This is a genomic window from Jatrophihabitans endophyticus, assembly GCF_900129455.1.
Taxonomy (GTDB): Bacteria; Actinomycetota; Actinomycetes; order Mycobacteriales; family Jatrophihabitantaceae; genus Jatrophihabitans; species Jatrophihabitans endophyticus.
Genome location: NZ_FQVU01000002.1, coordinates 619309 through 675882, shown reverse-complemented (window position 1 = coordinate 675882; position 56574 = coordinate 619309). Strand labels below are relative to the sequence as shown.

The window sequence follows — 56574 nt, the reverse complement described above, 5'->3', positions numbered from 1 at the left end:
CACCGGCGGCTTCGCCGGTGACCTCACCGCGCGCGAGAACATCTCGCTGGTGGCGGGCCTGCACGGCATGAGCGACGAGCAGATCGCCGAGAGCTTCGACGAGATCGTCGACTTCGCCGAGATGCGCGACTTCCTGGACACGCCCTACAAGCACTTCTCGTCGGGCATGAAGGTGCGGCTCGCGTTCTCGGTCGTCTCGCGGCTGCGCGAGCCCATCATGCTGGTCGACGAGGTGCTCGCGGTGGGTGACGCCGCGTTCCGCAAGAAGTGCTTCACCCGCATCCAGTGGCTGCTCGAGGAGGGGCAGACGCTGTTCCTCGTCTCGCACTCCGCGGGCAACCTGCGCCGGTTCTGCGAGCGGGGCCTGTACCTCGAGGGCGGCGAGCTGCGCGCCGACGGCCCGATCGAGGACGTCATCAAGCAGTACCAGGTCGACACCGACACCTACAACGACCCGGATCTGAACACCGAGGCCGACGATTCCGACGACGTCGCCTGAGCCGGTGGACGCCGACCGGCCCCGCGTCGCGGTCTGGCGCAACGCCTGGCTGGCCGGGTCGGAGACGTTCGTCCGCGACCAGGTCGCCGCGATGCGGCGCTGGGAGCCGGTCCGCTTCGGCCTGCGGGCGGTGGCCGAGCCGCTCACCCCGGCCGACCGCACATTGCTCGGCCCCTCGCGCCACCACGAGCTGCGCCTCGAGCTCACCGGCTCGATCGGCCTGCGCCGCCGCGCGGCGGCCTTCCTGCGCGAGCGACAGGTCCGCCTCGTCCACGCCCACTTCGGGCTGGACGCGACGTCCGCCCGGCCGGTGGCGGCCCGGCTCGGCGTCCCCCTCGTCGCGACCTGCCACGGCTACGACGTCACCAAGCTGACGCGGCTGCCGCCGCCGATGGGGTGGGAGTACCGGCGCCGGCTGCGGCAGGCGTTCGACTCCGCCGGCGCCCTCGTCGCCGTGTCGCGCTTCATCGCCGAGCGGATGGCCGCGCTGGGCGCCGATCCCGACCGCATCCGCATCCTGCCCATCGGCATCGACACCCGCGGGGTGCGCGACACCGATCCGCTGCCCGATCCCGCGCGGCGGCGCGGCGTCGCGTTCGTCGGCCGGCTCGTCCCCAAGAAGGGCGTCACCGAGCTGCTGCAGACCTGGGGCGCGCTACCCGCGTCACTGCGCGCCCAGCATCCGCTGCGCATCGTGGGCGAGGGTCCGCTGCACGCGGAGCTGGCTGCCGCGGCCGCCGCGGTGGACGGCCCGGTCGAGCTGCTGGGGTACCGCTCGTCGGCCGAGGTCGCCGACGTCCTCGCCCGGAGCGCGGTCTACCTGCAGCCGTCGCGCACCGCGGCCGACGGTGACGCCGAGGGCTTCGGCATGGTCTACCTCGAGGCCGCGCTGCAGGGCCTGCCGTCGGTGGCCTACGCGCACGGCGGGGTCACCGACGCGGTGAGCGACGGCGTCACCGGGCTGCTGGCGCCCGAGGGCGACCACGCCGCCCTCCATGCCAATCTCGAGCAGCTGCTCACCGACCCGGCCCTCGCGGGTCGGCTCGGCGCCGCGGGGCGGCACCGCGTCCTCACCGAGTTCGACGTCGTGACCTGCACCGCCGCGCTGGAGCGGCTCTACGACGAGGTCGCCGGCTCCCGCTGAGCCGGCAGGCCCAGGTCGTCGCCGAAGAGGTCGACGGCCAGCTGCGCGAGCTCGGCGAGCATCCGGTCGGCACGCCGCCCCGGCGCGACGTCGATCAGCTCGATCCGCTCGGCGCACGCGCGCCGGCCGGCCGCGTGCCACACCCGGCCGGTCGCGACGTCGGCGAAGAAGTCGTCGGCGTCGCCGGCGTCGAGCAGCAGGCCGCCCGCGGCCACGCCGAGGTCGGGCCGGTTGAGCCCGCGCTCCCGGCGGTAGGTCTCGAGATCGGGCACGTACAGCCCGATCGAGATGTCGCGGTCGAGCAGGTCCAGCCAGCCGCTTGAGTAGTCCGAGAGCAGGCCGGCCGCCTGGCCCAGCAGCTCGTAGAGCGTCATCCCGGCCCGGTCGACGTCGTCGTCGGTGAGCACGCGCACGCCCAGGGAGGTGAACAGCTCGCTGTCCAGGCGGTGCGGCTTGGCCACGAGCTGCACGCCGTGGCGGGTGGCGGCGGCGGCGAACGCGGCACCCGCCGCGGCCGTCAACGGTTCCCCCTCGTGCAGCCCCACGAGCCCGGCGCTGCGCGAGCTGCGGAACGTCGGCAGCCACACGACCAGCGGCCGGGCCGGGTCGAGCCCCAGGCCGGCGAGCCGGCCCCGGTCCCGGGCGGCGGCCACGACGTCCTGGCGCGGGTTCCCGGCGACGAGGCGGGTGTCGGCGCCGAGGCTGAGGGCGCGGATCGCCTCGTGACCCCACAGCGGCGAGGACGCCGAGTGGGCCTGCGCGCCGATGCGCTGCGCGAAGTTCGCGTTGGCGTTCCACTTGGGGCCGGTGCCGTGCCAGAGGTTGACGTGCAGCCGGCGACCCACCGGGCGGGGGGAGTCGTAGAGGCCGTGCGTGTAGCAGACGAGCTCGGCGCGGACGAAGGTCCGGAACGTGGCGAGACCGCGTTTCGGCACCACCCGGACGCGGTCGGCCGGCCGGCCGACCAACGCCGCCACGCGATCCAGCGCGACCCTCGCCCGGGCCGGGTCGTTCGCGACGAGCACGACCGCGCCGGGGTAGCGATCGGCGAGCGCCACCGCGGTGACGAGCGAGTTCTCCTCGGTGTCGGGCAGGCCGGCGACCAGGGCGAGCCGGCGCGGGCGGGTCACCCGCATGAGCCCCCGCGCGACCGGCACCGCGACCGCGCGGCGCACCGACTTGCGCAGCACGCCCAGGCTCGGCCGGCGCCACGGGACGGTGGCGCGCGGGTTCGCCCGCAGCAGGCTCTCGGGGACGTACACCAGCGCGAGGTACAGCGCGCCCGCCGGCAGCAGCCAACCCAGCTGGTCGGTCGCGGCGCCGGCGACGAGCACGGCCAGCCGGACGAGCCACCCCCCGCCGGCGCGGGCCACCCAGCGCGGCACCGGGGTGCGCCCACCGCGTGCGCGGTAGAACACGTCGTAACGGTGCCAGGCCACCACGAACGCCCAGGCGAAGGCCCACGACAGCGCGTCCCGGTCGGCCAGCAGCGGACCGAGCAGCAGCATCCCGCCCTCGGCCGCCGTCACGAGCAGCGGCAGCACCCACGCCGTCGGACGGCGGGCGGGCCGGCCGCGGTCGAGCAGCCCGTCGTCGCGCAGCGCCGCGACGACGCGGCCCGGGCCGGGCGGCAGCGGGGTGCGGCGGCGCGGGTTGGTCAGCGTGCGGAGCGCCCAGCCGGCGAGCACCCAGGCCAGCCCCGCCCCCACGAGCGTCAGGTAGGCGACGAGGGCGACGGCCGGGCCGCCCACGACCGTCCCCACCAGCAGCCCGACCGACAGCACCAGCCAGCGCTCGCCGATCTGCATGTGGATCGCCTGCTTGACCCAGTGCACCGGGCCGCGGCCGGTGGGCGTCCCGAGCCGGTCGCCGGAGCTCGCGGCGGCCGGGGGCGCGGTGCCGTCGGCGAACGGCCGGGTGTCGGGCGCCGCGCGTCGCCAGAGCGCGAGGACGGTGTCGGCGAACGCGTAGTCGGCCATGTGCCGGGTCAGCTGCAGCCCGATCGCCGCGACCGCCAGCGGCCAGAGATCGCTGCCGGCGACGGCCACGGCGGCGAGCACCGCGTACTCCTTCACCCGGTCGGTCGCGAGGTCGAGCCACGCGCCGAAGCTGCTGAACCGCCGCGTCGAGCGGGCGATCTCGCCGTCGACGCAGTCGAGGACGAGCGACACCTGCAGCAGCAGCGCGCCGGCCACGACCGTCCCGACGTTCCCGGCGGCGATCAGCCCCGCGGCCGTCAGCGCCAGCAGGAACCCGACGACCGTCACCTGGTTGGGGGTCAGCCCGGCACGCACCGCTCGGCGCGACACCCGACGGCTGATCGGGCGCAGCACGAACGTCGACCAGACCCCGTCGCCGCTACGCGACGCCTGCCGCCACGCGAGGTCGTCCTCGTCGAGGGCCTGCGCGGTCGGGAGCGCGTCGGGGGTACGGGCGCCGACGTACGGCTCGGCCGGGACCGCGGTGACAGGCAGGCCGGCGCGCACGAGCGCCACGACCGCGAGCTGCGCCCCGTCGCCCTCCCACCTCGCGCCGACGGTCGCCGCCTCGTCCCACGCCGCCGCCGCGGTGGCGACGTCCGCCGCCGTCACGGCGACCGTCGCCAACGACGTGTGGGTGGCGGCCGGGCCGAGTTCGTGCCGGGCGCTCGCCGCGCCGACGACGACCGCTCCCGCGCACCGGACCCCGTCGGCCGGCCCGGGTGCCGCGGCCGACACCAGCAGCCGGTCGGTGGCGCGCGGGTCGTCGAGGACGTCGAGGACGAGCCGGTCGGACGCGACGAGGTCACCGGGCACGACCGCGATCCCCTCCCCGTTCTCGGCCGCGCGGCGCGCGAGGTCGGCGAGGGCCCGCAGGACGACGGCGGGCGGAGCTGCGGGCACCGGGGTCACGCGGGCGCGGACGCGGTCGGGGAGCCGGTCGAGCTGGGCACGCAGCCGAGGCCGCGTCGCGGGCCCGCCGCCGACGAGAGCGACGATCACCGGGGCGCGGTCACGTCAGCACGAGGGGCGTCCGGCACAGCGGACGATGATTCCACAGCGTGTCGGCGTGCCCGGTCCGGTGCGGCCCCAGCTGGGGAAAAGCCCTACTCGCTGGTAGGACATGAGCATGGACATCCTCAAGCTTGCCGGCCAGGCGCTGGAGCGCGCGGGACTCGAGACGCGTTTCGCGGCGACGCTGCTGCAGGCCCGCGGCGCCGGGGTGGCCATGACCCCGCCGCACAAGCTGCTGCGGGTCGCCCGCGACGTCGAGGCCTACGGGCCGGCCGGTGCCGCGGTCTCCCTCGCGGCGGCGAGCTTCGGCGGCCGGGCCGCGATCCGCGACGAGATCGGCGACATCTCCTTCGCCGAGCTCGACGAGCAGAGCAACGCGCTCGCCAACGCCCTGCACACGCAGGGCGTCGAGCCCCGGGACGGTTTCGGGATCATGTGCCGCAACCACCGTGGGCTGTGGCTGGCGCTCTTCGCCGGGGCGAAGCTCGGCGCCAAGACGCTGCTGCTCAACACCGACTTCGCCGGACCGCAGCTCAAGGACGTCTGCGAGCGCGAGGGCGTCAAGGCCCTGATCCACGACGAGGAGTTCGCCGACGTCGCGAACGACGTCGACCTGCCCGGCGGGAAGTACGTGGCCTGGCACGACGGCGACACCACCGACGACACGCTGCTCGGCCTGATCCGCGCCGGTGACCCGGGGCGGCCGCCCCGGCCGTCGGCCAAGCAGAAGATCGTGCTGCTCACCAGCGGCACCACCGGCACCCCGAAGGGCGCCCCCCGCGACATGGGCCTGTCGCTCGCGCTGCCGGGCGGCTACCTGTCCCGCATCCCGCTGCGGGCCGGGCGCACCGTCGTCCTCAGCGCGCCGGGGTTCCACGCCTGGGGGCTGCTGTCGTCCATGCTCGCGCTGGGGTTGGGCAACACCGTCGTCACGGCCCGCAAGACCGACCCCGCGTTCACGCTGCGCGCGCTCGAGGAGAACGCCGCCGACACCCTCGTCACCGTCCCCATCCTGCTGTCTCGGCTGCTGGAGGAGGGCGAGGACGAGCTGGCCGGGCGCGATCTCGCCGCGTTGCGGGTGATCGCGGTGTCCGGTTCCGCGCTGCCCGCCGAGCTCGCGACCCGCACGATGGACCTCCTCGGCGACATCGTCTACAACCTCTACGGCTCGACCGAGGTCGCCTACGCCGCCATCGCGACGCCGGCGGACCTGCGGGCCGCGCCGGGCACCGTCGGCCGGCCGCCCACCGGCACGTCGATCACGCTGCTCGACGACGATGACCACGAGGTCGCACCGGGCGAGTCCGGGCGCATCTTCGTGGGCAGTTCGATGCAGTTCGAGGGCTACACCGGCGGCGGGACGAAGGACGTGGTCGCGGGGAAGATGTCCACCGGCGACATCGGCCACTTCGACGACGACGGCCGGCTGTTCGTCGACGGCCGCGACGACGACATGATCGTCTCCGGCGGCGAGAACGTCTTCCCCGCCGAGGTCGAGGAGCTGCTCGCCACCTACGACGGCGTCGCCGAGGCGGCCGTCCTCGGGGTGGACGACGAGAAGTACGGCAAGCGGCTACGCGGCTACGTCGTCCTGGACGCCGGCGCGGACGTCGACGAGCAGACGCTCAAGGATCACGTGAAGAGCAACCTCGCCCGCTACAAGGTCCCCCGCGAGATCGTCTTCATCGACGAGATGCCCCGCAACCCCGCCGGCAAGGTCGTCAAACGCGACCTCCCCGACCCCGACTGACTCGCCCCGCCCCGCCCCGCCCCGCCCCGCCGACTGGCGACTTGTCCCGTCGACTGGCGGCTTGTCCCGTCGACTGGCGACCTATCCGCCGACTGGCGACCTATACCTCGCCAGTCGGCCCGGATGTCGCCAGTCGACGTCGCAACTCGCCAGTCGTCGTCGGCCCGGACGTCGGCAGCCGACGTCGCAACTCGCCAGTCGACGTCGCAACTCGCCAGTCGGCGTCGCAACTCGCTAGTCGGCGTCGCAACTCGCCAGTCGGCGTCGCACGTGGCCACTCGCCACCGCGTCATCGCTGCCACGGATCACGCCGGCCGAGCAGGGCTGCGCACTCCATCCGGAGCCGCCGGACGCGCGTTGCCACCTGGTCCGGTCGACCGAAGACCTCCGCCGGACCGAACTCGGCCGTGCGCCACCCACCGCGCATCTCGACGTCCATCTCTCGCGTGATGTCGCGCCGCATTCGGCGGACCGCGGCGTGGTCCGCTCCCTGGTACTCGAGGGCGAGCTTGACGTCGTCGTAGCTCAGATCGGGTTCGGCGAGCCATTCCCCGATGTCGCTGAAGATCGGGATGTTGACCTCGGGCCTCGGCAGCCCGCTCGTCACGATGGCGTATCGCAGGTGGCTCTCCGGACGGGACCGCGACCGCCCGTCGAGGTAGGGCAGCACACTGCGTGCCCGGACCACGCCCCGACGCCGGACGGCGCGCCCGACCATCTCCACCAGGTCGGCGACGCCGGTGGGGCCGCGCAGTACGGAATCGCCGAGGGCGACCAGGTCGGCGGAGCCCAGTCGCGCGGCGAGGTCGACCCATGCCCTGGCCTCGGTGACGACAGGCAAGGCTGCGAACGTCGTCACCTCGTCCGGACGCAGGTGCTGCCGACGGGCACGGATCTCGGGTCGGATGCTGTGCGGACGTGCCTCGAGTTCGTCCTGTCCGCAGTGCACGATCACCTCGATCGGCAGGGTCGGGTCGGTGAGCCACGGCGGCAGCCACAGTCCACGCAGTTGGGTCGCGGTCACGCCGGCGACGACCGAATCCGGTGGGCACACGCTCAGCAGCGCCGCCGCCCTGCCGGCCAGATCCGCGACGGCGGCCGGGTCCCGCCACACACCGCGGGACACGCGCACGAGTGAGGTCATGGCAGGCAGCATGGGCCGCGGCGCGTCGTCGCGCGGCGGCGCGTCGTCCGGGCTGTGGACGATGTCGGGCCGTCCACAGCGATCAGGCCGCGGCCTTGACACGTCGACTGGCGACTTCCCGGTTCGACTGGCGAGATGCGCGTCGACTGGAGGCCTATAGGTCGCCAGTCGACGCCTAAGCCGCCAGTCGACAGGGACAGGCCGGGTCGGACAGGCCGGGTCGGACAGGCCGGGTCGGACAGGGCGAGCGGGAGAGCGGGCGAGCGGAGGGGCAGGTCAGTCCGGGAGAGCGGCGACGATCGCGTCGGTTACCTCGTCGGCGCTGCGGTCGGCGTCGATGGTGTGCAGCAGGCCGCGCTCGCGGTAGTGCTCGACCAGCGGCTTGGTCGCCTCGTCGAAGACACGCAGCCGGTTGCGCACAGTCTCCTCGTTGTCGTCGGCGCGGCCCTCGGTCCGCGCGCGGGCGAGGATGCGGCGCATCAGCTCGTCGCGGGGGACGTCGAGGTAGATGACGGCGTCCGGCGCGGCGTCGGAGTCCTCGGCGAGCTTGCGTGCCTCCTCGGCCTGCTCGACCGAACGCGGGAAGCCGTCGAGCAGGTAGCCGTCGGCGGCGGCCGCCGCGACGACGCGGGGCATCACGAGCTGGATGATCTTGTCGTCGGGGACGAGGTCGCCGCGCCGCATGAGGTCGCCGACCTCGCGACCGAGCGGCGTGCCCTGCTCGACCTCGGCGCGCAGCAGATCACCGGCGGCGAGGTGCTCGAGCCCGAGGCGGTGCGCGAGCCGTTCGCCCTGCGTTCCCTTGCCGGAACCCGGCGGTCCGATGAGCAGGACGTTCATGGGTCCACCTTCGCATCCCGGACGGAAAACAGTGCCACCGGGCCGGGCCGTGACCGGTTGGCCGAGCGGACACCCGCTGGTCACCCGGGTGGTGCAGACTGCGCGGGACCACCCGTACCGCCCGTCGGCACCGATACCCGACGATCTCCGCCCGAACCCGGAGGAAACCGTGCGCCCCACTCCGATCCGCATCGCGAGCACCGTCGCCGCGACCACCCTGGCCGCCGGCTGCGTCGGCCTGCTGGCCACCGCTCCCGCCGGCGCGGCCGGCCCGGACGACCCCGGCCCGCTGCGCATCCACGACATCCAGGGCGCCGGCTGGCTCTCGCCGCAGAACGGCAAGACCGTCGGCAACGTGCCCGGCGTGGTGACCGCCGTCCGGGCGACCGGGAGCTCGAAGGGCTTCTGGATCCAGGACCCGAGCCCCGACGACGACCCGGCCACCAGCGAGGGCGTCCTCGTCTACACCGGCTCGACTCCCACGGTCCACGCGGGCGACTCGGTCCTCGTCTCGGGCAAGGTGAGCGACTACTACACGCTCGGCAGCGGCGAGTCGCTCAGCAGCACGGCCAGCCTCTCGGTCACCGAGATCACCGGACCCACCGTGCGGACGCTCGCCACCGGCACCGCGCTGCCCGCGCCCGTCGTGCTCGGCCCCGACACCGTCCCCGACACCTACGCACCGGACCTCGGCGGCGGCAACATCGAGAAGACCACCCTCACCCCGACGCGGTCGGCGCTCGACTACTACGAGTCGATCGAGGGCATGCGCGTGCAGGTGGACGATGCCCGCGTCGTCGGCCCGTCCAACCAGTACGGCGAGCAGTACGTGACGACCAAGCCGGCCAAGGCGACGAGCTACCGGGGCGGCACGCTGCTGCGCGGGGACAACAAGACGCCGTCGGGACGTCTCGAGGTCGCCACCCTCGACGGCAGCAAACTGGGTCTGGACGTGGGGGACGAGCTGCGCGGCGCGACCACCGGCGTCATCGACTGGTCCACCTTCGGCGGGTACGTCCTCGAGGCCGACTCGCTCGGCACGACCGTCCACCGCGACCTGCCGCCGGTGACGGCCACGGCCGGCGGCAAGCGGCAGCTCTCGATCGCGACCTACAACGTCGAGAACCTCGCCCCCGGCGACTCCGACGCCAAGTACGCCGCACTCGCCAAGGGCGTCGTCGCCAACCTCGCGAAGCCCGACATCGTCGCGCTCGAGGAGATCCAGGACGACTCCGGCGCCACCGACGACGGCACCGTGACGGCCGGCACGACGCTCGACAAGCTCACCACGGCGATCCGCGCCGCGGGGGGCCCGGCGTACCGGTACCGCGAGATCGACCCGACCGACGACGCGGACGGCGGCCAGCCCGGCGGCAACATCCGCGTGGCCTTCCTCTTCGACCCGACCCGCGTCACGTTCGTCGACCGCGGCTCGTCGCGCACCGACCGCACCACCACGGGCACGAGCGTGACGAAGCGCGCCGGCCAGGCCTCGCTCACGCTCTCGCCCGGTCGCATCGACCCGCAGAACCCGGTCTGGCAGGACAGCCGCAAGCCACTGGCCGGCGAGTTCCGCTTCCGCGGGCAGCCAGTCATCGTTGTCGCCAACCACTGGAACTCCAAGGGCGGCGACCAGAACGCCGACGGCCGCTTCCAGTTCCCGAAGCAGACCTCGCGGCTGCAACGCTCGGGTCAGGCCCAGGTCGTGCACGACTTCGTGCAGCGCGTGCTGGCGCAGCAGAAGCGGGCGCGCGTCGTCGTCGTGGGCGACCTGAACGACTACCAGTTCAGCCCGGCGCTCGCCTCGCTGCGCACCGGGACCGCCGACGGCAGCGGTACCTCGATCCTCACCGACCTCATCACGACGCTGCCGGCCCGCGAGCAGTACACCTACGTCTACAACGGCATCTCGCAGGTGCTCGACCACATCCTGGTCTCGCCCGCGCTGCGGCGTTACGACTACCAGGTGGTCCACGTCAACGCCGAGTACAGCAGCCAGGTCAGCGACCACGACCCGCAGGTCGTCGACCTGACGCCGTGAGCGCGCGGCCCTGCGCCCGCCCCGCGTCCCAGGGCAGGATGGCCCGATGGACATGACGGGTTGGGTGCAGGGCCAGGTGTTCGTGCAGACGGTCGACGAGAAGGAGGTCACCGCGGTGACCGACTTCCTGACCGCGCAGGGCCTCACCTTCCAGGTGCTGACGCTGAGCGAGCGGATGGTCGTCGACGAGGTCGACCCGGCGGCCGCGGTGTCGACCGACCGTTTCAGCATCGCCGTCCACGTCGGCGGTTTCCCGCAGGTGGTCGCACCGGTGCTCGACGACCTCGTCCGTCGCGTCCACGGCGGCGGGTGGGAGCCGGCCACGCCGGGTGCGCCCGACATCCCGTGAGGACGTCCGAGGTGGCTACCGAGCGTGAGCATCCCGCCCGCCACCCGGCGGGACGGGACGTGACGCGCGTCGCTCCCGGCGCGACCCGACGGCCGTTTGACCCCAGCAAATCGGACGTATCCGGCGCTCCCGCAAGCGTTTTCGAATTACATCCGAGTAGTTAGCCTCGTAACGCTTGACTTCACACGGGACACACGTGCATTGTTGTTCCTGTCAGCACGAACCGGCCCCCATAAAGCCCGGCAGACAGGTTGACGGACGACCGAAGTGACCAGGTGAATCCCCCGCTCACCGACGCACTTCGCCGGTCTCGAGCCCGCTTCGACGAATCCCCCGCTTGTCGAAACGAGTACCCGATGGGACCACAGCAGACCCCCGGTGAATCCCCCGCTCACCGGGGGTTTGCGCTGTCCGGGGGCTTTTTTCGCGCCTACCGTTAATCCGCGGGCGCCGTGGGCATACTCGTTGCGAAGTCTCAGCTTCGCGGTGCGCGTCCTCGCCGCTGCAATGCTCGGAGCTGGGCCGGCGTGAGGTCCGCTTCGGACCGCTCGTCCCGATCTTGGTCGGCAACGACCGACCGGTCGGTCTGTTGGGTCGAATCCTGCCCGTCCGCGCCGGCCTCGTCACCCTCGGTGCGCGGAATCGTCACTTTGCCCGATTCCAGGTCGATGCGCTTGCCACCGGAGTTGTCGCCCAGCTGCTCGCGGGTGGACTGCAGCCGCCGCTTCTCCTCGTCCATGTGGCGCTTGGCCGGGTTGAACAGGACGTCGAGGCCCCACTGGGTCATGCGGCCTCCTCGGGGTGGGGGACGGGTCGCGGCCGCGTCACGGAGCGGATGGAGATCGCGGCACTCGGGCCACGGTGTGGGCCGCGTGTGGCGCGCCCGGCACTCATGGCATCGAGACTACGTCGTGCGTAGCCTCGGACGCATGCTGTTCTCCCGGGCCAAGACCCAGCTCGTCGAACCGGAGCGGGCACTGCGCGGCCGCGACCACTACGAGTTCCCGGTGCCCGACACGCACTACGTCAACGGCAACCCGATCAAGCCCCCGTTCCCCGAGGGCTACCAGCAGGCCGTCTTCGGTTCCGGCTGCTTCTGGGGGGTCGAGGAGATCTTCTGGGAGCTCCCGGGCGTGTGGACGACGGCCGTCGGCTACTGCGGCGGCATCACCGGGCACCCCGACTACGAGGAGGTCTGCTCGGGGCTCACCGGGCACACCGAGGCCGTCCTCGTCGTCTTCGACCCCGAGCAGGTGTCCTACGCCCAGCTCGTCGCGAGGTTCTTCGAGATCCACGACCCCACCCAGGGCATGCGTCAGGGCAACGACATCGGCACCCAGTACCGCTCGGGCATCTACTGGACCGACGAGGGCCAGCGCGAGACCGCCGAGCGGGCCAAGCGCGTCTTCGGCGAGACGCTCGCCGAGCTGGGCTACGGCACCGTGACGACCGAGATCGCCCCGCTGCGCGAGTTCTACTACGCCGAGGCCTACCACCAGCAGTACCTCGCCAAGAACCCGAACGGCTACCGCTGCCACAGCACGACCGGCATCTCCTTCCCCCTGGCCAAGCTGGGGTAGTCCGGTGCCCGAGCTGCCCGAGGTCGAGGCCCTCGCCACCTTCCTGCGCGAGCGCGCCGTCGGCCGGTCGGTGGTCCGGGCCGACGCGGTCGCCATCAGCGCGGTGAAGACCTTCGACCCTCCGCTGCACACCCTGGCCGGCGCCTACGTCGTCGACGCCGAGCGCCACGGCAAGTTCCTCGCTCTGGTCGTGGCCTCCGAAGCCGCCGGCGAGATGCTGCACCTGGTCACCCATCTGTCACGAGCGGGCTGGCTGCACTGGCGCGAGTCGCTGCCTGCCGCGCCGCCCCGCCCCGGCGGGAAGGGGCCGATCGCGTTCCGGCTGCACCTCGCCCCGGAGTTCCCCGAGGGCCCCACCAGCGGCTTCGACCTCACCGAGGCCGGCACGCAGAAGCGGCTCGCGGTGTACCTCGTCCGCGACCCGCTCGACGTGCCGGGCATCGCGCGCCTCGGCCCGGACGCCCTCACCGTGACCCGTGACGAGCTCGCGACGCTGTTGGCGGCCCAGCGCGCGCAGCTCAAGCGCGCGCTCACCGACCAGACCGTCCTCGCCGGCGTCGGCAACGCCTACTCCGACGAGATCCTGCACACCGCGCGCCTCTCGCCGTTCAAGAACGCCGGCAAGCTCACCGACGACGAGCTCACCCGACTCCACGACGCGATGGGCCACGTGCTGACCGACGCGGTGGCGCGCTCCGTCGGGCAGCGGGCGGCCACGCTGAAGTCCGAGAAGCGCAGCGGGCTGCGTGTCCACGCGCGGGCCGGCCTGCCGTGCCCCGTCTGCGGTGACACCGTGCGCGAGGTCTCCTTCGCCGATCGCGCCTTCCAGTACTGCCCCACCTGCCAGACCGAGGGCCGCACGCTCGCCGACCGGCGGTTGTCCAAGCTCATCAAGTGAGCGCGTCCTAGACTCGGGTGGCGTGATGCCCAGCGACGTCCCCTCCGTCCGCGTCCCCGATCTCCCCGCCGACGCCGTCGTGCTCGACGTCCGCGAGGACGCCGAATGGTCGGCCGGCCACATCGACGGCGCGCTGCACGTCCCGATGAACCAGGTGCCGCAACGGCTGAACTACGACCCCGGGCCGCTGACGCCCGACGCCCGCATCGTGGTGGTGTGCAAGGTCGGTGGCCGGTCGGCGCAGGTGACGGCCTGGCTGCGGCACCAGGGCTACGACGCGGTGAACCTCGAGGGCGGCATGCTCGCCTGGGACGCCGCGGGACGGCCGATGACCGCCGAGGGCCCCAGCGCCCCGATGGTCGCCTGAGTCGTTCGACCGGACGTCACCGATCGTCCACCAGGACCAGCCACCATGGCCGCTGTGAGACCGCGCACCCGTCCGGCTGCCCTTGCCGCGCCCGCGCGCCCCATGATCGTGGCGCATCGCGGCGCGTCGTCGACGGTCGCCGAGCACACGCTCGCCGCCTACGAGGTCGCGATCGACGGCGGCGCCGACGCGCTCGAGTGCGACGTGCGCATGACTCGCGACGGCCACCTGGTCTGCGTCCACGACCGGACGGTCAACCGCACCTCCGACAGCCGGGGCGTCGTCAGCGACCTCGACCTGTCCGCGCTGGACCAAATGGACTTCTCGTCCTGGCACGGCACGCTGCCCGACTCCGCCGACCAGCTCGTCGCCGACAACCCCTACCTCGCCGGGGTGAGCCCGGACCGGCTCGAGGGCGGCGGCGTGCTGACCCTCGAGCTGCTGCTCGGGCTCGTACGTGACGCCGGCCGCGACGTGCGGCTGCTCATCGAGACCAAGCACCCCACCCGCTACGCGGGACTGGTGGAGCGCACGCTCGTGGACGTGCTCGCCCGCTTCGGGTTGGCCGGCCGACCGGGGCCGCCCGCCTCACTGCGGCAACCGGCCGATCCCGACAGCCCGGTCGTGGTCATGAGCTTCGCCCCCACCGCCGTGCGTCGCGTGAAGCTGCTCGCCCCGGACGTCCCGACCGTCCTGCTGCTCGATCGCTTCCTGCCGCTGCGCCGCGATGGGCTGCTGCCCACCGGCGTGACCATCGCCGGACCCGGGCTCCACCTGCTGCGCGAGGACCCAGGTTACGTCGAGCGCGCGCACGCGCGCGGCCACCCGGTGTACGTCTGGACGGTGGACCGGCCCGCCGACGTCGACTTCGTCCTCGACCTCGGTGTCGACACCGTCATCACCGACCGGCCCGTCGAGGTCGCGGCGCACATCGCCCGCAGCGTCGGCTGAGAGCCCGCGCGCGACCGGGTTAGCGCGTGCGAGGCCTCGGGAACAGTCGAGACGACAGCCGAGAAGCCGAGCGAAGGACGTGGACGTGGGCATGCTCCTCGTGCGCCACGACCCCACCAGCGCCTCGGTCGTCCGGCGCGAGATCGCGGCCGACCTGTCGGCCCGGGCGATCACCCCGGACTCCGTCGACGACGTCGTGCTCGTGGCCAGCGAGCTCGTGGGCAACGCCGTCCGCCACGTCGACGACCCGGCCGACCTCGACATCGCGTGGGACGTCGACGACAGCACCGTACTGGTGCGGGTCCGCGACACCGGCTCCGAGGACCCGCACCTGCAGCACGTGGGCGCCGAGGCCACCGGGGGTCGTGGGCTGGCCATCGTGTCGGCGCTCGCCCTGGAATGGGGCGTCCAACGCGTGGGCCACGGCAAGCAGGTGTGGGCACGCGTGCCGATCCGGCAGGCCATCTGAACGCCTGCCGGCGACCGCTACCCGGCCAGCCCTCGCAGCACCCGCAGCGCGACCGACAGGGTCGCGAGGTCGACCACGTCACGCGACAGCGCCGCCGTCACCGTCTCGCGGGCCCGCTCGACCCGTTCGGTGTTCCGGTCCGCCCACTCGTCGATCCGCTCCTCGGCACTGGCGTCGTCGTCGGTCGAACGTAGGACGGCGGTGGTGAGCGCCGAGAGCGCGGCGTAGACGTCGTGGCGCGCCGCGGCCCGCGCGAGCGTCGACCACCGGTCGTCGCGCGGCAACCGCGTGACCTTAGTGAGCACCTCGTCGACGCTGAGCCGTTCGGAGAGCGCGAAGTGCAGCTCGGCCACCTGCCGGGCGGGTGAACCGGTCGCCTGCGCGATCTCGACCACGTCCAGCAGCAGGAAGGCGCTCAACAGCTCCGAGACGCGCAGCGCAAGCTCCTCGGGCAGCCCGAGCTCGCTCAGCGACTGGGCGTCCTCGTACAGCGTCTGACGCTCGGCCCCGCGCATGAGATCGGGACAGTGCGCGCCGAGGCTGCGCACGACCGATTCGTAGCGCTCGATCTCGGCCGCGACGTCGGAGATCGGGAACCGCACGTCGACCAGCCAGCGGGTCGCGCGGTCGATCAGCCGCCGGATCTCCTTGTACGCGGCGTGCTGGGCGCTCGTCGGCACCACGTTGTCCAGCGCCTCGACGTCGGCCCACAGCCGCGGCAGGTCGAAGACGCGGCGCACGACGGCGTACGCGCGGGTGATCTGCGCCGTGTCGACGCCGGTCTCCTCGATGGCGCGGTGGACGAACGTCGTCCCGCACCGGTTGATCATGTCGTTGACGACGACCGTCGTGATGATCTCCCGCTTCAACGGGTGGGACGAGAGCAGGTCGGCGAAGCGCTCCGCGATCGCCGGTGGGAAGTAGCCGGCCAGCGTGGTCTGGAACCACGGCTCGTCGGGCAGCGTGGAGTCCTCGATGTGCTCGGTGAGGGTCAGCTTCGAGTACGCCACCAGCACCGAGTTCTCCGGCGACACGAGGCCGTAGCCCTCGCTCTCGCGCCGGGCGAGCTCGGCGTCGTCGGGAAGGAACTCGAGGTCGCGGTCCAGCTCTCCGGCCGCCTGCAGCTGCTGCATGAAGCGCTGGTGCACCGACACCAGTGCCGGACTGAGCTTGCGGGCCATTCCCAGCAGCACGTTCTGCTCGTAGTTGTCACGCAGCACGTGCGCGGCGACGTCGTCGGTGGCGGCCGCGAGCAGCTCGTTGCGCTCGTCCTCCGTGATCGACCCGGCGACGACGGCCCGGTCGAGCAGGATCTTGAGGTTGACCTCGTGGTCGGAGGTGTCGACACCGGCCGAGTTGTCGATGGCGTCGGTGTTGAGCCGGCCACCGGCGCGCGCGAACTCGATGCGGCCCCGCTGGGTGAGCCCGAGGTTGCCGCCCTCGCCGACGACCTTGCACCGCAGTTCGTCGCCGTCGACGCGGACCGCGTCGTTGGACTTGTCGCCGGCATCGGCGTGGGTCTCGGTGGACGCCTTGACGTAGGTCCCGATGCCACCGTTCCAGAGCAGGTCGACGGGCGCGAGCAGGATGGCGTGTACCAGCTCGCTGGGGGCGAGCTTCGTGACGCCGTCGGGCAGGCCCAGCGCCGCCGCGACCTGCGGCGTCACCGGGATCGACTTCGCCGTGCGCGGGAAGACGCCGCCACCCGCCGAGAGCAGGGAGGTGTCGTAGTCGGCCCACGAGGACCGCGGGAGGTCGAACAGCCGGCGGCGTTCGGCGTAGGACGACGCGGCGTCGGGGTCGGGGTCGAGGAAGACGTGCCGGTGATCGAACGCGGCCACCAGCCGGATGTGCTCGGACAACAGCATGCCGTTGCCGAAGACGTCACCGGACATGTCACCGATGCCTACGACCGTGAAGTCCTCGCGCTGGGTGTCGACGCCGAGCTCGCGGAAGTGGTACTTGACCGACTCCCAGGCGCCGCGGGCGGTGATGCCCATGGCCTTGTGGTCGTAGCCGACCGAGCCGCCGCTCGCGAACGCGTCACCGAGCCAGAACCCGTAGTCGACGGCGATGCCGTTCGCGATGTCGCTGAACGTGGCAGTGCCCTTGTCGGCGGCGACGACCAGGTACGGGTCGTCGGCGTCGTAACGCCGCACCCGCGGCGGCGGCACCACCTGCTGCACGCCGTCGGCGTCGGTGACGTAGTTGTCGGTCACGTCGAGCAGCGAGCTGATGAACGCCCGGTAGCAGGCGATGCCCTCGGCGAGCCACGCGTCGCGGTCGACGGTCGGGTCGGGCAACCGCTTCGCGACGAAACCGCCCTTCGCGCCCGTCGGCACGATCACGGCGTTCTTCACCGTCTGCGCCTTGACCAGGCCGAGGACCTCGGTGCGAAAGTCCTCGCGACGGTCGGACCAGCGCAGGCCGCCGCGCGCGACGGGGCCGAAGCGCAGGTGGACGCCCTCGACCCGGGGGGAGTGCACCCAGATCTCGTACCGCGGCCGCGGCTGCGGCAGCTCGGGCACCAGACGCGGGTCGAGCTTGACGGCGATGGCCGTGCGGCGGACGCCGTCGTCGTCGGTGCGGTAGGCGTTGGTGCGCAGCGTGGCGTTCACGAGCCCCAGTAGCGAGCGCAGGATGCGGTCCTGGTCGAGGCTGGCCACGTCGGCGAGGAGCGACTCGACGACGTCGGTGCGGCCGACCGGCCCGTCGTCGGTGTCGGCGAGCGGAGCCTCGCCGTCACGATCCGGGTCGAACCGGGACTCGAACAGGTGCACGATCGCATCGGCGATGGCGGTGTTCTCGAGCAGGGCCTGCTCGATGTAACCCTGGCTGAAGGTCGTCCCCGCTTGTCGTAGATATTTCGCGTACATGCGCAAAATATTTGCCTGCCACCAGGTCATCCCGGCTCGTACGACGAGTCCGTTGAACCCGTCCTGCTCGATCTCCTCGCGCCAGAGCAACCGGATGGCCTCGATGACGTATCGGGCACGGTCGTCGTCGAAGGGGGTGTTGGCGGGCAGCCGCAGCCCGAAGTCGTAGATCCACGCGCACCGGTCGCTGCCGAGCTGGAACTCGTAGGGGCGTTCGTCGAGCACCTCGATCCCCATCTGCGTGAAGATCGGCAGGGCGCGGGCCAGCGAGACCGCGCTGCCGGTGCGGAAGACCTTGAGTCGGCGGTCGGCGGCGTCGTCGGCGTGCGGACGGTAGAGGTCGAAGGCGAGCCCGTCGTCCGTGGGCAGACCTTCGAGCCGGGTGATGTCGCGAACCGCGGTGGCGGCGTCGAAGTCCTCCTTGTAGGCCTCGGGGATCGTGTCGCGGTAGCGGCGGTACAGGCGCTCGGCCTGCTCCGCGCCCACCGCGACCTGGAGCAGGTCCTGCAGGTCGTCACCCCAGCCGCGGGTCACCGAGGCGACCTCGGCCTCGACGACCGAACGCTCGGGCGACGGTGGCTGCGAACCGGGCCGCACGGCGATCAGCAGCTGCATGCGGGCGAGGTTCAGCTCGACGATCCGGTCGTCGCGACCGATGATCTCGCCGGGCCAGTGCCGGTTGACGACCGCGGTGACGCGCCGTCGCGTCTCGGGCCCGAACCGGTCGGCCGGGAAGTACACGAGCACGCCGACGAAGTCGCGGTTCAGGTGGACCCGCGCGAAGACGCCCACCGTGCCGTTCTCGGCGCGGTCGACGACGAGCTGCGAGAGCCGCAGCAGATCGCTCGTCGGCGCCTCGAGCAGCTCGTCGCGCGGCAGCGTGCGGAGGGCGGCGAGCAGCTGCCGACCCGAGTGGCTGTCGGGGCGGACGCCGGCGCGCAGCAGGATCTCGGCGATGCGCCGCCGCACGACCGGCACTCGGCCGACGACGCCGTCCTCGGCGCTCGTGATCAGGCCGAGGAAGACGTGGATCGTCTGGGCCTCGCCCCCGTCGGCCGGCGTCACGACGGTGACGCAGTCGTAGTGCACCGCACGCCGCACGGTCGACACGAGTGGCGACTTGAAGATCACGAGTGGCGCACCGCTACGGAACGCCGGCAGCAGCTCCAGCGGCGAGACGCGCGCGGCGCCGCGGAGCACGCCGTCGACCCGCTTCTCGTCGCGCCGGGCTCGGGGATTGGCGAGCTCATTGGCGGAGAACTCGGCGTGACCCAGCACCATGAAGTTGCCCTCGGCCAGCCATCGCAGCAGCTCGCCGGCCTCTTCACTCGTCTCGCGGTCGAACTCACCGGGGTCCTCGACCAGTCGGTCGCCCAGCTTGCGCACGAGCCGGTACATGTGGGGCGCGTCGGCGACGGCGTGCAGCACGTCGTCGAGCACGCGGTCGAGCCCCTCGGCCAGTGACCCGTGCTCGGCGGCGTCGACGCGATCGAGCTCGACGTGCACCCACGACTCGACGATCGCGTTGTCCGGGACGTCGGCGTTGTCGTCGACGTCGAAGACGCGGGTCAGCCGGCCCTCGGGGTCGCGGGTGACGACGATCTGCGGGTGGAGCACCCGTTCGGCCCCGTAGCCCGCGCGATCCAGCTCGGCCATCAGCGACTCGACGATGTAGGGCGCGTCCTCGCTGACGATGTCGACCGCGGTCACGTCGGCGTCCTGGACGTCGCCGACCCGCAGCAGCGTCTTCCCCCAGGGCCGCACCGCGCCGAACTCCAGCGCCTGCCCGGCGAGGGCGGCAAGGGCACCCGGGTCGCGCCCCGCGAGCTGCCGGCCGGCGTGAGCCAGATAGCGGCGTGCGAAGACGTCGGGGTCGACCGCACCGGCCGCCCCGCTCGTCGCGTCGTCGATGTGCGTGTCAGTCATGAGCGAGTCACTCCATTGTGACGCCGGCGGTGGACGTCGGGGGACGTCCGAGGTGAACATCCTTCCACCTGGACGGCGCCGTGCGACGACGACCTTCCGACATGCCGGCACTTCCCGGCGAGCACTATGTAGCGCATGAGTGAGCAGAACCGGCACCGTCGCCCGTTGCCCACCGGCGCCTCGTACAGCATCACCGCGCGCCTCTACGCCGTCCCCAGCGCGTCGGTGGTGGGTGACCTCGCCACCGCCGTCGGTGCCGCCGGTGGTCTGCTGACCGCCATCGACGTGAGCGAGTCGCGTCCCGACCGCATCACCGTCGACGTCACCTGCTCGGCGACGAACGCCGACCACTCGGGCGAGATCGTCGAGGCGATGCGCGCGGTCGAGGGTGTCACCGTCCACCGGGTGAGCGACCGGACCTTCCTGCTCCACCTCGGCGGCAAGATCTCGGTGGCCTCCAAGGTCCCGCTGCGCACCCGCGACGACCTGTCGATGGCCTACACGCCGGGGGTCGGTCGCGTCTCGTTCGCCCTTGCGCAGAACCCCGACGACGTCGCCAAGCTGACGGTCAAGGGCAACTCCGTCGCGGTCGTCACGGACGGTTCCGCGGTCCTCGGGCTCGGCAACATCGGCCCCGGCGCGGCCCTGCCGGTGATGGAGGGCAAGGCGGCGCTGTTCAAGCGGTTCGCCGACATCGACGCGTGGCCGATCTGCCTCGACACCCAGGACACCGACGAGATCGTGCAGGTCGTCAAGGCCATCGCACCGGGGTTCGGCGGCATCAACCTCGAGGACATCTCGGCGCCGCGGTGCTTCGAGATCGAGCGCCGGCTGCGTGACATCCTCGACATCCCGGTGTTCCACGACGACCAGCACGGCACCGCGATCGTGGTCACCGCGGCCCTCACCAACGCGCTGCGGTGCGTCGACAACCGCATCGAGGACGCGCGGATCGTCGTCGCGGGCGGCGGCGCGGCCGGCACCGCGATCGTCACGCTGCTGCTCGCCGCCGGCGCCCGGCACGTCCTGGTGTGGGACCGCGAGGGCATCCTCACCCCTGCCGACACCTCGCTGAACCCCGCCAAGCGGCGGCTCGCCGAGCAGACGAACCCCGCCGGCCGCACCGGCACGCTGCGCGACGCGCTGCAGGGCGCCGACGTCTTCATCGGCGTGAGCGGGCCCGGCGTCCTCGACGCCGCCTGGATCGCGGAGATGGCGCCGGCGGCGGTCGTGTTCGCCCTGGCCAACCCCGACCCGGAGGTCGACGTCGACGCCGCCCAGCAGCTCGCGACGGTCGTTGCCACCGGGCGCAGCGACTACCCGAACCAGATCAACAACGTCCTGGCGTTCCCGGGCGTGTTCCGCGGGCTGCTGGACGCACGCGCCCACCAGGTGACGACGGCGATGCTGCTCTCGGCGGCCGACGCCCTCGCCCGGTGCGTCTCGGACGAGCAGCTCAACGCGACCTACATCGTGCCGTCGGTGTTCGACCCCGCCGTCCCGACCGCCGTCGCCGCCTCGGTGAGCGCGGCGGCGACCGGTGGCCGCGGCGCACGCTGAGGCGCGGCGGGGACGGCGGCTCAGCCCAGATCGGCGGCCGCGGCGAGCAGGCGATCGTTCTCCGCGGGCGAGCTGATCGTGACGCGCACGCCGGAACTGGCGAAGGCGCGGACGATCACGCCGTGGTCCTCGCAGCGTGCCGCCCACTCGACGGTGCGCTCGCCGAGCGGCAGCCACACGAAGTTGGCCTCGCTGGCCGGCACGTCATGGCCGAGGTCGCGCAGCGCGTCGCGCACCCGCACCCGCTCGCGACGCACCTCGTCGACGCGCTGCGCCATCTGCTCCTCGGCGGCCGGTTCGAGCGAGGCCAGCGCCGCCGCCTGCGCGACGCTCGTGACCGCGAACGGCACCTGGGTCTGGCGCAGGGCGGTCGCGAGCACCGGGTCGGCCGTGATGGCGTAACCCACCCGCAGGCCGGCGAGCCCGTAGGCCTTGGAGAACGTCCGCAGCACGACGACGTTGGGGAACTCGGGGAGCAGCGTGAGACCGTCGGGGACGTCGGGATCGGCCACGAACTCGCGGTACGCCTCGTCCAGTGCCACGACCACGTCGGCGGGCACCGCTCGCAGGAAGCGCACGAGCGCGTCGCGGCCGACCGCGGTCCCCGTCGGGTTGTTGGGGTTGCAGACGAACAGCAGCCGGGTCTTGCCGGTGATCCGTGCGGCCATCTCGTCGAGGTCGTGCACGTGGCCCGCGGTCAGTGGGACCTGCACCGCCGACGCGCCGGCGACCGCGGTGATGATCGGGTACGCCTCGAAGGAGCGCCACGCGTAGACGACCTCGTCGTCGGCGTCGGCCACCGCCTGCACGAGTTGCGTGCACAGCGACACCGAACCGCAGCCGACGGCGACCTGGTCGGCGGGGACGCCGTAGCGCGCGGCGAGGGCGCCGGCCAGCTCGCTCGACGTGTTGTCCGGGTAGCGGTTGGCGTTCGCGGCGGCGTCGGCGATGCGCTGCAGCACGTGCGGGAGCGGCGGGTAGGCGCTCTCGTTGCTGGCCAGCTTGATCGCCCCCGGCACGGTTCGTCCCGGCACGTAGGCGGGCAGCGAGGACAGCACGGGTCGCAGGGTCACGGCTGCTTGCCCTTCTTCTTCGACGGTGGTCGTTGCGACGGCGGCTTGAAGCGCTCCACCCGCGCCTTGCGGCCCTTGATGAGCGTCGCCTGCAGCGCGGCGACGACCTCGGCCTCGGCCGCGGCCGGGATCTCGACGGTGGAGAACTTGTGCGTGATCTCGATGGCGCCGATCTGGCGGCCGGCCACGCTCGTCTCGTTGGCGATGGCGCCGACGAGGTCCTGCGGTCGGATCTTGGCCGCGTGGCCGAGGCCGACGAAGATCGTCACCGTGTCGCCGAGATTCTTCGGCGGCCGCTTCGTGCCCTGGGCCGCGGTGGCGGCGGCGACGGTGACCTCGGGGATGTCGTCCTCGTCCGGCCCGGCGATGCCCGACTCGTGCGCCAGCTTCACCGCGGCCAGTGCGATCTGCACGATGTCGTGCTCGTCGCTGAGCGCGTCGACCACCACGCGGTACTGCTCGTAGTCGTCCTCACGCAGCAGCTCGGCGATGGCACCGCGGGTGAGCTCGAGGCGACGGGCGCGCAGGTCGGCCACCGTCGGCAGCGTCTCCACCGCGATCCGCGACTTCGTCACCTTCTCGATCGTCTTCAACAACCGGTGCTGCCGGGGCTCGACGAGGGTGATCGCGGTGCCCTCGCGGCCGGCCCGGCCGACCCGCCCGATGCGGTGGACGTAGGTGTCCGCCGCGGAGGGGAGGTCGAAGTTGACCACGTGGGTGAGGTGGTCGATGTCCAGGCCGCGGGCGGCGACGTCGGTGGCCACGAGGATCTCGGCGGTCCGGTTGCGGATCTTGGCCATGACGCGGTCGCGCTGGTCCTGGGTCATGCCGCCGTGCAGCGCCTCGGCCCGGTAACCCCGCGCGGCCAGCGTGCCGCCGAGCGAGTCGACCTCGTCGCGGGTGCGGCAGAAGACCACCGCGGCGGTCGGCGCCTCGATGTCCAGCACGCGCCCCAGCGCGTTCGCCTTGTGCTGGCGCGGGACGAGGTAGGCGACCTGACGCACCGACGCGCCACCCTCGGCCGACGGCTTCGGCCGCTCGATCTTGATCTTGACCGGATCGGTCAGGTAGCGCTTGACCAGGCCGTTGATGCGAGCCGGGAGCGTCGCCGAGAACAGCACGGTCTGCCGGCCGTCGGGGACGGCGGCCATGATGGCCTCGATGTCCTCGGCGAAGCCCATGTCGAGCATCTCGTCGGCCTCGTCGAGCACGAGGGTGCGCAGGTCGGACAGGTCGAGCGTGCCGCGGGTCAGATGGTCGATGGCGCGGCCGGGCGTCGCGACGACCACGTCCACGCCGGCGCTGAGCGCCCGCATCTGGTGCGGGATGGGTTGACCGCCGTAGACCGCGAGGACCCGCGCGCCGAGCTGTCGGCCGTAGCGCTGGGTCGCCTCGGCGACCTGGACCGCGAGCTCGCGGGTCGGCGCGAGCACGAGCGCCTGCGGGGTCCGGCTGCCGGGCTCCAGGCCCTGCAGCAGCGGCAGCGCGAAGGCCGCCGTCTTGCCGGTGCCGGTCGCGGCCTGGGCGACGGCGTCCCGGCCGCTCAACACGACCGGTATCGCCTCGCGCTGGATCGGGGTCGGCTCTTCGTAGCCGAGCTCGTCCAGGGCCTGTTGCAGCTCGGGCCGCAGCTTCAGTTCGACGAACGATGTCACCCCGGAAGGGTCCCACCCTCGTCCGGTCAGAGATTCCCGCGGGCGTCCTGCTCGCGTTCGATGGCCTCGAACAGCGCCTTGAAGTTGCCCTTGCCGAAGCCCAGCGAGCCGTGCCGCTCAATCAGCTCGAAGAAGACCGTGGGGCGGTCGCCGACGGGCCGGGTGAAGATCTGCAGCAAATAGCCGTCCTCGTCGCGGTCGACCAGGATGCCGCGGGCCTTCAGCTGCTCGACCGGGACCCGGACCTCGCCGATGCGGGCCCGCAGCTCCGCGTCGTCGTAGTAGGAGTCCGGCGTGCTGAGGAACTCGACGCCGCGGGCGATCATCTCGTCGACCGAGCGCAGGATGTCGTTCGTCGCGATCGCGATGTGCTGGCAGCCCGAGTCGCCGTAGAAGTCGAGGTACTCGTCGATCTGCGAGCGCTTCTTGCCGAGCGCGGGCTCGTTGAGGGGGAACTTGACCCGGTGGTTGCCGTTGGCCACCACCTTGCTCATCAGCGCCGAGTACTCGGTGGCGATGTCGTCGCCGACGAACTCGGCCATGTTCACGAAGCCCATGACGCGGTTGTAGAAGTCGACCCACTCGTCCATGCGGCCGAGCTCGACGTTGCCGACGCAGTGGTCGACGGCCTGGAAGAGCCGCTTCTCGGGGCGGGTCATGCGCGACGTCCGCTCGACGAAGCCGGGCAGGTAGACGCCTTCGTAGCGCGAACGGTCGATCAGCGTGTGGCGGGTCTCGCCGTACGTGGCGATGGCGGCGCGGCGCACCGTGCCGAACTCGTCGCTGACGTCGTGCGGTTCCTCGAGCACGTCCGCTCCCTGCCGGCGGGCGTGCTCGATGCAGCGGTCGACGTCGGGCACCTCGAGCGCGAGATCGACGACCCCGTCACCGTGCCGCCGGTGGTGGTCGGCGTACGGGCTCGCCGGGTCGACCGCGCCGACGATCACGAAGCGGGCCGACCCGCTGCGCAGGACGAACGCCTTGTGGTCGCGGTTGCCGGTCTCGGGACCGCTGTAGCCGACGAGCGTCATCCCGAACGCGTGCTGGTAGTAGTGCGCGCTCTGGGTGGCGTTGCCGGACACGAAGACGACCGCGTCCATGGCGGTGACCGGGAAGGGGTCGGTGCTCTGGTCGTAGTCGACGAGCCCGACCAGTTGCTTGAGGCGGTCGACAGTCAGCTCGGCGTCGCGCTCTTCGGGGGTGAGATCCACGCTCGTCATGTGTGCACCGTCCCCCGTGACCGGTGATGGTGCAAGTGTGCGGTTCACGGCCCGTCACCCTGCACAGTCTGCCAGGACGAATGGCACGAACACTGCACAGAGTGCGAGGTCCGGGGTGCCAGGATCGGCGTCTCACGTGCTGACCGGTCCGGTGCGCGGCCGCGACGACGGCGGGTGCCTGTACGCAGTGGGCGCGGCGGCCGGACGAACGACCGCGCGTGCCCGCCGGCCACCGGCTCGCGACGCGGTCGCGCCTCCCGGGCGAAACGGCCGCGCGGCCCTAATCTGATCACGATGGCCACCTACGTCGCGGTGTTCGCGCTCGTCCTCGCCTACGCCGCCCTCGTCGCGGCGTACGCGGCGCTGCGCACGCTCGCCAAGCTGCGCCGCGCGACCCGCGTGCTCGCCAAGGGCGCGCGCGGCGAGGAGAGCCACGCCTCGCTGCTCGAGACGACCCAGCGTCACGACGAGCGCATCGAGGTCGTCTCCGACGAGGTCGAGGCGCTGCGGGGCCACATCGAGACCATGCTCGGCACGACGCCCGGCGACGCGCCGGGAGCGCTGCGCAACATCGCGCTCGTGCGCTACGACGCGTTCACCGAGATGTCGGGACGGATGTCGTTCTCGTTGGCGCTGCTCGACGAGAAGGGCGACGGCGTGGCGCTGAGCGCCATCGCCGGCGCCGGCGACACCCGGGTGTACGCCAAGGGCGTCTCGGCGGGCAAGGGCGAGCACGAGCTGTCGCCCGAGGAGCAGCAGGCGGTGTCGGCCGCGCTCGCCAAGCGCCGCAGCCTGCTCGCCCGCCGCGCATCCTGACCCCCCGCGCGCGCGACTGGCGACTTCCGCGGCCGACTGACGACTTCCGCGGCGACTGGCGAGCTGTACCTCGCCAGTCGGGCAGTAGCTCGCCAGTCGCCCCAGGAAGTCGCCAGTCGAAGGGGGACGTGGTCACGCGGCTAGGCTCCTACGCGTGGTGACGATCGCGTTCCTGGGCCCCGAGGGGACGTTCGCGCACCAGGCACTGCGCGGCCTGCAGGTCGCCGAGGGGGCCACGCTATTGCCGCTGGCCAACGTGACGCTGGCGATCGACGCGGTGCGGGCCGGCAGCGCCGACGCGGCGGTCGTTCCCCTGGAGAACTCGGTCGAGGGCGCCGTCCCGGCCACGTTGGACGCCCTCGCCGCGGGCGAACCGCTCGTCATCGCCGAGGAGGCCTACCTCGCGGTGCGCTTCGACCTGATGGCCCGACCGGGAACGGCACTCGCCGACGTCGCGACCGTCGCGACGCATCCGCACGCCGAGGCGCAGGTGCGGCGATGGCTGATCGCCACCGTGCCGTCGGCCGAGGTCGTGCTCGTCGGCTCGACCGCGGGCGCCGCGCGCGCCGTCGCGGACGGGCAGTACGACGCGGCCGTCGGCGCGGCCGTGGCCGGCGAGCTGTACGGCCTGGACTCGCTCGCGCGCGACGTCGCCGACAACGAGAACGCGGTCACCCGCTTCGTCCGGCTCACCCGGCCGGCGCCACCGCCGGCGGCCACCGGCAACGACCGCACGACCTTCGTCGCGTACCTGCGCGAGAACCACTCCGGCGCGCTGCTGGAGCTGCTCAGCGAGCTCGCCACACGAGGCATCAACCTGACCCGCATCGAGTCGCGGCCCGACCGTGGCCGTCACGGCATGTACCACTTCTCGATCGACGCCGAGGGCCACGTGACCGACGAGCGCGTCGGCGACGCGCTGGCCGCGCTGCACCGCGTCTGCGCCGACGTCCGCTACCTGGGTTCGTACCCGCGTCGCGACGGCACCCGCGGCCCGACCCCCGTGGGCCGGCACGATCCGGACTTCGTCGAGGCCCGCGCCTGGCTCGCCGGCGTCCGCGAGCACGGCGCCGGCTGAGCCCGACCGGTCAGCGGCAGGCCGGCAGGTGCTTGGACTGGACGTAGCCCCAGCGTCCGGTCGCCTTGTCGTGGCCGAAGATCCAGGCCGACGAGCCGTGGTGGCCGCAGCTGGCTTTGGTGATCACGAACGTCTCGTGCGCCCGGACGTTGCCGATGACGAACGACTTCGGGGCGTTGCGCAGCGTCCCGGCCGAGCTGACGTGCAGGGTCTTGCGGCCGTGTCCGGCCTTCGGGGCGACGACGACCTTCTTGACCTTGCCGTCGCCGCCGACGCCGCGCCGGTCCTTGAGGCGGTGCTTGCTGGTGTCGTAGGCGTAGGGGTCGACCAGGCAGCTCTTGGCGATGAAGCCCCAGTGCAGGGCCTTGTGCTTGCGCGAGCGGTCGATGACCATCGTGTACTTCCCGACGGTGTACCGCACGGGCAGCGCGTGGCCCTTCGCGACCCGCCACCCGTAGGACTTGTCGACGCCGGTCTTGGGGAGGTTGCCGTGCACCAGACAGGCCTTGCTGGCGTGGGTCGTGTGCATGTAGTTCGACCCGGCGGCGGAGGCGGGGGTCGCCACGGCGAGACCGGCGGCGAGGGCGAGGCCGGTCGCGGCGGCGACGAGGGACGTGCGGGACGGCAGGGGACGCATGGGTGCTCCGATCGGACGGGTGCGACCGCGTTGCCGCACCCGGTCAGGCAACCAATCGCCCCCGGAGCGGGACAATGGGAAACCGTTCCCGTCGGACGCTCAGAGGTACAGCCCGGTGTTCGCGTCGTTGCGCTCGGCAGCGACGGCGTGCAGGTCACGCTCGCGCAGCAGCATGTAGTCGTCACCGGCGATCTCGACCTCGAAGCGGTCGTCCGGGCTGAACAGCACCCGATCGCCGGTCTCGACGGCGCGCACGTGACTGCCGACGGCGAGCACCTCGGCCCACACCAGCCGCTTCGACACCTGCGCCGTCGACGGGATCAGGATGCCGCCGGACGAGCGGCGCTCGCCCTCCTCGCGCGTCTCGCGCACGAGCACCCGGTCGTGCAGCATCTTGATCGGCAACCGGTCGGTCATGGACCCAAGCCTAGGACGCGGGGACGATCTCGACGTCGAGACCGTCCGCGGCGGCCGGCAGGCCCGTCAATCCGACGGCCACGGCCTGCGCGACGTCGGCGCAGCGCACCATCGCCCCGTCCACGAGCAGCGGGGCGCGACCGCCCGGACGGGCCGCCACGTAGGCGAGCGCCCCGTGGAGCTCGGTGCCGTCGGCGAGCACGATCGAGCCGCTGCGGAGCCGGGCGAGCTCGTACCGCGCGCCCCGCCCCTCGCAGACGTCGAGAACGGCGAGCTGGTCGGCGGTGGCGAACCAGACCGCGTGCGTCTCGTCGGCCTCCGGGACGGCGGCGAGAGTGGCCGGACGCTGGTCGTCGACGACGCGGAAGCCGGCGGCCCAGACCGCGGCCAGTCCTCGCACGCGGGCACGCACCACGACGACCGGCCCGCGCAGTCCCAGCTCGTCGCGCAGCCAGTCGATCTTCGACGGGCAGCAGTTCGAGCCGTAGGCCAGCACCGGCTCGCGGGCCGCGAGCGGCGCCGCGCCACGATCGCCCAGCCAGTCGTCGAGCGGGCGACCCGCGACGGACCAGCCACCGGACGCCGGCTCCAGGCGGTGCACGACCTCGCCGTCCTGCACGAACGAGAAGTCCGGCCGCCGGCCCGGGTACGGGTGGGCCGGGAAGTCCCGCGACCGTCGACGCGCCTCGGTCATCGCGCCGACGCTACGCCGGCGCCGCGCCCTCAGTGGAACTGCGGGACGATCAGGTACAGCCCGTAGAGGACCGCCGCGCCGCAGGCCACGAAGCACACGCCGGCCAGAGCCGATCCGACGACGCGCCGGTTCTGCGCCCCGAGCGCGGCGACGGGGGCGCCGGCGGGGTCGTGCGGCGCCTCAATGACGTCGTGCCCCCGCGCCATCGACAGCCCGACGATGCCGACGGAGAAGAGGACGACGACGGCGAGGCCGAAGAGCAGGCTCACCCCGGCGACCTTGCCCAGGGCCGCCCAGTCGATCAGCGGCTTGCTGTCGCCGGCGGCGAGGAGGACCGACGTGGCGGTCGCGGCCGCGCTCATCGACCGGCTCCGGCCAGCTCGGGCTCACGGTCCGGCCTGGCATCGGCACTGTCGTTGACGTTGCCCGGATTCACCGGATCACGTCGAGAGCGGTAGACGATGAGGGCCACCGCCGCGACGGCGAGGGCCGCGACGAGGGCCGTCCCGCCGTTGCCGCGGCTCGCGAGCTCACCGGCCAGCGCACCGACCACCGCCGCCACGGGCAGCGTGAACAGCCAGCCGAGTGCCATCCGGCCGGCGACGTTCCAGCGCACCTCGGCGAGCCGGCGACCGACCCCCGAGCCGAGGATGCCGCCGGAGACCACCTGCGTCGTCGACAGCGCGAAGCCCAGGTGCGACGACGCCAGCAGCACGGCGGTGGAGGCGGACTCGGCGGCGAAGCCCTGCGGCGACTCGATCTCGGTGAGGCGCGTGCCCATCGTGCGGATGATGCGCCAGCCGCCGAGCGCCGTCCCGAGTCCGATGGCGGTGCCGGCGGCCAGGATCACCCAGAACTGCGGGTCGGTGCCGGCCGTCTGGTGACCGTTGATGACCAGGACGAGGGTGATCACGCCCATCGTCTTCTGCGCGTCGCCCGTGCCGTGGGCGAGGGACACCAGGGATGCCGAGATCGTCTGGCCGTGGCGGAAGTACTGCTTCGACGTGTCCGCCCCGGCGCGGCGCGTCAGCGTGTACGCGGCGTAGGTGGCGAGACCGGCGATGACGCCACAGATGACGGGGGAGAGCACCGCCGGCAGGATGATCTTGGAGAAGACCATGTCGAAGTGGATGCCCGCCGTGCCGATGACGACCCACACGGCGCCGATGAGGCCGCCGAACAGGGCGTGCGACGACGAGGACGGCAGGCCGAGCAACCAGGTGACGAGATTCCACAGCACGGCGCCGATGAGACCGGCGAAGATGATGGCCGTGCCGTTCACGCCGTGACCGGCGAGCTTGTCGTCGTCGACGATGCCGTTCGAGATCGTCTTGGCGACCTCGGTGGACAGGAAGGCGCCGACGAGGTTCAGCACGCCCGACAGGACGACCGCGACCCGCGGCCGCAACGCACCGGTCGCGATGGAGGTCGCCATCGCGTTGGCGGTGTCGTGGAAACCGTTGGTGAAGTCGAACGCGAGGGCGGTCGCGATGACGATGACGACGAGGAACGAGACGTCCACGGTGCGGCTCCGTGAAGAGGATCCAGACTGCTGAGGCACATCGGACGGTACGGATGCCGTCCCGTCGTTCGGCGACGGGAAAGCGAACAACAGGTGAACGCGGCATGCGGACCAGACAGCCGAACGCGCGTCCGATTTCCGCGCCTTCGCGGCTTTCGGTCGCGCTAACAGGTCGGCAACGGGACTGTGGCGGGCGCCTCATAGACCACGAACCTGGGGATAGGCTGCGCGGTCATGGCCGCCGGCATGCGTGCGTCGGTCACCGCCACAAGCACAGTCAAAAGGGGAAGACATGGGGCTCGGATCCCGTAGGCGCCGCGGCGTCACCGCCGCGATCGCCGTGGCAGCGTCGATCACGCTCGCCGCGTGCGGCGCCGGCAAGAAGGACGACGACAGCTCGGCAAGCGGCAGCGGTGGCACCTCCGCCGGCGGCAAGGCCATCACCATCGGGCTGACCGACCCGGTCACCGCGCTCGACCCGGCGGGGTCGTACGACAACGGCTCGCTGACGGTCGAGGCCAACATCTACCAGTTCCTGCTGGACGTGCCCGAGGGCGGCAAGACCCCTCAGCCCGACGCCGCGCAGAAGTGCTCGTTCAGCACGCCGACCGAGTACACCTGCACGCTCAAGTCGGGGCTGAAGTTCGCCAACGGCGACCCGATGACCGCCAAGGACGTCGTCTTCTCCTTCACCCGCATCCTCAAGATCAACGACCCCAACGGCCCGGCCTCGCTGCTCGGCAACATGGCCAAGGTCGCCGCCAAGGGCGACACCACCGTCGTGTTCACCCTGAAGAACCCCAACGACCAGACGTTCCCGTTCGTGCTCGGCACCTCGGCCGGTCCGATCGTCGACAGCAAGGTCTTCCCGGCCGACAAGCTGCTCGCCGACGACAAGGTCGTCGGCTCCGGCCCCTACGCCATCACCTCGTACCAGAAGAACGAGCTGGTCAATCTGACCGCCAACAAGAACTACGGCGGCGACAACAAGCCGAAGACCAGCAAGATCACGATGAAGTACTACAGCGACCCCAACAACATGAAGCAGGACGTGCAGGAGGGGTCGATCGACATCGCGTGGCGCAGCCTGACGCCCACCGACGTCGAGGCGCTGAAGAAGGACGACGCGGTCAAGGTGCTGACCGGTGCCGGCGGCGAACTGCGCTACATCGTCTTCAACCTCAAGACCATGCCCGGCAAGACCGACGCCCAGAAGCTGGCCGTCCGGCGGGCCATGGCGTACTCGATCGATCGTCAGGATCTCGCCGAGAACGTCTTCCAGGGCACGTTCCAGCCCGCGTACTCGATGGTGCCGCAGGGCATCAAGGGCGCGACCGAGCCGTTCAAGCAGGCCTACGGCGAGAAGCCCGACACCACCAAGGCGGCCGCCGCACTGAAGGCGGCCGGTGTGAGCACGCCGGTCACTCTCGACATCGACTACACGACCGACCACTACGGGTCGACGTCGGCCGACGAGTACAACCAGATCAAGCGTCAGCTCGAGGCGACCAAGCTCTTCAAGGTCAGCATCAACGGCACCGCGTACACGACGTACCGCGACGAGCGGGTCAAGGACTCGTACGGCATCTACCAGCTCGGTTGGTTCCCGGACTTCGTGGACGCCGACAACTACCTGTCCAACTTCCTCAGCGAGACCAACTTCGTCCACGCGCACTACTGCGACGAGGGCAAGACCGGCCGGCCCTGCGACACCGACAAGGTGCTCCCGCTGCTGACCACGGAGGCGACGTCCACCGGGGCCAAGAAGGACGCGGCCCTCGCCCAGATCCAGCAGAAGGTGGCGACGGGGACGATGCCGTACCTGCCGCTGCTCTCGGGCAAGCAGGTCGCCGTCGTCCACGGCAACATCAGCGGCGTCCAGGACACCCTGGACCCGACGTACAAGTTCCGGATGTGGCTGTTCAGCAAGAGCTGACACGTCGCTGACGTCCGCCGCCCGGGGGCGCGCACCACCACCGCGCGTCCCCGGCGGCCTCGTCGGACAGAAAGGCGCCCACCACCCCGTGGCCAGCACCACCAAGTCATCGTCCGGATCACTGCGCACGTACCTCATCACCCGCCTGCTGCTGGTGATCCCGACGGTCTGGATCCTCGTCACCGTCGTCTTCTTCGTCATGCGTGTCGTCGGCGACCCCATCAAGTCCAAGTTCGGGGACCAGCTGTCGCCGGCGGAGATCGCGAAGCGCCGCCACGCCGCCGGCCTCGATCGCCCGCTGATCACGCAGTACCTCGACTACCTCAACGGCATCCTGCACGGCAACTTCGGCAAGTCGCTCACCGACAACCGTCAGGTCAGCGACCTCATCGTCGAGCGCGGCGCCGCGACCCTGGAGCTCACGTTCTGGGCACTCGTCGTGGCCATGCTCGTCGGCGTGCCGCTGGGTCGGGTCGCGGCACGGCACCGCGACCGGTTGCCCGACGTCGGCATCCGGCTCGCGTCCGTCCTCACGTACGCGATCCCGGTCTTCTTCTTCGGCCTGCTGCTCAAGCTGCTCTTCGCCATCAAGCTGGGCTGGCTGCCGGCGAACGGCCGGGCGAGCAGCGACGTCGAGTCCGCCATCAACAACGTCGCGCCGAACACCCACATCTTCCTGATCAACGCCATCCTCTACGGCGACAACTCCTACGTCTGGGACGTCCTGCGGCACACCGTGCTGCCTGCGGTGACCCTCGGCCTGCTGACCGCCGGCGTCTTCACGCGGCTGGTGCGGGTCAACCTGCTGCAGACGCTGCGCGCCGACTACGTCGAGGCGGCCCGCGCCCGGGGCGTCCGCGAGGGTCGGGTCGTGCGGCGGCACGCGTTCCGCAACGCGCTGATCCCGGTCATCACGGTCATGGGACTGCAGATCGCGTCGCTGCTCGGCGGCGCCGTGCTCACCGAGAAGACGTTCGAGTGGAAGGGCCTCGGCCTCGCCATCGCCGACTACCTGCAGAACAAGGACTTCCTGGCCGTCCAGGGCATCGTGGCGTTCATCGCCGTCGTCGTCTCGCTCATCAGCTTCCTGATCGACGTCGTGGCCGCCCTGATCGATCCCCGAGTGAGGTACTGACCATGGCGGTGAACCTGCCTCAGATCGAGGCCGACGTCCCCACCTCGCGGCGTAGCCGCATCCCCGGGCTCGACGCGATGCGCGCGACCGCCGGGTTCCAGCGCGGCATGCTCATCTTCGGTGTCGCCCTCATCGGGCTGTTCGTCGTCGTCGCGGTGTTCTCCCCACTCATCGCGCCCTACGGGTTCAACGACGATCGCGAGGGCACGACGGCCTTCGGCAGTTTCAAGGCGCCGTCGGCGCAGCACTGGTTCGGAACGACCAGCACCGGCGAGGACGTCCTGTCGCAGGTGGTCTACGGCGCGCAGACCGCCCTCGAGGTCATCGTGGTGGCGGTCGCCATCTCCGTCGTGATCGGGGTTCCCCTCGGCTTGATCTCCGGTTACCTCGGCGGCTGGCTCGACCGCGTGCTGGTCCTCGTGAGCGATGCGCTCTTCGCGTTCCCGTCGCTGCTGCTCGCCATCATCATCTCCATCACCGTCTCCGGTGGGCAGAGCACCAAGATCGCCGGCATCCTGGCGGCCGCGGTCTCGATCACGGTCGTGTACGTGCCGCAGTACTTCCGTGTCGTCCGCAACGCCACCGTCGCGGCGCGCGAGGAGACCTACGTCGAGGCGGCGCGTGCGCTCGGCGCGCCGCCCCGCGTCGTGATGGTGCGCTACGTCTTCGGCAACGTCGTGCAGACGGTGCCCGTGATCGCGACCCTGAACGCCGGCGACGCCATCCTCACCCTCGCCGGACTGGGATTCCTCGGATACGGCATCGAGCCGTCGTCCGCGGCCGAGTGGGGTCACCAGCTGTCCAAGGCGATCGGTGACACCAGCAACGGCATCTGGTGGACGAGCACCTTCCCCGGCGTCGCCATCGTGCTCATCGTGCTCGGCGTGACGCTCGTCGGCGAGAGCCTGAACGACGTCCTCAACCCGCTGCTGCGCACGGCCAAGGTGGAGCAGGTCGAGTTCCCGGCCGACGAACCCACCGTCCCGACCAAGGAATCCGCATGAGCGAACCCGTGCTCGACGTCGAGAACCTGCGCGTCTGGTACGCCGGCGCGGGCGGTCCGGTGCGTGCCGTGGACGGTGTCGACTTCACGCTGCGCCCGGGCGAGGTGCTCGGGCTCGTCGGCGAGTCGGGGTGTGGCAAGTCGACGCTCGGCCGCGGCCTGATGGGTCTCGTCCCGCGGGGTGCGGCCGTCGACGGCCGGATCGACTTCGACGGTCGATCGCTGCTGACGTTGTCCACGCGCCAGCGGGAACGGCTCCGCGGCGCCGGCATGGGGTTGATCTTCCAGGAGCCCATGACACGACTCGACCCGCTGATGCGGGTGAGCGACCACTTCGAAGAGGCCCTGCGCACGCACGCGAAGGAGCTGTCGAAGAAGGAACGCGAGACGCGGGCCCTCGAGTCGCTGCGCGCGTTGGGCATTCCGCCCACGCGCTACCGAAACTACCCGCACGAGTTCTCGGGCGGCATGCGGCAGCGGATCATGATCGCGTTGGCGCTCGCCCTGCGACCCAAGTTCATCGTGGCCGACGAGCCCACCACCGCCCTGGACGTCCTCGTCGAGGCGCAGATTTTGCGCATTCTTGCTGATATCCGGGATCGCTTCGCGCCGGCCATCCTGCTGATCACGCACAACCTCGGGATCATCGCCGAGGCCTGCGACCGGGTCGCGGTGATGTACGCGGGTCGCATCGTCGAGCAGGGCCCCGTCGATGCGGTGTTCGCGTCACCGCAGCATCCGTACACGCGCGAGCTGCTGCGCTCGACCATCTCGCTGACGACGCAGGAACTGCACTCCATCCCCGGCGCTCCGCCGGATCTCGTGGCGCCACCGACCGGGTGCAACTTCCACCCGCGCTGCCCGTCCGCGATGCGCGTATGCGCGTCCCGTGACCCGATCCCGCGCACGCTGGAGCGGCAACGGGTGGAGTGCTGGCTGCACGAGACGCTGTCGGACGAGGACGCCCGCCCGCTCGAGAACGTGGAGGTCTCCGTTGCCGACGAAGCCTGATGTCCTGGTGGGTGAGCGCGGCGACGAGAAGACCGACGCCCTCATCGAGATCGAGGATCTGCACGTCCAGTTCGCCCTGCGCACCAACGCGTTCTCACGGTTGATCGGAGGTTCTGCCGGCACGGTCAACGCCGTGGACGGCGTCAACCTGCGACTGGGACGTGGCGAGGTCGTCGGGCTGGTCGGCGAGTCGGGGTCGGGCAAGTCGACGCTCGGACGGGCGCTGCTCGGACTCGTCCACCCGACCAGCGGATCCATCCGCTACGACGGACGTGAGCTCGTCGGCCTGCCCGAGTCGCGGCTGCGGCCGCTGCGGCGGCGCCTGCAGATGGTGTTCCAGGACCCGCACGCGTCGATGAACCCGTCCATGACGGTGGGTGGCGGGATCAGCGATGCGCTGCGCATCCACGGGTTGCACCCGGAGGACCGTCGCGAGGCCGTGGGCGCGGCGCTCGAGCGCGTCGGTCTCGCCCCCGCGTCCCGCTTCATCGACAAGTACCCCAGCGAGCTGTCCGGTGGCCAGAAGCAGCGGGCGGTGATCGCGCGCGCCATCGCCCTGGGGCCCGAGCTGCTGGTGGCCGACGAGCCCATCTCGATGCTCGACATGTCGGTGCGCGCCAAGATCCTCGGGCTGATGTCCGAGCTGCGGCGAGACCTCGGGCTCACCTACCTCTACATCACGCACGACCTCGCGTCCGCCCGCTTCTTCTGCGACCGCGTGGCGATCATGTACCTCGGCAAGATCGTGGAGATCGGCTCGACGGCGGAGATCTTCGACAACCCGCGCCACCCGTACACCAAGGCGCTGCTGCGCGCCGTCCCCGATCCCGATCCGTCCCGTTCGGTGCCGCGGGAGCTGCCGCGCGGTGAGATCCCCGACGCGGCCGCCGCCCCGCTGGGGTGTGCGTTCCACCCGCGCTGCCCGCAGGCCTTCGCCCCCTGTGGGTGGGAGGCGCGTGACCTGCGCATGATCCTCGAGCAGCGCTGGACGTCGGTGCCGGCCGAGCAGTACGAGAGCGAGTCGCGCCTCGTGCGCGACGGCACCCGTTTCGCCTCGCCCGATTCGGCGACCTCGGCGGTCGTCCACTCCTCGACGCCGCCGGAACTGCTCGAGGTGCTGACGTCCGAGCGGACGGCGCACCCGGACGATCCACTGTGGACCGGCGTGCACGATCTGACCGCCGATTCCGCCGGCGTCCGCGTCAGGTTGGCGGAGCCGGTCGCGCCGCAGCTGCGACCCGTCCCGGACTCCGACGCGTCCGTCTCGTGCCATCTGTTCCACGACCCGGCCGAGCTGCCGGCCGAGCCGGACGCGGTCGTGTTGAAGAAGGGTTGACCGCGGTCACGTCGGCGGGTCGTTCGAGGATGTCCGCATAGACCCGCTTCGGCTTGTTCATTGCGCAAGCAGGTTCGCGAAATCGGTGACGTCATACCCGATGGCGTGGAGTATGTGGACGAACACCTCACGCTCTCGCGCGGTGAGCGTGACCGCGTTTTCCGACAGCGCCTCGGCGAGGACGTCGACTGCCAGCCCCCACTCACGGTGGTCCAGCCAGTCGTCGACGTCTGCCACTTCATCGGCCGAAATCCTCGGTCCTACCAATACGAGAAGGGATCGGATGAGTTCAGTCGTCTCGGTCACGGAGCAACCACCGCTCCCATCGCAGGCCCATCGTCGGGGAACGCTGAACGGATTCGCCCGGTCGCCGGCTCCCAGACCACGCGCAACCGCACTCCGTCGCGAACCTCCCAGGCGCGCCAGACAGCTGGCTTGCCACTCCTCGTGTACTTCGCGCCCCCGCCCGTCTGCACATGCCATCGCGTTGTTGGTGACGACACGACCTCTCCAACATTGTCGATTATCCGATCATCCGTCCAGTGCTCGGGAAATGGAGTCTTGCCCGGCCGACCCGGCCACCGATGGCCGCCTCCCGTCGCGTCTCCGTCGAGAATGTGCTTACGGGATTCATCGCTGACCGCGTCGGCCGGGCGCCGTTCGCCAGCTGCCAACCGCCCCTCGGCACCGACCTCACCCTTCGCGTCGCGGAGCGTGGTCATGGCCCGCCGACTCCGCGCGCCGTCGTGGGCGGCGCGCCCCGTTCGCGCGATGCTCCGGACGTCGGTGACCCCGGCGCGGACGAGGCGTGTGCTCGCAAGACTCTGCAGCGCGGCCCGAACCTCGTCCGCCGTCGCTCGGGCCGCACGGATCGGCGCACCGAGGCCGTGGGCCGAGGTTCCGAGCTTCTGGATGAACTCCGCGATGCGGGCGGCCGCGGCGGCGATGCGCGCGGCCTGGACGCCCTGCGTCGGTCCCTCGGCGCCGCCCAGGGTGAAGGCGCTCGCGACCGCTCCGACGATCTGGATGCCGGCGGACTCGCCGGCCAGCCACGCGAGCTCGGACTTGATCTCGTCGTGGCAGTGGTCCAGCTGGTCGGCGTAGTCGTGGCAGGCGTGTCCGAGGGCCAGGTGCGCGTTGCCGAGATCCTCGAGACGCCGCTGCACCCCCCGGCACACCGTCTGCATGTCGTCGGCCTCGGGCAGGCGGTGCGCGACGAACGGCTGCGCCATCGGACCGAGCAGGCAGGTGGCGGTGCTCGACGCCCCACCGCACGCGAGCCATGCATCGCCCACGGTGCGCAGTCGCCCGGTGTCGCCGTTCGGCCAGAGGTAGCCGACGAGGTGGCGCACCACGGACCAACCCAGCGGCCCGTCGTCCCCGCCGGCACCCGCCGCGGTGGGTGGCGTCCACGCATCGCCGATGTCCAACGTCATCGGCAGCGCGTCGAGCAGCGCGGTCGTCGACCGCTCGTCCGCCGGCGACGGGGTGGAGGCGGCCTCGGCCGCGGCGTAGTTGCGCGCCGACTGCGAGAACATGGCTGCGGTCGTCCACGTGCCGGTGACCAGCCTGGCCGTCGCCGCCAGCACCGACCGCGCCGCCGCGTCGTAGCCCACGGCCCACGAATGTCCGCCGGGATCGGCCCCGGCCATCCCGCCGTTGTCCTGCAGCGTCGTCTGCAGGGTCCAGTAGCGGTCGTGGAGCGGATCGGCGACCTCGTCGGCCAGCGTCCTCGACGCCCGGACGAAGTCCTCGATCTCGACGTGCAGCCGGGTCACCGGTGCGACTCCGAAAACTGTCGGACATCGCTGCCATAATCACACGTATGTCCGCCCCGCATAAAACGTTGCGACCGCTGCACGATGCGGTCGACGGGCTGCTCGCCATCAGGTGGGACGCGGTGGCGCGCGACGACCTGCTGGACACCTGCCGCGCGCTGCAGCGGGTCGCGAACCGGCTCGCGGCGGTCGACCACGAACTCGTGGCGGAGCTCGACCGGCGAGGTAGCGCGGTCGAGCTCGGCGCACGCGACACCGCGGCGCTGCTGCGCGCACTGCTGCGGCTGCACCCCGGCGAGGCCCGTAGCCGCGTGGCGGCGGCCGACCTCATCGGGTCGCGGCGGTCGCTGCACGGCGAGCCCGTGCCACCCGAGCTGCCGATCCTGGCCGCAGCGCAGGCCGCCGGCGACGTCACCGTCCGCCACGCCCAGGTGATCGCGCGCGCGGTCGCCACCCTGCCCGACACGGTGCGCGACGAGCACGGACCCACGGTGGAACGACAGCTCGTCGAGCACGCCCGTGCCTTCGACCCGTACGCCCTCGGTCGCATCGCCGAACGGGTGCACGCGCATCTCGACCCCGACGGGCTGCTGCGCGATGCCGGCTACCGCGAGCGCCATCGCGACCTCACCGTCGCGCAGCGGCCGGACGGGTCCGCCCGCCTCGACGGCGAGCTCACCGCCGAGTGCGCCGAGCGGCTGTTGACCTGCCTCGACCCGCTGGCTGCGCCGCGGCCCGCCGCCGGCGGTCGCCGCGACCCGCGCACCGCCGGCCAACGCCGCCACGACGGCCTGCTCGACGCGCTGATCCGGCTCGGGAGCACCGGCCGCCTGCCCGACGCCGGCGGCGTGTCCACCACGGTGCTGCTCACCGTCGCGGCCGACGACTGGTCCACGGGGACGGGCGTGGCGACGACCGGCCACGGCGCGGTCGTGCCGACCGCGATCGCCCGGGGCTGGACGGGAGGTGACGCTCGCGAGCTCGCGGTCGGCCTCGGTCACGGCGGTGCCGACCCCGGTCGGGCCGGCGGGGGCATCACGGGGTGGACCGACGCGCGCCGGCTGTTCTCCGGGGCACAGCGCCTGGCGATGGCCGCCCGCGACGGCGGCTGCACCTTCCCCGGGTGCCCCGTCCCCGCGGCGTGGTGCCAGGCGCACCACCTGCTCGACCACGCCGACGGCGGGCCCACGACCACCGGCAACGGCGCGCTCGTCTGCGGTCACGACCACCGGGTGCGCGTGGCGCAGGGGTGGAGCGCGACGATCGTCGCGGGTCGGGTCGCCTGGGTGCCGCCGGCCTGGCTCGATCCGCAGCGGACGCCACGCGTGAACATGCTGCACCGTCCGACGGCGAGCGCGCATCGCGACGACCGGCCGCCGTGACGGCCCCCTGACGGTCGGGTCCGACCTACGTCGTGGCGTGCTCACTGCGCCCACATCCGCACGTTGGCGTGGGCGGCGGCGCGGTAGTTCTCGTCCGCGGTGGTGGCGACGGCCCGCAGGGCGGCCAATGCCTCGTGGGTCTGCCGGGCGCCCGCCGCCCAGCGCCGGTGCGCGTCGGCCTGCTCCCCGGCGGCGACACCGCGCCAGACGGCGTGCACGCGGGTCATCCGGGCGTCGACGTCGGCCGCGACCTCCTCGAGGCGCGTGCCGCACGCCGCCATGCGCCGGACGAGCTCGGCCAGCAGATCGGTGTCGACGGCGAACGACGTCATGCGATGTGCCGCAGCTCGGTCGCCACGCCGGACTCGGTGGTCTCGTAGTCGGCGGCGGTGACGCCGAGCGCGTGCGCGATGCCGTCCAGCGCGGCGAGCAGCTGCCGCGCGCCGTCGGCCCATTCGTGCCAGCCGGCGGCGAAAGCCGTCGCCGCATGACCTCGCCACTGCCCGTCGAGCAGATCGCGGGCCGCGGTGTGGAGCCGGGTCAGTTCGGCGCGCCCCTCGGTCACGGCCTCCGCCACGCGCGCCTGCGCGGCCAGCAGCTCCGTGGGGTCGACCTCGTATCCGGACATCTCGGGCTCCTCCCTGGCGATGCCGGGGAGCGTAGGTCGTCCGGACGTCGGCCCGCTCGGTGTCGCGCACGGCCTGTGGATAACGTCGGGCGGCGGCGTCAGTAGCCTGACCTGGTGATCGACCTGAAAATCGTCCGGGACGACCCCGAGCACGCCCGAGCGTCGCAACGCGCCCGCGGCGCCGACCCCGGACTCGTCGACGCCCTGCTCGTCGCCGACGACGTCCGGCGCGCCGCCGTCTCGCGGGCCGACACGCTGCGCGCCGAGCAGAAGACGCTGAGCAAGCAGGTCGGCAAGGCGTCCCCCGAGGACCGGCCGGCCCTGCTGAGTCGCGCGAAGGGGTTGGCCGACGAGGTCAAGGCGGCCGAGGCCGAGCAGGGCGACGCGGACGAGGCGCTGCGCAACGCGCAGTTCGCGATCGCCAACCTGGTCGAGGACGGCGCTCCGCCCGGCGGCGAGAACGACTTCGTGACCCGCGAGCTGGTCGGCACGCCGCCCGCGGTCACCGACCCCAAGGACCATCTCGAGATCGCGGCCGGGCTCGGCGCCGTCGACACCGAGCGCGGCGCCAAGGTCAGCGGCGCCCGGTTCTACTTCCTCACCGGCATCGGCGCCCAGCTCGAGTTCGCGCTCGTCAACCTGGCGATGCAGCAGGCCACCGACGCCGGCCTCACCCAGGTGATCGCGCCGGCGCTGGTCAAGCCGGAGATCATGCAGGGCACCGGCTTCCTCGGTGCGCACTCCGACGAGGTCTACCACCTGGAGCGCGACGACCTGTACCTCGTCGGCACCTCCGAGGTCGCGCTGGCCGGCATGCACGGCAACGAGATCCTCGCCGAGCTGCCGCTGCGGTACGCCGGGTTCTCCTCCTGCTTCCGCCGCGAGGCCGGCAGCTACGGCAAGGACACCAAGGGCATCATCCGGGTGCACTGGTTCGACAAGGTCGAGATGTTCTCCTACGTCCGCGCGGACGAGGCACGCGAGGAGCACGAGCGGCTGCTCGCGTGGGAGCGGGAGTTCATGGACAAGCTGGAGTTCGCCTACCGCGTGATCGACGTCGCGGCCGGCGATCTCGGTTCGAGCGCGGCCCGCAAGTACGACATCGAGGCGTGGTTCCCGTCGCAGGGCGCCTACCGCGAACTGACGTCGACGTCGAACTGCACGACCTTCCAGTCGCGCCGCCTCAACATCCGCACCCGGGGCGAGAAGGGCAACGAGCCGGTGGCGACGCTCAACGGAACGCTGTGCGCCGCAGCCCGCACCATAGCCTGCCTGCTCGACCACCACCAGCAACCGGACGGTTCGGTCTACGTCCCGGCGGCGCTGCGCCCGTTCCTGGGTGGTCGCGACGTCCTGACGCCCCGATGATCAGGTTCGTCGCCACCGATATCGACGGGACCCTGCTGGGCAGCGACGGAGAGGTGTCGGCCCGCAACCGCGCCGCGCTCGACGCCGCCGCCGACGCCGGTCTGCACGTGGCCTTCGTGACCGGACGGCCGCCACGCTGGTTGGACGACCTGGTCGATGCGACCGGCCACCACGGCGTCGCCGTCGGGGCGAACGGTGCGGTGCTCTACGACATGGCGACCGAAGAGCTGCTGGTGTCGTACACCCTGGACGAGGCGCTTATGCGCGAACTTGCGAAATCTCTGCGCGCGGAGTTCCCCGGCGTCGCGTTCGCACTCGAGTTCGGGCACGGCTTCGCGGCCGAACCCGAGTACGTGCACGACTGGCAGATCAATCCGCGCACCGACCGGCGTGGCGTGGCGATCCCACCGCCCCGCATCGGCTCGCTCGACGAGATCGTCGACGGGCCGGCGGTGAAGCTGCTGGCGAAGGACCGCTCGGTCGACCCGGACGCGTTCCTCACCGCGGCCACCGAGGTCGTCGGTGACCGTGCGACGCTGACGCACTCGTCGTCCTACGGCCTGCTCGAGCTCTCTGCTCCCGGCGTCACCAAGGCGACCGGGCTGGCCGAGCTGGCCGAACGCCACGGCGTCGCGCCGCACGAGATCGCCGCGATCGGCGACATGCCCAACGACATCCCGATGCTGTTGTGGGCCGGTCGTTCCTACGCCGTCGGCAACGCCCATCCCGCGGTCAAGGAGGCCGCCGACGAGGTCACGGTCAGCAACGACGACGATGCGGTGGGCCGTCTTATCGAGTCGGTGCTCGCTGGGTACTGAACCTGCCTTCCTCGGCGAGTTGGTCGACGAACCACCCTGTTGATCAACCAACTCGCCGAGGAAGTGGGGTCGGTTCAGGACGGCGGGACGAGGGCCGACCGCAGCAGCTTGCCCGACGTGGTCTTGGGCAAGGCGTCGACGAACCAGATCCGCCGCGGGTACTTGTAGGGCGCGGTCTCGGCCCGCACGAAGGCCTGCAGCTCGGCAGCGAGGGCGGCCGAGGGCACGTGACCGTCACCCAGCACGACGGCAGCCGCCACGACCGCGCCGCGCTCGGCGTCGGGCACCCCGACGACACCGCACTCCCGGACGGCCTCGTGGCCGAGCAGCGTCGACTCCACCTCGGCCGGCCCGATGCGGTAGCCGGCGCTGATGATGACGTCGTCGGCCCGTGCCTCGAAGAACAACCAGCCGTCGTCGTCCTGCCGCACGGTGTCGCCGGTGTGCCAGCGTCCGGTGGGCGCCGCGTCACCGTCGTAACCGAGGAAGAAGGCAGGCAGCGTGCTCGGGTCGACGGTCAGCTCGCCGTCGACGACCTCGACGCGGACGCCCGGGAGCGGCCGACCCATCGACCCCGGTGGCGCGGTCTCGCCCGGCGGCGTCCCGGTGACCTGACCGGTCTCGGTCTGGCCGTACCCGTCGCTGATCTCGAGCCCGGTCTGCTCGCGCCACGTCGACCACGCCGGGACGCCGAGCGCCTCCCCGGCCGTCACGAGTCGCCGCAGCGACGGAACGTCGACGATCGGGCCGTGCCCGGCGATCAACCGGTACTCGGTCGGGGCCATGCACAGGACGTTCACACCGTGCCGCCGGACGGTGTCGAGCCGATGTGCCGCGTCGAAGCGGCGGTCCTGCACGAGCGCCGCCGCACCGCACCACCACGGCGCGATGAAGCAGTTGCGCGCGGACTTCGACCATCCCGGCGCCGCGGTCGACCAGACCAGCTCGCCGGGTCGCGCTGCCAGCCACTCCTGGGCCTGCAACCGCTGGCCCCACGCGTACCGCTGGCCGTGGCGGACCAGCTTCGGCTCACCGCTCGTCCCCGAGGTGAAGAGCACGAACGACGGGTCGGTGTCGTCGAGCTCGGCGTGGTCGGGGATGGTGACGGCCTCGACCGGGTGCGCGAACGTGTCGTCGACCCACCACACGGGCACGTCGAGACCCTCGAGGGCGGCCGCGTTGCGCGGGTCGGCGACGATCAGGGCGTGCCGCGCGCGTCGCACCCGCAGCGCGACGTCCTTCGCGCGCAGCATCTCGCTGCACGGCAGGACAGGCGCACCCAGCCACAGGCAGGCCAGCGTCAGCGCGACGTGGTCGGCGCCGTTGCCCTGCAGGACGAGCACGACGTCACCCTTGCCCACGCCGCGTGCGACGAGGCCGGCGGCCACCACGCCCGCGTCGTCGACGACCTCGCCGAACCGGAGCTCGCGGTCCCGCACGTCGTCGACGAGGGCGAGCGCGTCGGCCGGCCGCGTCGCGACGAAGTCCCGCACCCAGTTCGGCACCGCGGGGCCGGACTACAGGTACTGGCCCGTGCCGCGCGCCGACTCCTCGCCGGCCGCGGACGGCGCGACGAGCTGCCCGTCCGGGCCCACCACGATCTGCCGACCGCCGGCGCCGCCGGGGAGCTGACGCCGACCCGCCATCTGCTCGAGCTGGGCCCGAGCCGTCGCCTGCTGCGCGTAGATGGCCGTCTGGATGCCGTGGAACAAGCCCTCCAGCCACCCGACGAGCTGTGCCTGCGCCACGCGCAGTTCGGCCTCCGACGGCGTATCGCCCCCGAAGGGCAGGCTGAGCCGGTCGAGCTCGTCGCGCAGCTCCGCCGACAGTCCCGAGCTGAGTTCCTTGATCGAGGACTCGTGGATCTCGCGCAGTCGGCGGCGCCCCGCCTCGTCGAGCGGAGCCTGCCGGACCTCCTCGAGCAGCTGCTTGATCATGGTTCCGATCCGCATGACCTTGGCGGGCTGCTCGACCTGCCCCGTAATGTCGTCGGGGTCGTCGTCGCGGTCGGGCTCGTCACCGGTGGTGGCCAGCGCCTTGGACCTCCCGAACTCGACGTCCTGTTCTTCGGCGGGGTAGCCGACGGACGGGGTCGATGCGGGATGATCCTGGTCGTTGTCACTCACGCGTCCAGTCTGCCCGCGCGTGAAGACGGACGAACAGTGCGGTCGGCCGCGGACCGCACGTGAGGTGCACGTGGGGGTGAGACCGGGCGTGATCGGCGTCGATGTCGCACGGGTGCGCGGGCTGTACCCGACCCTCGCCACCAGGACGGCGCAGCTCGACGGGTCCTTCGCCGCGCTCCAGCCCGAGTCGGTGATCCGCGCCGTCATCGCCACGCTGCGCAGTGCGCCGGCGCAGCCCGGGTCCCGCTCGTCGCGGTCGCAGCAGTCGGCGACCCGCGTGCTGCGCGCCCGCCGTGCCGTGGCCGACCTGGTCCGCGCCGACCCGGCCGATGTCGTCCTCGGCCAGAGCGCCGGCTCGCTGCTGCAGCGCTTCGTGTCGCTGCTGGCCAGTGACTGGCAGCTCGGTGACGAGATCGTCCTCAACCGGCTCGACGCCGATCTGGTGACCCAGCCGTTCACCCGCGCCGCACGCAACCGCGGCACGGTGGTGCGCTGGGCCGAGGTCGACCTCGACACCGGCGACGTCCCGGCCTGGCAGTACGACGAGCTCGTCGGACGCCGCACGCGGGTCGTCACCGTGTCGCTGGCGAATCCGGCCACCGGCACCGTGCCCGACGTCCGGGCCATCGCCGACCTCGCGCACGAGCAGGGCGCGCTCGTCGTCGTCGATGCCGGCGTGGCCCCGCTGTACGCCCCGATCGACACCGAGGCGCTCGGCGCGGACCTGCTCGCCGTGTCGGCCACCGTCCTCGGCGGCCCCACCGCCGGGGCCGTCGTGGCGCGACCCGGCCTGCTGGACGAGCTCGGCGAACTGGACGACGCACCGGCCGCCGAGCGATCGGCGCTGCAGCGCTTCGAGAACTTCCCGCTGCCGGTCGAGCTGCTCGACGGCGTCACCGCGGCCGTCGACCATCTCGCCGATCTCGACGAGAATCCCGAGGGGACGAGGCGCGACCGGCTCGTCCGGTCGGTGACCGCATCGGCACGGTACGCCGGCGGCCTGTTCGCACACCTGGACGCCGAGCTGCGCGAGCTGCCGGGCGTGACCGTGCTGGGCGCCTCGGAACGCGCGCTCCCGGTCACCGCGTACACCGTGGCCGGCTGCTCGCCCGACGAGGTGGGCGCCTTCCTGCAGCGTCACGACGTCTCGGTCTGGACCGGCGCGTCCGGTCTGAGCGAGGTGCTGCGCGCCTTCGGCGCCGACGAGTTCGGCGGTGCGGTGTTCCTGGGCGTCATGCCCCACACCACGGCCGGCGAGGTCGAGCAGTTCGTCGACGCGATGCGCCAGCTCTGCCGGCGCTGACCGGCGGCCCGGCCGCCGGGCTCACCGCACGCGCAGCAGCACCTTGCCGATGTGATCGCTCGAGTCCACGAGCCGGTGGGCGTCGCCGGCGTCGTCCAGCGACAGCGTGCGGTCGATGATCGGGCGCACCTGCTCGGCCTCGATCATCGGCCAGACGGCGTGCTGGGTCTCGGCCACGATCTCGGCCTTCATCGCCGCCGGACGGGCACGCAGCCCCGCCGCATGGACGGTGCCGCGCTTCGTCAGCAGCGCCCCGAGGTCGAGCTCGCCCCGGACGCCGCCCTGCATCCCCAGGACGACGAGCCGGCCACCCGTCGCGAGCGCCGCCACGTTGCGGGGCAGGTAGGAGGCGCCCATGTTGTCCAGGACGACGTCGACGCCGCGGCCGTCGGTGTGCCGGTCGATCACCTCCACGAAGTCCTCGTCGCGGTAGTTGACGACGACGTCGGCGCCGAGCTCCCGGCAGAAGTCGAGCTTGCGCTGCGTGCCCGCGGTGGTGAGGACCTCGGCACCGCGGCCGTGCGCGATCTGGATCGCCGCCGTGCCGATGCCGCTCGACCCGCCGTGGACCAGGATGCGCTCGCCGGGCTGCAGCCGGCCCGCCTCGTTGCCGAAGACCATCGACCAGACGGTGCAGGTGACCTCCGGCAGCGCGGCGGCGTCGACCAGCGAGACGCCCGCCGGGACCGGGAGCAGCTGCCCGACCGGCACGGCCACCTTCTCGGCGTAACCGCCGCCGGAGAGCAGGGCGCACACCTCGTCGCCGACGCTCCACCCCGCGACCGTCTCGCCCACGGCCGCGATCGTCCCGGAGCACTCCATGCCGAGGATGTCGGACGCCCCCGGCGGCGGCGGATAGTGCCCCTGCCGCTGCAGCAGGTCGGCGCGGTTGATCGCCGTCGCCGCGACGTCGATGATCACCTCGTCGGCCTTCGGGGTCGGGTCCGGGACGTCCTGCACGGCGAGCACGTCCGGCCCGCCGAACTCGGTGATCACTACGGCACGCATGTCCTCGACCCTAGTGAGGGCGGTGCGGCCACCTCCCGGACGCCCGCGCCCGCCCTCCCCGGCAGTCTCGGATCCGAGACTGCCGACGTCGTGCCTGGCGGGGTACCTGTGGACACGGGACGCTGGTCGGATGCAGCGAGTCGCCGTCGGGACGGGCCCCCTGACCGAAGCGGACGTCGTCGCGGTCGCGCGCGACGGCGCAGGCGTGGAGCTGACGCCGGACGCGGTCGCCGCGATCGCCGCCTCGCGCCGCGTGGTCGAGGCGCTCGCCGACGACGTCGAACCGCACTACGGCATCTCGACCGGTTTCGGTGCGCTCGCCACCAAACACATCCCCACCGAGCAGCGGGCCCTGCTGCAGCGCTCGCTCATCCGCTCGCACGCCGCGGGCAGCGGACCCGAGGTCGAGCGCGAGGTCGTCCGCGCGCTGATGCTGCTGCGGCTCTCGACGCTGGCCACGGGCCGCACCGGCGTGCGTCCCGGCACCGCAGCCACGCTCGCCGCGCTGCTGGACGCGGGCATCACACCCGTCGTCCACGAGTACGGCTCGCTGGGCTGCTCCGGCGACCTCGCCCCGCTGTCGCACGTGGCGCTCGCCCTGCTCGGCGAGGGGATCGTCCGCGACGCCGAGGGCACCGCCCACCCCGCCGCGGACGCCCTGGCCGCGGCCGGCATCGAACCGGTCGTGCTGGCCGAGAAGGAGGGCCTCGCCCTCGTCAACGGCACCGACGGCATGCTGGGCCAGCTCCTCCTGGCCTGCCACGACCTCGACCTGCTGTTGCGCACCGCCGACCTCACCGCCGCGATGAGCGTGGAGGCGCTGCTCGGCACGGCCCGGGTCTTCGCCGCGGACCTGCAGTCGCTGCGCCCGCAGCCGGGCCAGGCCGTCGCCGCGGCGAACATGCGCGCCCTGCTGGCCGACTCCCGCATCGTCGCGTCGCACGCCGGGCCGGACTGCGTGTACGTGCAGGACGCGTACTCGATGCGCTGTGCCCCACAGGTGGCCGGCGCCGCCCGCGACACGCTCGCCCACGCGCGCCTGGTCGCCGGGTACGAGCTGGCGGCCGCCGTCGACAACCCGGTGGTCACGGCCGACGGCCGGGTCGAGTCCAACGGCAACTTCCACGGCGCGCCGGTCGGCTACGTCCTCGACTTCCTCGCGATCCCGGCGGCGGACGTCGCGTCGATGAGCGAGCGCCGCACCGACCGGATGCTCGACGTGGCGCGCTCGCGAGGCCTGCCGCCGTTCCTCGCCGCCGACCCGGGTGTGGACTCCGGCCACATGATCGCGCAGTACACGCAGGCGGCGCTGGTGTCGGAGCTCAAGCGGCTCGCGGTGCCGGCGAGCGTGGACTCGATCCCGTCGAGCGCGATGCAGGAGGACCACGTCTCGATGGGGTGGTCGGCGGCCCGCAAGCTGCGCCGTTCGGTCGACGCGCTGACGCGGGTGCTGGCCATCGAGCTGCTCACCGCCGCCCGGGCCCTCGACCTGCGGGCGCCGCTCACCCCCGGGCCGGGAACCGGCGCCGTGGTGGCGGCGCTACGCGAGACGGTCCCGGCTCCCGGCCACGACCGCTTCCTCGCCCCCGAGATCGAGGCCGCCGTCGAGCTCGTCCGATCCGGCCGGGCCGTCACCGCCGCCGAGACGGCGCTGGGCGCGGCCGTCGGCTGAGCGGCGCAGCTGCCACCACGCGACGAGCTCAGGCAAGCACACGGCGCAGGAACTCCACCTGCTCGACGACGGACTTCTCGAACACCTCGCCCACGTAGAGGTCGAAGTGCCCGCAGGGGAACGAGAGCAGCTCCGCCCGCGGCGCGCGGGCGGCGACCTCGTGCACCGGTTTGACCGGCGCGACGTCGTCCTGCTCGGCGGCGATGACGAGCATCGGACACGTCACCTTGGCGGCGTGACGCACCGGACGGTTCCGGGGCACCCGCAGGACGCCGCGGGCGCACAGCTCGTTGCGGAACGTCGGGCCGGCGATCGTCAGGTATCCCTGTTCGGCGGTGGGGGTCGAGATGACCGCGCCCGACCCGGGTGCGCCCACGATGGGCAGCATGACCGGCGGCCGGCCGCGCACGCGGCCCGCCACGTCGCGGAGCGCCGCCCGGGTCGTCGCCGCGGCCTTGCCCGGTCCCTCGCCGGTCTGGTTGCCGATGAGCGCGGCGAGGCCGTCCATCGCGGCGCCCTGGCTGATCACGGCGGCGACGCGCTGGTCGGCCGCCGCGACCGCGACCACGTGGCCACCCGAGTAGGACGACCCCCAGATCGCGACGCGGGCCGCGTCGACGCCCTTCCGCGCCCGGGCGTAGGCGATCGCGGCGTGGTAGTCCTCGCGGTGCCGTCGGTGGTCGACGTCCTGCCGCGGCTCGCCCTCGGACGTCCCGAACCCCCGGTAGTCGAAGACGAGGACGTCGGCGCCGGCCGCCGCGAACCGCTCGGCGAACGGCAGCAGGCCGGAGTCCCGGGTCGCCCCGAAGCCGTGCCCCATCACGACCACGGGCCGGCCGCGCGTGGTCGTCAGATCGTCGTTCAACGCGCGTAGGTACCAGGCCTCGCACCGCGTGCCGTGGCTGTCGAAGCTGATGGTCTCCATGTGAGCGGCCCCCCGGTCGTGCGCCCCGTCGTGACGGATTCGTTACAACCTGCCCGCACGGTTCGCGTCTGGCAAGGGCGACGGCGGGACGCGCAGTGCGGCGGCGACGAGCGGGAGCAGGGATCGGTCGATCGGCAGCCACTCGACCGACGCCAGCTCGGCCGCAGTCAGCCACCGCAGCGCGTCGTGGTCCTCGTGCGGCCGGGGTTCCCCGGTGACGAGACGCGCGGCGTAGAGCGACAGCCGGATCGGCGCCACCGTCGCGTCGCCCCGGGCCGTGCCGAGCCGCCGGTCGACCTCGACCGTGACGTCGAGCTCCTCACGGCACTCGCGCACCAGGGCCGCGCCGTCGCTCTCGCCGGGCTCGACCTTGCCGCCGGGGAACTCCCAGCCGCCGGCCAGGCGGTGCGGGGGAGCGCGTCGCGCCGCCAGCACGCGCGCGTCGCGGATCAGCGCGGCGGCGACGACCTCGATCACGGTGCGCGCGAGCCGCGCTCGCGTTCCTGGACCCGCAGTTCGTCGAGATCCTTCAGCCGGTCGAGGCCCCGTAGCGGCTGCGCGATCCGCTGGTTGCCCTGCAGCGCATCGCGGTTGCGGTCGAGGAACGCCCAGTACCCGGCGGTGAAGGGGCACGCGTCGTCGCCCACGCGCACCTTCGGGTCGTACCGGCAGCCGCCGCAGTAGTCGCTCATCCGGTCGATGTAGGCGCCCCCGCCGGCATAGGGCTTGGTGGCCATGACGCCACCGTCCGCGTACTGCGACATGCCGACCACGTTGGGAACCATCACCCAGTCGTACCCGTCGACGAAGGCGCGATGGAACCAGTCGGTGACCTGCGAGGGTCGCCAGCCACGCTGCATCGCGTAGTTGCCCAACACCATCAACCTCGGGATGTGGTGCACCCAGCCGTTTCGCTCGATATTGCGCAATGTGTCGGACAGGCAGGCGGCGTCGACGTGTTCGTGGTCCAGGTCGGCGAACCACGCGGGCAGCGTGCCACGCGCCCCGAGCTCGTTGCGTCGGCGGTACGAGCGCGGCTGCTGCCAGTACAGGTGCCAGACGTAGTCCCGCCACCCGATCAGCTGGCGGACGAACCCCTCGGCCGACGCGATCGGGACGTCACCCGCGCGGTAGGCCTCCTCGACACGGTGCACCACCTCGACCGGGTCGAGCAGGCCGAAGTTCAGCGGTGCCGACAGCAGCGAGTGCGACATCCACGGATCGGCGCGCAGGATCGCGTCCTCGTACGCTCCGAACGTCGGCAGCCGGTTCTGCGCGAAATCGCGCACTGCATGCAGCGCCTCGTCCCGCGACGCCGCGAACCGGCGAGGACCGTCCTTGCCGATGAACGAGACGTCGCCGTCACGCTCCCACCGGTCGAGGTCGTGACGCACCTCGTCGTCGATCTCGTCCTCGGTCGGCCACCACGGTTCGTCCACGCCGAGGGTCGGTTGCCGCGGCGGCGGTTCGCGGTTCTCGTGGTCGAAGTTCCACGTGCCGCCGGCGGGCTCGCTGCCGTCCATCAGCACGTCGAGGCGGCGACGCGCGTCCCGGTAGAAGTCCTCGAGCAGCAGCCTGCGCTTGCCGCGGCCCTCGACCCAGGCGGCGAACTCCGCCGAAGACGTCGCGAACCCCCGGGCGGGCGTCACCTCGACGTCGAGCGAGCGGACGAGGTCGAGCGCCGCATGGCTGGTCGGCCGGCACACGGTGAGCCGGTCGCGGGTGCGCCGGACGACCTCGCCGTAGGTGTCGGCCCGGACGTAACGGCACCGCTCGCCGAGCTCCGCCGCCCGGTGACGCATGGCGGAGAGCACGAGGTGTGCCTTCTGGCGATGGAACCGACGCCGGCGGAAGACCGCCCGCGACTCGATCAGCAGCACCGCGTCGTCGGGGTGGTCGAGGAAGTGGGGGCCGAGCTGGTCGCCGAACAGCCAGCGTCGTTCCGTCACGGCGTGGACCTACCCGCAATCGCGGACGCATACGCTGGGGTCGTCACCCAGGCCCCGAGCCGCCGAGGAACCGGTCGATGCCCGAGTCACCGCTCGCCCCCGAGCCCTACGACCTGCTGCTGCAGGGCACGGTCTTCCTCGACGTCGTGCTCACCGGGCTCGAGTCGCCACCCTCCCGTGGTGCCGAGGTGCTCGCGTCCGGCATGGGCTCGTGCCCGGGCGGCATCGCCAACCTCGCCATCGCCGCGAGCCGGCTCGGCCTGCGGACCACGCTGTCGGCCGCCTTCGGCGACGACCTCTACGCCGACTTCTGCTGGACGACGCTCGCCGAGCAGGAGGGCGTCGACCTCTCGCACTCGATGCGCTTCCCCGGCTGGCACTCGCCGGTGACGGTGTCGATGGTCCTCGACCGCGACCGCGCGATGGTCACGCACGCCCACCCGTCGCCGCTGCCGCCCACCACCATGCTGGGCGGACGCCCCGCTGCGGCGTTCGGCTTCGTCCACCTCGAGGCCGAGCCGCAGCCCTGGGTGGTCGAGGCCGCCGCCGGCGGCATGCGGCTGTTCGCCGACGTCGGCTGGGACCCGGTCGAGGAGTGGTCGCCGAAGATCCTCGACCAGCTCGAGCACTACTACGCGTTCCTGCCCAACAGCGTCGAGGCCATGGCCTACACCCGCACCGACGACCCGCACGACGCCGTGCACGCCCTGGCCGACCGGGTGCCGGTGGCCGTGGTGACGTGTGGCGGCGAGGGGGCGATCGCGATGGACGCGACGACCGGCGAGGAGGCGTGGGTGCCGACGTTCCCGGTGAACGCCCACGACCCCACCGGCGCCGGCGACGTGTTCGGCGCGGCGTTCGTGCTCGGGACGAAGTACGGCTGGCCGCTCGAGCGCCGGCTGGCGTTCGCCAACCTGTGCGCGGCACTGTCGGTCCAGAACGTCGGCGGTTCGCTCGCCGCGCCCGGCTGGGGCGACATCGTGGACTGGCTCGCCGGGATCCGGGGCCGCGCCGCGGCCGGCTCGACGACGGCCGCCGACGCGGTGTCGCGCTACGCGTTCCTCGACGACGTCGTGCCCGACGAGCACGCGTCGGTGCGGCGGGCGAGCGCCACGATCGCGCGCTTCTCCGACGCCTGAACCGTCGGGGCAGCAACGGCCGAGGCGTTCCGATGCGCCCGCCCGCGTGGTGGGATGTGCCCATGCACCTCGCCACGACCGACGCCGCGAACGCGCTGCTCGAGAAGGATCCGCTCGCGCTGCTCGTCGGCATGCTGCTCGACCAGCAGATCCCGATGGAGAAGGCGTTCACCTCGCCCGAGGTGCTGCGCGAACGGATCGGTGGGACGCTCGACGCCCGCGTGATCGCCGGGTACGACCCCGAGGCGTTCGAGACGCTGTTCCGTACCCCGCCGGCGCTGCACCGCTTCCCGGCGGCGATGGCCAAGCGGGTGCAGGCGCTGGCGCAGCTGCTCGTCGAGCGCTACGACGGCCGCGCCGAGGCGGTGTGGGAGGGCGTCGCGAGCGGTGACGAGCTCGTCGCCCGCATCGGCACCCTGCCCGGTTTCGGCGAGCAGAAGGCCAGGATCTTCGCCGCCCTGCTCGGCAAGCAGGTCGGCGTCCGGCCGCCGGGCTGGCGCGAGGCCGCCGGGCACTACGGCGACGAGGGCTCGCTGCGCTCGATCGCCGACGTCGTGGACGACGGCTCGCGCAAGGCCGTCCGCGCGTGGAAGCAGGAGCAGAAGGCCAAGGCGAAGGCCGCGGCGCAGGCCTGAGACGGCCCGCTACTCACACCGCGGCGAAGGCCGCGGTCCGCATCGTCTCGACCTCGTCGCCGAGCCGCTGCACGAGAGCGTCGTCGACGTCGCGGCCGCACACCCGCAGCCAGTTGGCGAGCATGCGGTGCCCGCCCTGCGTCAGCACCGACTCGGGGTGGAACTGCACGCCCTCGATCGGCAGCGTGGCGTGGCGCAGGGCCATCACCACCCCGCTGGGCGTGCGGCCGGTGACCACGATCTCGGCCGGCAACGCGTCCTCGGCCACCGTCAGCGAGTGGTAGCGGGTCGCCGTGAACGGCGACGGCAGACCGGCGAGGACCCCGGTCCCGTCGTGGACGACGTCGCTGGTCTTGCCGTGCAGCAGCTCGGGGGAGCGGACGACGGGTGCGCCGAAGACGGCCCCGATGGCCTGGTGCCCGAGGCAGACGCCCAGGAGCGGCATCCCTCGCTCCGCACAGGCGCTGACGAAGGCCATCGACGTGCCGGCGTCCTCGGGCGTGCCCGGGCCCGGCGACACCAGCACGCCGTCGACGCCGAGCGTCCCGAGCTCGCGCGGGTGCACCGAGTCGTTGCGCCGCACGACGACCTCGACCCCGAGCTGGCCGAGGTACTGGACGAGGTTGTAGACGAAGCTGTCGTAGTTGTCGACGACGAGGATGCGGGTCACGGTGTCACTCCCCGGGGACGGTGACCTGGTTGATGGGCAGATGCGGCTCGATCCACGGGAAGACGACGAACAGCAGCAGCGCGCACACCCCGGCGACCAGGACGAGCACCTGCAGCAGCTTCACCGCGATCGGCCCCGGCAGGTGACGCCAGATCCACGTGTACATCAGCCCGAGACCTCCGAGTACAGCGCGCGCACCGGCGCCGGCATGGCCGCGACGTGCTTCTTCGCCGCGTCGAGCGCGGAGTACTTGCCGGCGTACTCGGCGTGGACGATCATCCGCTTCGCGGCGGTGAACTTCGGGTGGCAGGTCGTCATGGTCATGAGCCGTTCCACGGGCCGGTCGTTCTCGTGGTTCGGCACCGGCAGCAGGACGCGACCCGCCGACGGGGGCACGATCTCGCGGCCGGGCACCGTGACCGAGCCGCCGCCGGCGATCCGCACCCGCGCCGAGGCCCGTTGCGGGTCACTGCCCGCGGCCGAGCCGAGGACGCGGTACACGTACCAGGTCGTTCGGGTCTCGACGACCACCGCGTCGTGCACCCGCAGCTTGTCGAGGTTGAGGAAGGGCTCGCCCTTGCCGACGCGGTGCCCGGCGACGCCGAAGTTGCCGACCTGGCCGGGCATCGCGGTGCGCGTGTAGTGCCCGGGGCCCTTGTCGAGCTCGTCGAGCCCCGTGCCCTCGACGATCGTCCAGTGGTAGTCGCTGCCCAGCCGCGGGATGTAGATGTTCGCCACGCCGGTGCCGAGCGGGATCGTGCTGCTGCGGTTGCCCGGCAGGTCGAGCGTGGGGTCCTCCCACGTCCGCTCCAGCTTCTGGGCGATCTTGTCGTTGTCGCCGCGCGCGTAGATGTTGGTGACCCACACCTCGTAGACGACGAACAGCAGGACGACGAGGCCGAGGGTGATGAGGGTCTGCCCGATGCCGCGCAGGACGAAGCGCACCTTGTCGGCGGTGCTCGTGCCGGTGTGCTCCGGCGACGCCGCCGGCGGCGGGTCCTCGACCATCGTGTCGTCCATCGTGTCGTCCTCACCTGCCCGGGCGGGCGTAGGTCAACGTCAAGGGCCCGTGATAGGCGGGCAGCGTCATCGCGTCGGTGGTCTCGACGGTGTAGCCGAGGCCGTAGTAGCCCGCGGCCTCCTTGTAGGTGCGGACACCGTCGGACGCGTCGAGCCTCTCCAGCATTGTCCGTGACGGCCCGATCGCCGCAACCCGGAAGGGCGGGGAGTAGACCTCGCCGTTGAGCAGCAGGGTGTTGCCGACGCAGCGCACCGCGGACGTGGCGATGACCCGCTGGCCGGCGATCGTCATGGCCTCGGCACCGCCGGCCCACAGCGCGTTCACCACCGCCTGCAGGTCGGACTGGTGGACGACCTTCTGGTTCGCCGTCGCGGCGTCGTCCCCGGTCTGTCCGCTGCCCTGGTCCGTCGTGTCGGCCGGCGCGTCGTCCAGCACGACCTCGACGCCGGGGCCGCGGACGGCGCGCAGCCCGCCGGGCACCCGCAACGGCGCGACGCGCTGCTGCGCGCGCCGTACCGCGGAGTCGCCGGCACCCACGTCCGCGGTCAACCGGTTGACCTCGTTCTGCAGGGCGCGGACCCGCTCGTCGGCGACCCGGACCCGGTCCTCGGCGCCACGGACCGTCCCGGCCAGGCTCGTGACCGACGGTGCCCGCAGGTCCGTGCCGCCGGAGTCGCGGGCGCTGGCCGCGAACCCCACGCCCGCCGCGAGGCACACCACCGGCACCAGGACGCGCCACGCGTCCCGGCGTCGGATCCGGGCGGGAAGCCGCATTCGCTCAGGTCACCTCCGCAGGGTGGCGTCTACGCTAGTGGCAGCCCGCGGCAACCGTGCCGCCCGGACCCGTCGTGTCCGCAGCCGCCTGAGATGGAGAGAGCTCGTGCCCAAGTCGAAGGTCCGCAAGAAGAGCGACGCGCCGCTGCGCACGACGTCGAGCGCCACGCGTACCCGGCAACTCGCACCGAGCCCCACCTGGTACCCCGTCGTCATGGCCGTCGTGCTGCTGCTCGGCCTGGCTTACCTCGTCGTCTACTACCTCACCAACCAGGGCACCTCGCCGCACGTGCCGCTCATGCACGACCTGGGCGCCTGGAACTTCGCCATCGGCTTCGGCGTCATGCTGCTCGGCCTGATCATGGCCGTCCGCTGGCGGTGACGACGCTCGTCCACATCGTTTTCCACGCCTGTGATTACACGCGTGTAGTTCCCCACAGCTGGGGACAACCCTGTGG

At 72.2% G+C, this 56574-nt stretch carries 54 protein-coding genes (2 of these 54 cut by a window edge); 27 read left to right on the top strand and 27 right to left on the bottom strand.

Going from position 1 to position 56574, the window contains the following annotated elements:
• Together BUE29_RS08585 and BUE29_RS08580 are read left to right on the top strand one after the other, a co-directional pair.
• Positions 1–499: the 3' portion of an ABC transporter ATP-binding protein gene (locus BUE29_RS08585; RefSeq protein WP_084180853.1), read on the top strand. The gene continues 320 nt to the left of window position 1, outside the view; the window shows 499 of its 819 coding nt (coding positions 321–819); its start codon lies off the left edge, out of view; it ends in the stop codon at positions 497–499.
• Positions 500–503: 4 nt separating this feature from the next.
• Complete coding sequence (locus BUE29_RS08580) at positions 504–1643, top strand: glycosyltransferase (protein WP_073388605.1); 1140 nt, start codon at positions 504–506, stop codon at positions 1641–1643.
• Here BUE29_RS08580 and BUE29_RS08575 read toward each other — a convergent pair.
• Complete coding sequence (locus tag BUE29_RS08575; protein ID WP_073388602.1) at positions 1616–4624, bottom strand: DUF5941 domain-containing protein; 3009 nt, start codon at positions 4622–4624, stop codon at positions 1616–1618. The two genes, BUE29_RS08580 and BUE29_RS08575, sit on opposite strands and share 28 nt — an antisense overlap.
• 121 nt (positions 4625–4745) lie before the next feature.
• Here BUE29_RS08575 and BUE29_RS08570 point away from each other — a divergent pair, with 121 nt between their 5' ends.
• Entirely contained in the window at positions 4746–6386 is a 1641-nt protein-coding gene (locus BUE29_RS08570) for an AMP-binding protein (protein ID WP_084180852.1), read from the top strand.
• Between the two features lie 289 nt (positions 6387–6675).
• Here the strand turns inward: BUE29_RS08570 and BUE29_RS08565 are convergent, their stop codons facing one another.
• Together BUE29_RS08565 and BUE29_RS08560 are read right to left on the bottom strand one after the other, a co-directional pair.
• Positions 6676–7530 (bottom strand): hypothetical protein, encoded by an 855-nt coding sequence (locus BUE29_RS08565; protein ID WP_073388596.1) that lies wholly within the window; start codon positions 7528–7530, stop codon positions 6676–6678.
• 276 nt (positions 7531–7806) lie between these two features.
• Positions 7807–8370: an adenylate kinase gene (locus BUE29_RS08560; RefSeq protein WP_073388594.1), complete on the bottom strand. Its 564-nt coding sequence runs from the start codon at positions 8368–8370 to the stop codon at positions 7807–7809.
• 169 nt (positions 8371–8539) lie between these two features.
• Between BUE29_RS08560 and BUE29_RS08555 the strand changes: the two genes are divergently transcribed.
• Positions 8540–10411, top strand: coding sequence for an endonuclease/exonuclease/phosphatase family protein (locus tag BUE29_RS08555; RefSeq protein ID WP_073388591.1), 1872 nt, complete (start codon positions 8540–8542; stop codon positions 10409–10411).
• A 46-nt stretch (positions 10412–10457) separates the two neighbouring features.
• On the top strand, positions 10458–10760 hold the full coding sequence (locus BUE29_RS08550) for a hypothetical protein (RefSeq protein WP_073388589.1): 303 nt from the start codon (positions 10458–10460) through the stop codon (positions 10758–10760).
• Positions 10761–11235: 475 nt separating this feature from the next.
• Here the strand turns inward: BUE29_RS08550 and BUE29_RS08545 are convergent, their stop codons facing one another.
• Positions 11236–11547, bottom strand: a complete 312-nt coding sequence (locus BUE29_RS08545) for a DUF6191 domain-containing protein (protein WP_073388586.1) — start codon at positions 11545–11547, stop codon at positions 11236–11238.
• 142 nt (positions 11548–11689) lie between these two features.
• Here BUE29_RS08545 and msrA point away from each other — a divergent pair, with 142 nt between their 5' ends.
• The 5 genes from msrA (at position 11690) to BUE29_RS08520 (ending at position 15025) form a co-directional block, all read left to right on the top strand.
• Complete coding sequence (gene msrA, locus BUE29_RS08540; protein WP_073388584.1) at positions 11690–12340, top strand: peptide-methionine (S)-S-oxide reductase MsrA; 651 nt, start codon at positions 11690–11692, stop codon at positions 12338–12340.
• 4 nt (positions 12341–12344) lie between these two features.
• Positions 12345–13238 (top strand): Fpg/Nei family DNA glycosylase, encoded by an 894-nt coding sequence (locus BUE29_RS08535; RefSeq protein ID WP_073388581.1) that lies wholly within the window; start codon positions 12345–12347, stop codon positions 13236–13238.
• A 25-nt stretch (positions 13239–13263) separates the two neighbouring features.
• Entirely contained in the window at positions 13264–13605 is a 342-nt protein-coding gene (locus BUE29_RS08530) for a rhodanese-like domain-containing protein (RefSeq protein ID WP_073389579.1), read from the top strand.
• Between the two features lie 45 nt (positions 13606–13650).
• Complete coding sequence (locus BUE29_RS08525; RefSeq protein WP_073388579.1) at positions 13651–14556, top strand: glycerophosphodiester phosphodiesterase; 906 nt, start codon at positions 13651–13653, stop codon at positions 14554–14556.
• 91 nt (positions 14557–14647) lie between these two features.
• Positions 14648–15025, top strand: a complete 378-nt coding sequence (locus BUE29_RS08520) for an ATP-binding protein (protein WP_073389578.1) — start codon at positions 14648–14650, stop codon at positions 15023–15025.
• A 17-nt stretch (positions 15026–15042) separates the two neighbouring features.
• Here the strand turns inward: BUE29_RS08520 and BUE29_RS08515 are convergent, their stop codons facing one another.
• Positions 15043–19827, bottom strand: a complete 4785-nt coding sequence (locus BUE29_RS08515) for an NAD-glutamate dehydrogenase (RefSeq protein WP_084180849.1) — start codon at positions 19825–19827, stop codon at positions 15043–15045.
• A gap of 135 nt (positions 19828–19962) precedes the next feature.
• Here BUE29_RS08515 and BUE29_RS08510 point away from each other — a divergent pair, with 135 nt between their 5' ends.
• Positions 19963–21387, top strand: a complete 1425-nt coding sequence (locus BUE29_RS08510; protein WP_073388576.1) for an NAD-dependent malic enzyme — start codon at positions 19963–19965, stop codon at positions 21385–21387.
• Between the two features lie 20 nt (positions 21388–21407).
• Here BUE29_RS08510 and hisC read toward each other — a convergent pair whose 3' ends face one another.
• Genes hisC through hppD form a run of 3 tightly spaced genes read right to left on the bottom strand, consistent with a single transcriptional unit; the run spans position 21408 to position 25335 of the window.
• The gene (hisC, locus tag BUE29_RS08505) at positions 21408–22460 is read right to left on the bottom strand and encodes a histidinol-phosphate transaminase (RefSeq protein ID WP_073388574.1); all 1053 of its coding nucleotides are present in this window, start codon (positions 22458–22460) and stop codon (positions 21408–21410) included.
• Positions 22457–24115 carry a DEAD/DEAH box helicase gene (locus tag BUE29_RS08500; RefSeq protein WP_234971397.1) on the bottom strand — a complete coding sequence of 553 codons (1659 nt, stop codon included), beginning with the start codon at positions 24113–24115 and terminating at the stop codon, positions 22457–22459. The genes hisC and BUE29_RS08500 overlap by 4 nt, the downstream gene beginning before the upstream one ends.
• Before the next feature lie 26 nt (positions 24116–24141).
• On the bottom strand, positions 24142–25335 hold the full coding sequence (hppD, locus tag BUE29_RS08495) for a 4-hydroxyphenylpyruvate dioxygenase (protein WP_073388569.1): 1194 nt from the start codon (positions 25333–25335) through the stop codon (positions 24142–24144).
• Between the two features lie 294 nt (positions 25336–25629).
• Between hppD and BUE29_RS08490 the strand changes: the two genes are divergently transcribed.
• Both BUE29_RS08490 and pheA read left to right on the top strand, forming a co-directional pair.
• A complete protein-coding gene (locus BUE29_RS08490) occupies positions 25630–26151 on the top strand; it encodes a DUF4446 family protein (protein ID WP_073388566.1) in 522 nt (173 codons plus the stop codon).
• Between the two features lie 154 nt (positions 26152–26305).
• Positions 26306–27229 (top strand): prephenate dehydratase, encoded by a 924-nt coding sequence (pheA, locus tag BUE29_RS08485; protein ID WP_073388563.1) that lies wholly within the window; start codon positions 26306–26308, stop codon positions 27227–27229.
• Between the two features lie 10 nt (positions 27230–27239).
• On the opposite strand, the gene BUE29_RS08480 is transcribed toward pheA, so the two are convergent.
• The 5 genes from BUE29_RS08480 to BUE29_RS08460 form a co-directional block, all read right to left on the bottom strand.
• Positions 27240–27866 carry a hypothetical protein gene (locus BUE29_RS08480; protein WP_073388561.1) on the bottom strand — a complete coding sequence of 209 codons (627 nt, stop codon included), beginning with the start codon at positions 27864–27866 and terminating at the stop codon, positions 27240–27242.
• A 99-nt stretch (positions 27867–27965) separates the two neighbouring features.
• Positions 27966–28283 (bottom strand): GroES family chaperonin, encoded by a 318-nt coding sequence (locus BUE29_RS08475; RefSeq protein WP_073388558.1) that lies wholly within the window; start codon positions 28281–28283, stop codon positions 27966–27968.
• Between the two features lie 10 nt (positions 28284–28293).
• Positions 28294–28977, bottom strand: coding sequence for a gamma-glutamylcyclotransferase family protein (locus BUE29_RS08470; RefSeq protein ID WP_073388556.1), 684 nt, complete (start codon positions 28975–28977; stop codon positions 28294–28296).
• 29 nt (positions 28978–29006) lie between these two features.
• A complete protein-coding gene (locus BUE29_RS08465) occupies positions 29007–29339 on the bottom strand; it encodes a hypothetical protein (RefSeq protein ID WP_073388554.1) in 333 nt (110 codons plus the stop codon).
• A complete protein-coding gene (locus tag BUE29_RS08460; protein ID WP_073388551.1) occupies positions 29336–30499 on the bottom strand; it encodes an inorganic phosphate transporter in 1164 nt (387 codons plus the stop codon). Before BUE29_RS08460 ends, BUE29_RS08465 begins: the two co-directional genes overlap by 4 nt.
• Before the next feature lie 292 nt (positions 30500–30791).
• On the opposite strand from BUE29_RS08460, the gene BUE29_RS08455 reads away from it, so the two are divergent.
• The 5 genes from BUE29_RS08455 (at position 30792) to BUE29_RS08435 (ending at position 36920) form a co-directional block, all read left to right on the top strand.
• Positions 30792–32435, top strand: a complete 1644-nt coding sequence (locus BUE29_RS08455; protein ID WP_073388549.1) for an ABC transporter substrate-binding protein — start codon at positions 30792–30794, stop codon at positions 32433–32435.
• A gap of 88 nt (positions 32436–32523) precedes the next feature.
• Positions 32524–33570: an ABC transporter permease gene (locus tag BUE29_RS08450; RefSeq protein ID WP_073388546.1), complete on the top strand. Its 1047-nt coding sequence runs from the start codon at positions 32524–32526 to the stop codon at positions 33568–33570.
• A 2-nt stretch (positions 33571–33572) separates the two neighbouring features.
• Positions 33573–34574 carry an ABC transporter permease gene (locus tag BUE29_RS08445; protein ID WP_073388544.1) on the top strand — a complete coding sequence of 334 codons (1002 nt, stop codon included), beginning with the start codon at positions 33573–33575 and terminating at the stop codon, positions 34572–34574.
• Positions 34571–35584 (top strand): ABC transporter ATP-binding protein, encoded by a 1014-nt coding sequence (locus tag BUE29_RS08440; protein ID WP_073388542.1) that lies wholly within the window; start codon positions 34571–34573, stop codon positions 35582–35584. The genes BUE29_RS08445 and BUE29_RS08440 overlap by 4 nt, the downstream gene beginning before the upstream one ends.
• A 7-nt stretch (positions 35585–35591) precedes the next feature.
• Complete coding sequence (locus BUE29_RS08435; protein ID WP_200800105.1) at positions 35592–36920, top strand: ABC transporter ATP-binding protein; 1329 nt, start codon at positions 35592–35594, stop codon at positions 36918–36920.
• Positions 36921–36977: 57 nt separating this feature from the next.
• Here BUE29_RS08435 and BUE29_RS08430 read toward each other — a convergent pair whose 3' ends face one another.
• Positions 36978–37226, bottom strand: coding sequence for a hypothetical protein (locus BUE29_RS08430; protein WP_073388537.1), 249 nt, complete (start codon positions 37224–37226; stop codon positions 36978–36980).
• On the bottom strand, positions 37223–38698 hold the full coding sequence (locus BUE29_RS08425) for an EndoU domain-containing protein (protein WP_073388535.1): 1476 nt from the start codon (positions 38696–38698) through the stop codon (positions 37223–37225). Before BUE29_RS08425 ends, BUE29_RS08430 begins: the two co-directional genes overlap by 4 nt.
• A gap of 47 nt (positions 38699–38745) precedes the next feature.
• Here BUE29_RS08425 and BUE29_RS08420 point away from each other — a divergent pair, with 47 nt between their 5' ends.
• A complete protein-coding gene (locus BUE29_RS08420; protein WP_084180847.1) occupies positions 38746–40080 on the top strand; it encodes an HNH endonuclease signature motif containing protein in 1335 nt (444 codons plus the stop codon).
• Between the two features lie 41 nt (positions 40081–40121).
• On the opposite strand, the gene BUE29_RS08415 is transcribed toward BUE29_RS08420, so the two are convergent.
• Complete coding sequence (locus BUE29_RS08415; RefSeq protein ID WP_073388530.1) at positions 40122–40412, bottom strand: WXG100 family type VII secretion target; 291 nt, start codon at positions 40410–40412, stop codon at positions 40122–40124.
• Entirely contained in the window at positions 40409–40708 is a 300-nt protein-coding gene (locus BUE29_RS08410) for a WXG100 family type VII secretion target (RefSeq protein ID WP_073388527.1), read from the bottom strand. Before BUE29_RS08410 ends, BUE29_RS08415 begins: the two co-directional genes overlap by 4 nt.
• Before the next feature lie 114 nt (positions 40709–40822).
• On the opposite strand from BUE29_RS08410, the gene serS reads away from it, so the two are divergent.
• Together serS and BUE29_RS08400 are read left to right on the top strand one after the other, a co-directional pair.
• Positions 40823–42076, top strand: coding sequence for a serine--tRNA ligase (serS, locus tag BUE29_RS08405; RefSeq protein WP_073388524.1), 1254 nt, complete (start codon positions 40823–40825; stop codon positions 42074–42076).
• A complete protein-coding gene (locus BUE29_RS08400; protein ID WP_073388522.1) occupies positions 42073–42894 on the top strand; it encodes an HAD family hydrolase in 822 nt (273 codons plus the stop codon). The genes serS and BUE29_RS08400 overlap by 4 nt, the downstream gene beginning before the upstream one ends.
• Before the next feature lie 74 nt (positions 42895–42968).
• On the opposite strand, the gene BUE29_RS08395 is transcribed toward BUE29_RS08400, so the two are convergent.
• Together BUE29_RS08395 and BUE29_RS21370 are read right to left on the bottom strand one after the other, a co-directional pair.
• A complete protein-coding gene (locus BUE29_RS08395) occupies positions 42969–44387 on the bottom strand; it encodes an acetate--CoA ligase (protein ID WP_073389576.1) in 1419 nt (472 codons plus the stop codon).
• Between the two features lie 24 nt (positions 44388–44411).
• Positions 44412–44927, bottom strand: a complete 516-nt coding sequence (locus tag BUE29_RS21370; protein ID WP_073389575.1) for a bacterial proteasome activator family protein — start codon at positions 44925–44927, stop codon at positions 44412–44414.
• A gap of 181 nt (positions 44928–45108) precedes the next feature.
• Between BUE29_RS21370 and BUE29_RS08385 the strand changes: the two genes are divergently transcribed.
• Entirely contained in the window at positions 45109–46323 is a 1215-nt protein-coding gene (locus tag BUE29_RS08385) for an aminotransferase class V-fold PLP-dependent enzyme (RefSeq protein ID WP_159440849.1), read from the top strand.
• A 21-nt stretch (positions 46324–46344) separates the two neighbouring features.
• Here the strand turns inward: BUE29_RS08385 and BUE29_RS08380 are convergent, their stop codons facing one another.
• On the bottom strand, positions 46345–47331 hold the full coding sequence (locus tag BUE29_RS08380; RefSeq protein ID WP_073388519.1) for an NAD(P)H-quinone oxidoreductase: 987 nt from the start codon (positions 47329–47331) through the stop codon (positions 46345–46347).
• Between the two features lie 130 nt (positions 47332–47461).
• Here BUE29_RS08380 and hutH point away from each other — a divergent pair, with 130 nt between their 5' ends.
• The gene (gene hutH, locus BUE29_RS08375) at positions 47462–49003 is read left to right on the top strand and encodes a histidine ammonia-lyase (RefSeq protein WP_073388517.1); all 1542 of its coding nucleotides are present in this window, start codon (positions 47462–47464) and stop codon (positions 49001–49003) included.
• A 28-nt stretch (positions 49004–49031) separates the two neighbouring features.
• Here hutH and BUE29_RS08370 read toward each other — a convergent pair whose 3' ends face one another.
• Genes BUE29_RS08370 through BUE29_RS08360 form a run of 3 tightly spaced genes read right to left on the bottom strand, consistent with a single transcriptional unit; the run spans position 49032 to position 51877 of the window.
• The gene (locus BUE29_RS08370; RefSeq protein WP_073388515.1) at positions 49032–49928 is read right to left on the bottom strand and encodes an alpha/beta hydrolase; all 897 of its coding nucleotides are present in this window, start codon (positions 49926–49928) and stop codon (positions 49032–49034) included.
• 42 nt (positions 49929–49970) lie between these two features.
• Positions 49971–50405: a (deoxy)nucleoside triphosphate pyrophosphohydrolase gene (locus tag BUE29_RS08365; protein WP_073388512.1), complete on the bottom strand. Its 435-nt coding sequence runs from the start codon at positions 50403–50405 to the stop codon at positions 49971–49973.
• Positions 50402–51877, bottom strand: coding sequence for a cryptochrome/photolyase family protein (locus tag BUE29_RS08360; RefSeq protein ID WP_073388510.1), 1476 nt, complete (start codon positions 51875–51877; stop codon positions 50402–50404). Before BUE29_RS08360 ends, BUE29_RS08365 begins: the two co-directional genes overlap by 4 nt.
• A 77-nt stretch (positions 51878–51954) precedes the next feature.
• On the opposite strand from BUE29_RS08360, the gene BUE29_RS08355 reads away from it, so the two are divergent.
• Complete coding sequence (locus BUE29_RS08355; protein WP_073388507.1) at positions 51955–53016, top strand: PfkB family carbohydrate kinase; 1062 nt, start codon at positions 51955–51957, stop codon at positions 53014–53016.
• A 62-nt stretch (positions 53017–53078) separates the two neighbouring features.
• The gene (locus BUE29_RS08350; protein WP_084180844.1) at positions 53079–53651 is read left to right on the top strand and encodes an HhH-GPD-type base excision DNA repair protein; all 573 of its coding nucleotides are present in this window, start codon (positions 53079–53081) and stop codon (positions 53649–53651) included.
• Between the two features lie 13 nt (positions 53652–53664).
• Here the strand turns inward: BUE29_RS08350 and BUE29_RS08345 are convergent, their stop codons facing one another.
• The 4 genes from BUE29_RS08345 to BUE29_RS08335 are packed head-to-tail and all read right to left on the bottom strand — an operon-like array spanning position 53665 to position 56116.
• Positions 53665–54321, bottom strand: a complete 657-nt coding sequence (locus BUE29_RS08345; protein ID WP_073388502.1) for an aminodeoxychorismate/anthranilate synthase component II — start codon at positions 54319–54321, stop codon at positions 53665–53667.
• 4 nt (positions 54322–54325) lie between these two features.
• Positions 54326–54487: a hypothetical protein gene (locus tag BUE29_RS22775; protein ID WP_200800103.1), complete on the bottom strand. Its 162-nt coding sequence runs from the start codon at positions 54485–54487 to the stop codon at positions 54326–54328.
• Positions 54487–55341 carry a class E sortase gene (locus tag BUE29_RS08340; RefSeq protein ID WP_073388499.1) on the bottom strand — a complete coding sequence of 285 codons (855 nt, stop codon included), beginning with the start codon at positions 55339–55341 and terminating at the stop codon, positions 54487–54489. The genes BUE29_RS22775 and BUE29_RS08340 overlap by 1 nt, the downstream gene beginning before the upstream one ends.
• Before the next feature lie 10 nt (positions 55342–55351).
• The gene (locus tag BUE29_RS08335; protein WP_073388496.1) at positions 55352–56116 is read right to left on the bottom strand and encodes a DUF881 domain-containing protein; all 765 of its coding nucleotides are present in this window, start codon (positions 56114–56116) and stop codon (positions 55352–55354) included.
• 106 nt (positions 56117–56222) lie between these two features.
• Between BUE29_RS08335 and BUE29_RS08330 the strand changes: the two genes are divergently transcribed.
• Positions 56223–56498, top strand: a complete 276-nt coding sequence (locus BUE29_RS08330) for a cell division protein CrgA (protein WP_073388492.1) — start codon at positions 56223–56225, stop codon at positions 56496–56498.
• Between the two features lie 72 nt (positions 56499–56570).
• Positions 56571–56574 carry the start of a PH domain-containing protein gene (locus BUE29_RS08325; protein ID WP_084180843.1) on the top strand. Its footprint extends 443 nt past the window's final position, so only the first 4 of its 447 coding nucleotides appear in the window; its start codon is at positions 56571–56573; the stop codon falls past the right edge of the window.

What these genes read in the sequence shown, in the direction of transcription:
- BUE29_RS08570 (WP_084180852.1), top strand. Translation starts at nt 4,746, where the DNA reads ATGAGCATGGACATCCTCAAGCTTGCCGGCCAGGCGCTGGAGCGCGCG.
- BUE29_RS08565 (WP_073388596.1), bottom strand. Translation starts at nt 7,530, where the DNA reads ATGACCTCACTCGTGCGCGTGTCCCGCGGTGTGTGGCGGGACCCGGCC.
- BUE29_RS08560 (WP_073388594.1), bottom strand. Translation starts at nt 8,370, where the DNA reads ATGAACGTCCTGCTCATCGGACCGCCGGGTTCCGGCAAGGGAACGCAG.
- BUE29_RS08550 (WP_073388589.1), top strand. Translation starts at nt 10,458, where the DNA reads ATGGACATGACGGGTTGGGTGCAGGGCCAGGTGTTCGTGCAGACGGTC.
- BUE29_RS08545 (WP_073388586.1), bottom strand. Translation starts at nt 11,547, where the DNA reads ATGACCCAGTGGGGCCTCGACGTCCTGTTCAACCCGGCCAAGCGCCAC.
- msrA (WP_073388584.1), top strand. Translation starts at nt 11,690, where the DNA reads ATGCTGTTCTCCCGGGCCAAGACCCAGCTCGTCGAACCGGAGCGGGCA.
- BUE29_RS08530 (WP_073389579.1), top strand. Translation starts at nt 13,264, where the DNA reads ATGCCCAGCGACGTCCCCTCCGTCCGCGTCCCCGATCTCCCCGCCGAC.
- BUE29_RS08525 (WP_073388579.1), top strand. Translation starts at nt 13,651, where the DNA reads ATGGCCGCTGTGAGACCGCGCACCCGTCCGGCTGCCCTTGCCGCGCCC.
- BUE29_RS08520 (WP_073389578.1), top strand. Translation starts at nt 14,648, where the DNA reads ATGCTCCTCGTGCGCCACGACCCCACCAGCGCCTCGGTCGTCCGGCGC.
- BUE29_RS08515 (WP_084180849.1), bottom strand. Translation starts at nt 19,827, where the DNA reads ATGACTGACACGCACATCGACGACGCGACGAGCGGGGCGGCCGGTGCG.
- BUE29_RS08510 (WP_073388576.1), top strand. Translation starts at nt 19,963, where the DNA reads ATGAGTGAGCAGAACCGGCACCGTCGCCCGTTGCCCACCGGCGCCTCG.
- hppD (WP_073388569.1), bottom strand. Translation starts at nt 25,335, where the DNA reads ATGACGAGCGTGGATCTCACCCCCGAAGAGCGCGACGCCGAGCTGACT.
- BUE29_RS08490 (WP_073388566.1), top strand. Translation starts at nt 25,630, where the DNA reads ATGGCCACCTACGTCGCGGTGTTCGCGCTCGTCCTCGCCTACGCCGCC.
- BUE29_RS08480 (WP_073388561.1), bottom strand. Translation starts at nt 27,866, where the DNA reads ATGCGTCCCCTGCCGTCCCGCACGTCCCTCGTCGCCGCCGCGACCGGC.
- BUE29_RS08475 (WP_073388558.1), bottom strand. Translation starts at nt 28,283, where the DNA reads ATGACCGACCGGTTGCCGATCAAGATGCTGCACGACCGGGTGCTCGTG.
- BUE29_RS08470 (WP_073388556.1), bottom strand. Translation starts at nt 28,977, where the DNA reads ATGACCGAGGCGCGTCGACGGTCGCGGGACTTCCCGGCCCACCCGTAC.
- BUE29_RS08465 (WP_073388554.1), bottom strand. Translation starts at nt 29,339, where the DNA reads ATGAGCGCGGCCGCGACCGCCACGTCGGTCCTCCTCGCCGCCGGCGAC.
- BUE29_RS08455 (WP_073388549.1), top strand. Translation starts at nt 30,792, where the DNA reads ATGGGGCTCGGATCCCGTAGGCGCCGCGGCGTCACCGCCGCGATCGCC.
- BUE29_RS08445 (WP_073388544.1), top strand. Translation starts at nt 33,573, where the DNA reads ATGGCGGTGAACCTGCCTCAGATCGAGGCCGACGTCCCCACCTCGCGG.
- BUE29_RS08440 (WP_073388542.1), top strand. Translation starts at nt 34,571, where the DNA reads ATGAGCGAACCCGTGCTCGACGTCGAGAACCTGCGCGTCTGGTACGCC.
- BUE29_RS08420 (WP_084180847.1), top strand. Translation starts at nt 38,746, where the DNA reads ATGTCCGCCCCGCATAAAACGTTGCGACCGCTGCACGATGCGGTCGAC.
- BUE29_RS08415 (WP_073388530.1), bottom strand. Translation starts at nt 40,412, where the DNA reads ATGACGTCGTTCGCCGTCGACACCGATCTGCTGGCCGAGCTCGTCCGG.
- BUE29_RS08410 (WP_073388527.1), bottom strand. Translation starts at nt 40,708, where the DNA reads ATGTCCGGATACGAGGTCGACCCCACGGAGCTGCTGGCCGCGCAGGCG.
- BUE29_RS08400 (WP_073388522.1), top strand. Translation starts at nt 42,073, where the DNA reads ATGATCAGGTTCGTCGCCACCGATATCGACGGGACCCTGCTGGGCAGC.
- BUE29_RS08380 (WP_073388519.1), bottom strand. Translation starts at nt 47,331, where the DNA reads ATGCGTGCCGTAGTGATCACCGAGTTCGGCGGGCCGGACGTGCTCGCC.
- hutH (WP_073388517.1), top strand. Translation starts at nt 47,462, where the DNA reads ATGCAGCGAGTCGCCGTCGGGACGGGCCCCCTGACCGAAGCGGACGTC.
- BUE29_RS08370 (WP_073388515.1), bottom strand. Translation starts at nt 49,928, where the DNA reads ATGGAGACCATCAGCTTCGACAGCCACGGCACGCGGTGCGAGGCCTGG.
- BUE29_RS08355 (WP_073388507.1), top strand. Translation starts at nt 51,955, where the DNA reads ATGCCCGAGTCACCGCTCGCCCCCGAGCCCTACGACCTGCTGCTGCAG.
- BUE29_RS08350 (WP_084180844.1), top strand. Translation starts at nt 53,079, where the DNA reads ATGCACCTCGCCACGACCGACGCCGCGAACGCGCTGCTCGAGAAGGAT.
- BUE29_RS22775 (WP_200800103.1), bottom strand. Translation starts at nt 54,487, where the DNA reads ATGTACACGTGGATCTGGCGTCACCTGCCGGGGCCGATCGCGGTGAAG.
- BUE29_RS08340 (WP_073388499.1), bottom strand. Translation starts at nt 55,341, where the DNA reads ATGGACGACACGATGGTCGAGGACCCGCCGCCGGCGGCGTCGCCGGAG.
- BUE29_RS08335 (WP_073388496.1), bottom strand. Translation starts at nt 56,116, where the DNA reads ATGCGGCTTCCCGCCCGGATCCGACGCCGGGACGCGTGGCGCGTCCTG.